Source organism: Variovorax sp. CAN15, from assembly GCF_030462475.1.
In the GTDB taxonomy this organism is placed as follows: Bacteria; Pseudomonadota; Gammaproteobacteria; order Burkholderiales; family Burkholderiaceae_C; genus Variovorax.
In genome coordinates this window covers 1-57,671 of record NZ_JASMRZ010000002.1, presented here as the reverse complement: position 1 = coordinate 57,671, position 57,671 = coordinate 1, and the positions used below count along the sequence as shown (strand labels likewise).

Genomic DNA, 57,671 nt, shown 5'->3' with positions numbered 1-57,671 from the left:
CCCGTGGGCGTGGGCTTCGGCTTCTCGCGGCAGCTCGAAGGCGACGAGGCACGCGCCCTGAGCGAGCGCTTCGCCGCGCAGTGCCTTGCGCTCGGCACGCAAATGAGCCAGTTGCCGGACGGGCGTTGCTCGGTGCGCCTGTCGCCGCCCGAGCGGCCCGCGTTCCATGCGGACCCGGACAGTGCCGGCACGCCGGCCTTCCAGCCTGCCCGTGCCATTGCGGCCCTGCCCGCGCCTCGGCCCGAGTGGCTGGTGGATGCGGTGCCCGAAGAAGCGCGCATCGCGCCGCTGCAGTTCGGCCCGTTGCGCCTGGTCGGGCTGCGCTGCGTGCCGCGGCAGATCGTCGGGCGGCGCATGCTGTGGGTCGAATCGTTCTGGAGCGCCGACGCACCCGTCGCCGCCGACCTGCGCCTGCACTTCCGCGCGCTGCCGATGCGCAGCACCCGCATGCCGGCGTGGGGCGAGGGCATGGACCACGACCCCTGCGACTGGATGTGGCCCACCAGCCGCTGGGAGCCGGGGCGCATCTACCGCGACCGCTATGGCCTGCGGCCGCCGCGCGCGGGGCTGCTCGAAAGCGACGTGCTGCAGATCGAAGTGGGCGTGCGCGGCGACTGGCCCGGGCTGCCGCCCGCGCGGCGCCTCGCGCTGTGGTGCGGGCTGCGCGTGCCGGAGATGCCCACGCCGTTGCCGCAGCGCCCCGCGCCCGTGCTCGCGGCTGACCGCCCCGGCGCCGGCCGCGAGCCGGTCTGGACGGCCGAACAGCTGCGACAGGCAACAGGCGGCCGGTGGCTCGTGGAGCCGCCGCCGGGCTGGTTCGCCAGCTCGGTGGTGCGCGGACCGGTGCACATGGGGCTTCTGCCGAAGCCTTCGCTCTTCATCGCGTCCGACTTCCGCACGCTGGCCGTGCACGAGAGCTACAGCAAGCCGCGCGCCGAAAACTGGGACCGGCATCTCGAACTGCCCCGGCTGCATTCCGCACTGGCCGGCGCCGTGGTCGCGCGGCCGGTCGAAGGGCTCGACGCGGCCTTCCCGTTGCTGCAGGTGGACGACCCCATCGCCGCGATGATCGCCATGGGCCGCGCCGCGCGCGAGCGCTACAGGGGCATGCTGGTGGGCGTTACCGGTACGGTCGGCAAGTCGTCCACCATCGCGATGCTGCGCGACCTGCTGCCCGAGCGCGCGCGGGTGCACACCACCATCGACAACTACAACTCGCGCGTCGGCGTGCCGGCCATGCTCGCGAACCTCGGGCCCGATGTGGACGTGTGCATCCTGGAGATGGCGCAGAGCGGCCTGTGGATGGACCGCGGCCCGATCTCGCTGATGGCCCGTCCGCATGTTGCCATCGTCACCGAGATCGGCCTGTCGCAGACCAGGCAGGCATCGACGCTGGAGCTTACGGCGGCCTACAAGTCGCGCATCTTCCTCGGGCTGGAGCCCGGCGGCGTGGCCGTCGTGCCCGACCATATTCCCTGCCTGCGCCAGGTGGTGGACGCCGCCGCGCTCACGGCCGGCGCGATCTGGGTGGTGGGCAGCGGCCCCGACGCCAACGTGCGCATGCTCGACGCACGGCCGGAGCCCGGCGGCGGCTGCCGTGTGCGCGTCGCGGTGCCGGGGCGCACCTTCGAATATGTCTTCCCGGTCGAGAGCGCGGGGCTGGTGCGCAATTCACTGCTCGCGTTCGCGGCGCTGCTGGCCATGGGTTTCGACGGCGAGGCCGCCTGCGCGCGCATGCCGCATGTTCGCCTGCCGGCCTCGGTGATGCAGGTGCGCGCGCTGCGCACGCAGGCCGGCGTGCAGGCCACGCTCGTCGACGACAGCTGGAACGCCGAAGTCATGTCGATGCGCAACGCCATGGAGTTCGTGCGCACCTGGCAGCGCGCCGACAGCGGCCCGGTGCTGCGCAAGATCGGCGTGCTGGGGCGCATCGTCAACCTCGGCAAGGATGCCGAGGCCATGCATCGCAGCCTGGCCGCGCCGCTGCTGGCATCGGGCATCCAGCACCTGGTGACGCACGGCGACGAGATGCGCTGGCTGCGCGAGGAGGTACCGGGTGAACTGCTCGGCCCGCATTTCGACGACGCCGCGCAGCTCGCGGGCTACCTGGGGGGCGTGCTGCGCAATGGCGACCTCGTGCTGGTGAAGGGCGATCGCGTCGGCTCCGACTTCGGCAGCATTCCGGAACTCCTGCAAAGGCTATGACCCTGCTGCATACGCTTCGAAGACTGCGCTTCGTGCTGCTGCTCGTGGCGCTGGCGCAGACCGCCTGCGCCCAGCGCACCGGACCCGACGTGCCGCGCGTCTTCGCCGCCGGCGCCGACGAGGTGCTGTACTGGAACCAGCCCGCCGACCGCGCGCGCTGCCCCGACCGCAAGGGCTTCCTGTGGGTGCAGGCCGCGGAGGGGCCGTCGTGCATCCGCTATTTCGCGAGCGACGACATCGACGGCGCGCGCATCGCCATCGTGCAGTTCTCGGGCGACCGCGACGGCGTGATGGACCAGGCGCCCACGCGCATTCCCGGCAACACCGAAGAGCTGCGCACGCTCGACGCGCAGCGCAGCCGCGACCGCGCGGGCGTGCCGTGGATCTTCGTGGCGCGGCCCGGCACGTACGGCTCCTCGGGCGATCACCGCAAGCGCCGCCAGCTCGTCGAGTTCCATGCGCTCGATGCCGCGCTCGACGCCCTCATGCAGCGCCACCGGCTGCAGCGCATCGTCATCGTGGGCCACAGCGGCGGCGCCACCGCGGGTGCGGCGCTGCTCACGCTGGGACGCACCCGCGTGGCCTGTGCCGTGCTCACCTCGGGTGCCTACGGGCTGCTGGAGCGCGCGCGCATGCTGGGCCGCTCGAAAGACGGCCGCACCGACACCACCGGCAGCACGGAGTTCTACGACCCGCTCGACCATGTGGGCGGCATCGTGCGCGACCCGGCGCGGCGCATCGTGCTGATCGGCAACCGCGAAGACAGGAACACGCCCTACGCGCTGCAGGAGCGCTTCGCCGATGCCGTCGCCAAGGCCGGCCACCGCATCGAGTTGCGCACCCACGCGGCCGAGCCCCCCGACTTCCACGACCTCAAGGACCGCATCGCGCTGCACACCGCCTCGCAGTGCGCGCGCGAGGCACTCTTTCCCTGATCACCGTACACATGAGCAATCGAGAACAGAAAAGCAGCGTCGCCTCGCGCGAATACGGCCGCATGCCCGACGGCCGCACGGTCACCGAATACACGCTCGACAACGGCCGGGGGCTGAGCCTGAGCGCCATCAACATCGGCGGCATCGTCACCGCGCTGCGCGTGCCCGACCGGCATGGGCGCAGCGGCAGCGTGGTGCTGGGCCTGCCGTCGCTGGCCGACTACCTGGGACCGCATCCGCACCTCGGAACCATCGTCGGCCGCTATGCGAACCGCATCGCGGGCGGGCGCTTCACGCTCGATGGCAAGACGCATCAGTTGGGCCTGAACAACGCCCCGAACTCCCTGCACGGCGGCGCGACGGGCTTCGGCAAGCGCTACTGGGAGATCGTGCCCCTTTCGGCGGCACAGGCAGGAGGCGACGCCATCGCCATCGAACTGAGCTACACCAGCGCCGACGGCGAGGAGGGCTACCCGGGCGAAGTGCGGCTCACGCTGCGCTACACGCTGAGCACCAGGGCGAACACATGGCGCATCGACTACAGCGCCGTCGCCGACAGTCCCACCGTGCTGAACCTGAGCCACCACGACTACTTCAACCTCGCGGGCAGCGGCTCGGTGATGGATCACCGCCTGATGCTCGCCGCGAGCCGCTACTGCCCGGTCGATGCGACGCTGATTCCGCTGGGGACAGCCGACGTCGGCGGAACCCCCTTCGACTTCCGCACCGCGACCCGCATCGGCGAGCGCATCCGCGAAGGCCACGAGCAGCTGATGCGGGCCCATGGCTACGACCACAACTGGGTGCTGGACCGTGCCCACGCCGAACAGGGCCTCGCGCTCGCGGCACGGCTGGAACATGAGGATTCCGGCCGCGTGATGGAAGTGCACACCAGCGAGCCCGGCGTGCAGTTCTATTCGGGCAACTTTCTCGACGGCAGCCTCTTCGGCAGCGCGGGCGCGAGCATCAGGCAGGGGGACGGGCTGTGCCTGGAGACGCAGCATTTCCCCGATTCGCCGAACCAGCCGGAGTTTCCGTCGACGGTGCTGCGGCCGGGGGAGCGCTTCCACAGCGCGACAGAGCACCGGTTCAGCCTGCTGGGCTGAGGTGACCGATCAGCGCCGCTCCCTGGCCTCGCTCCGGATGATCTGGTGCAGCGTGCGCAGCAGCACCTCGGGCTGCACCGGCTTGAACATCACGACCAGGCCGCTGGCATAGGCCGCGCGCACGCGCTCGGGGTCGGTGTCGCCGGTGACGAGGATGGTGGGCACGCGGCGGTCCGCGAGCTGGCGCAGCTCGGCCGTCGCCTGGATGCCGTCCTGTGGGTCGGCCAGGCGGAAGTCGATGATGAAGGCGTCGAAGCCATCGGGCGTGGCCCGCACCTGCGCGCAGGCGTCGGCCACGCGGCTGGTGATCTCGATGCGCTCGCAGTACGGGGCCAGCCACATGCGCACGGCTTCGCCCACGGGCTGCTCGTCGTCGAGCAGCAGCACGCGCGGAGGCACGAGCGGGAGTTCGGTGGCGTCCGCGCTGGAGGTGTCGGGGGCGGCGGCAGGTGCCGGGAGCGCCGCCGGGGCTGCGGGCGGCCGGCGCGGCAGGTCTACCCAGAACACGCTGCCGCGGTCCTGCCGCGAGCGCACGCCGATCTCGCCGCTGAGCAGGTCGACCAGCCGCTTGACGATGGCCAGCCCGATGCCCAGCCCGCGCGCCACGTCGCGCTGCGGGTTGTCGACCTGGTAGAACTCGTCGAACACATGGGGCAGGTGCTCGGGTGCGATGCCCAGGCCGGTGTCCCACACGGCCAGGCGCAGGCGGTCGCCGCGCGGCCGCGCGCTCACGAGGATGCCGCCGCTTCGCGTGTACTTGAGCGCGTTGTCGACGAAGTTGGTCAGCACGCGCAGCAGCAGGTCGGGGTCGGTCTGCAGCCACTCGGGCGCGGTGTGGAAGCGCAGCGACAGGCCCGCCTGCTGGGCCCGGGGCTCGAAGAGCTGCGCGAGCCGCAGGAAGAGCGGGTCCACCGCGATCTCCATCGGCCGGGGCACCACGGTGCCCGCGTCGATCTTGGAGATGTCGAGCATCGCGTTGAGCAGGCCGCTCACTGCGTCGGTCGCCTGCACCACGCGGCCGGCCACGGGGGCGAGCGGGTGGTCCGCGAGGTCGCGCTCCAGCGAGCGCGAGAACAGTGCCAGCGCATGCACCGGCTGGCGCAGGTCGTGGCTGGCCGATGCGAAGAAGCGGCTGCGCTCGCGGTTCAGGCGCTGCAGCTCGAAGGACTGGCGCATCAGCTGCTCGCTCAGCAGTTCCTTGTCGATCTGGTCCGACAGGCTGCGCCGGATGAGCTGGTGCTGCGACAGCGCATAACGAGCCATCGAGCCGCCGAACAGCAGGCCGACCACGCAGGCGAACCAGCCGTCGGTGCCCCCCATCCACGCGAAGCGCGTGACCACGCCCAGCGTGAGCGGAATCGTGACCACCGGGACCATCGCACGCCAGGTGGCGATCACCGGCACCGAACCCATCAGCACCGCGAACATGCCCAGCAGCAGGATCAGGATGCGCGTGGGCGATTCGGTGCCGGGCGGCATCAGCGCCCAGGGCGCCAGCGTCCACATGGCCATGTAAGTGCCCAGCGGCAGCATGAAGCGCCATGCGCCGTCGGGCTGGCGCAGGGTGAATTCGGGCTCGGGGTAGAGGCGCGCGTTCCAGCGCATGAACACCAGCCGGAGGCTGAGCAGCGCGCAGGTCGCGATGCCCCAGGTCAGCGCGCCCAGGCCGCGCGTCATCCAGAAGAACACCCCCGCCATCGCGATGGCCGCCGCGAGCGCCGTCAGCACCGTGGGCGGACCCATCACGAACATGCGCCGCAGCAGGCGTTCGCGGACCAGCTGGGCATGGGAGTCGGCAATGCCGGGCGGGGCATCGGTGCCCGCGAGCGTGCCCTCGGGCATGGAGGAGGTTGCGCCCTGCGTACTCATGGGCGGCAGTGTAAGGGGGCGATGTGTGCGCCTGGAGTCAACCGAAGGAAGAGTCGCCGGCATGTTTGCTGTCCAGCGCCGTCCCTGAATTCGATGCGCAGGTGGCGTGAAGCAGGACGCAGGGTATCGTTTCACGAAACTCCCGCATGCACTTCACCCCGGCTTCACCGGGTGCGAGCACACTGCGTCCCGACAGCGGTTCGGCGCTGGTAGAGGCCAAAGAAAGTTGGGGGGAACAACACCGCTCAGGGACCGCCTCGATGCCAGCCGCTGTCGCCATTCACCCGGCGTGTTCAAGGCCTTGCGGCCTTGAACACCGCCACCCCCAACGCTCCAAAGCTGCCGCCGTCAGGCCTTCGACGACAGGCGCCGCCGCGCCTTGACCGCGGACGCCAGCCCTTCGAGCACCGGCACCGTCTGCGCGAAGCCGATGCAGGCATCGGTGATCGACACGCCGCGCTTCAGCGGCACGCCCGGCTTCAGGTCCTGCCGTCCTTCTTCCAGGTGGCTCTCGATCATGAGGCCCGTGATGCGCCGCTCGCCGCCCGCGATCTGCGCGGCCACGTCTTCGGCCACCACGATCTGGCGCTGATGCTGCTTGCTGCTGTTGCCGTGCGAGACGTCGATCATCACCTGAGGCCGCAGGCCGTTGGCCAGCAGGGCCTCGCAGCTCGAGGCGACGTCCGCGGCCGAGTAGTTGGGCGCCTTGCCGCCGCGCAGGATCACGTGGCAGTCGTCGTTGCCGCGGGTTTCGAAGATCGCCGACATGCCCATCTTGGTCATGCCCATGAAGGCATGCGGCGCGCGGGCCGCGAGGATGGCGTCGGCCGCGACCTTCACGCTGCCGTCGGTGCCGTTCTTGAAGCCCACCGGGCAGCTCAGGCCCGAGGCCAGCTGCCGGTGGCTCTGGCTCTCGGTGGTGCGCGCACCGATCGCGCCCCAGGCGATCAGGTCGGCGATGAACTGCGGGCTCAGCAGGTCGAGAAACTCGGTGCCGGTCGGCAGGCCCAGCGTGGTGAGCTCCAGCAGCAGGCGGCGCGCGCGCTCCAGGCCTTCGTTGATCGCGAAGCTGCCGTCCAGGTGCGGGTCGTTGATGTAGCCCTTCCAGCCGACGGTGGTGCGCGGCTTCTCGAAATAGGCGCGCATCACGATGATCAGGTCGTCCTGCAGCGAATCGGCGACCTTCTTCAGGCGCTGCGCGTACTCGATGGCCTGGTCGTGGTCGTGGATGGAACAGGGTCCGACCACCACCACCAGCCGGTCGTCGCGGTCGTGCAGCACGTCGGCGATCTCCGCGCGGCTGCGCTCGACCAGCGCCAGCGTGTTGTCGCGCACCGGCACGCGCTCCTGCAGCAGCGCGGGCGTGATGAGCGGACGGACCGCGCCGATGCGCACGTCGTCGATGCGGGTGGTGTCGAGCGTGCTGTCGCGGGAGCCGATTTCGGCGTCGTGGAGGGGGTCGTCGAGGCGGGACATGGTCGTGGGTATGGTTTGCGATGGGCTGCCCGATTGTCCTCTCACCGCGCCGGGGCGATTTCCGCCGGAACGACGCCAACGCCCACGCCGACGCCGTTCCTTCCTGCCTTTTTCTCTCAGCCCGCGAACAGCGCGGCCGGCACGCCGGGGCTGTCGATACGCACCCTGAAGAGTCCGCCCGCCAGCGGCTCGGCCGCTTCCTGCTCGGGCGTGAGGCCGTTGCGCGCGGTCGTGATGTAGAGCGTGCGCATGTCGGCGTCGCCGAAGGCGCAGTCGGTGACATGGCTCGCGGGGATGGCGATGCGGCACAGCTCGGCCGCGCTCACCGGGTCGTGGCAGGTGACGCACGAGCCTCCCCAGTGCGCGATCCACAGGCGGCCAGCGGCGTCGGTGGTCATGCCGTCGGGCAGGCCATCGGGCTTGGGAAAGCGGTGCCACACGCGGCGGTTCGACACGGTGCCCGCTTCCATGTCGAAGTCGTAGGCGTAGAGGTTGTTGCGCACCGTGTTGTTGAAGTACATGGTGCGGCCGTCGGCCGACCAGGTCGGGCCGTTGGTCACCTCGAAGCCGTCGTCGTGCTTCGTGCAGCGGCCGTCGGCGTCGTAGCTGTAGAGCGCGCCGGTGGGTGCCTTGCAGTCGAAGTCCATGCTGCCGGCCCAGAAGCGGCCGCGCGCGTCGCACTTGCCGTCGTTGAAGCGGTTGCCGGCGCGTTCGGGCTCGGGCTGGTGCAGGTAGTGCGGCTTCGCCCCATCGCCGGGCACGGTGGTGTCGAAGAGCGCGAAGCCGCGGCGCAGCGTGATGAACAGGCCTGGTGCCGATGCGCGCTCGGCGATCGCGGTGATCTCTTCGCCGAAGTGCCAGGTGCGCTGCGCGCCGGTGGCCGGGTCGTAGCGGAAGAGGCGCGGCGTGAGGATGTCGATCCAGTACAGCGCCTGCTCGCGCTGCGACCACATGGTGCCTTCGCCGAGGTTGGCGCCTGCCGGCCAGATGCACTCGGCCTGGCCGATGGCGGAAGGAGAGGGAACGGGGCTGCGTGTCTCATTGCTCATTGGTCTTCTTTCCTGTTCGTGTCTGTCTTCTTGACGCGGCGGATCGTATCAAGGCATATTGATAACTGAAATTGAAAATCACGACATCAATTGATATGCATATTGCAATGTCATGAGATGCCCACCCCGGAGACTTTTCTTGAATTCCCCCCAGCTTTCCATCCATCCCAGCCTCAAGGGCCGCACCGTGTTCGTCACCGGCGGCGGCAGCGGCATCGGCGCGGCCATCGTCTCCGCGTTTGCCGAACAGGGCGCGCGCGTAGCCTTCGTCGACATCGCCGAAAGCGCCAGCGCGGCGCTCGCGCGGCAGATCGAAAAGGCCGGCCATGCAGCGCCGTGGTGGCGCGCCTGCGACGTGCGCGACATCGCCGCGCTGCAGAAAGCCATTGCCGATGCGGCCGCCGAGTTCGGCGACTTCGCGGTGCTGGTCAACAACGTGGCGAGCGACGACCGCCACACGCTCGAGTCGGTCACGCCCGAGTACTACGACAACCGCATGGCCATCAACGAGCGGCCCGCGCTCTTCGCGATCCAGTCGGTGGTGCCGGGCATGAAGCGCCTGGGCTTCGGCTCGGTGGTCAACCTCGGCTCCACCGGCTGGCAGACCAAGGGCTCCGGCTACCCCTGCTACGCCATCGCGAAGTCGTCGGTGAACGGCCTCACGCGCGGCCTCGCGGTGGACCTGGGCCGCGACCGCATCCGCATCAACACCGTCTCGCCAGGCTGGGTGATGACCGAGCGGCAGGTCAAGCTGTGGCTCGACGAGGAAGGCGAGCAGTCGCTCAAGCGCAACCAGTGCCTGCCCGACAAGCTGATGCCGGAAGACATCGCGCGCATGGTGCTGTTCCTCGCATCGGACGACGCCAGGATGTGCACGGCGCAGGAATTCACCGTGGATGCCGGCTGGACCTGAAGCCGCGGCGGGGCGCGTCGCTCCTCAGTCGATCTCCATCTCCAGCTTGCGCCCATAGACGCTGACGCTCGCCGTCTTCAGCGCCTTCATCATCACCTTCGCCGCCGGTGACAGCAGCCGGTCGGTGCGCGTGATGATGCCGAAGGCGTCCATGTGGCAGGGCATGTCCAGCGGCAGCAGCGACACGATGCCGTGCGAGGCGTAGTAGCGCGCCACGTCGGTCGCGAGCACGGCGACCATGTCGCTCTGCTGCAGCATGCGCGTGATGAAGAGCAGGGCCGGGCTCTCGATGGTGTTGGTGGGCGGCGCGAGGCCTTCCTCCTGAAACATCAGCTCGAAGCGGTGGCGCAGCACGCTGCCCGCGGGCGGAACGATCCAGCCGGCGCCGACCACGTCGCGCAGCGTGAGGCCGCTCACGCCCAGCAGCGGATGGCCGGGGCGCACCAGCGCGCACACAGGTTCCTCGCTCAGCGCCTCGTAGCGCAGCTGCGACTTGTCGTGCTCGGCGAAGAGGCGCGCCACCAGGATGTCGAGCTTGCCCTGCTCCAGCCGCTCGATCAGCACCGGGCTGGTCTCTATCTCGAGCGACACGCGCAGGTCGGGGTGCTCGCGCTTCACCATCGCCACGGCCGGCGGCATCAGCGTGAGGCCAGGCGCGGTGATGGCGCCCACGCTCACATGGCCGAAGCGCCCGGCCTTGAGCGCGGTGAGTTCGTCGTGCGCCTGGTTCAGGCTCGCGAGCGCGACACGGGCGTGGCGGATCATGGTCTCGCCGTACCAGGTCGGGCGCATGCCGCGCGGCAGGCGCTCGAACAGCGGCACCTCCAGCACGTCCTCCAGGTCCTTCAGCAGCTTGGAGGCGGCGGGCTGCGTCATGTTGAGCACCTGCGCCGCGCGGTGGATGTTGCCCTCCTCGGACAGCGCCACGAGCAGCAGCAGCTGGCGGGTCTTGAGGCGGGCTCGGATGAACCAGTGGTTGTAGTTGGTCATGGCTCCGGGCTTTAAACAAAGGACTGACCGGGTTTTCCAGAATCCGGCGATCGATATCCATTTTGCTTAAAAAACGATTGGATTGATATCAAATCTGTTTCTAGACTCCGGGCATTCCAAGAACAACAGAGACAAGGTCCAGGCCCCGGTGATCCACGGCGAGCTTCATCAGAACGTGCGGCAGTACATCAACGGCCGCTGGGAAACCAGCGCGACCACAGGTGTGAGCGCCAATCCCTCGGACACCAGCGAAGTGGTGGCCGAGTACGCACGTGCCGACCGCCGCCAGGCCGAGGCCGCCATCCGCGCCGCCACGGAAGCCTTTCCCCACTGGAGCCACAGCACGCCGCAACGGCGCGCAGACGTGCTCGACCGCATCGGCACCGAGCTGCTCTCCCGCAAGGACGACCTGGGCATGCTGCTGGCGCGCGAGGAGGGCAAGACGCTGGTCGAGGCGGTGGCCGAGGTGGCCCGCGCCGGCCAGATCTTCAAGTTCTTCGCGGGAGAAGCCATCCGTAGCGGTGCAGGCGGCGGTGGCGGCGAGAACGTCGCATCGGTGCGCGCGGGCGTGCAGGTCGACGTCACGCGCGAGCCGGTGGGCGTGGTGGGGCTCATCACGCCATGGAATTCGCCCTTCGTGGTGCCCGCATGGAAGATCGCGCCCGCGCTGGCCCATGGCAACAGCGTGGTGTTCAAGCCGGCCGAACTGGTGTCGGGCTGCGGCTGGGCGCTGGCCGAGATCATCAGCCGCGCCGCATTGCCGGCCGGCGCCTTCAACCTCGTGATGGGCAGCGGCCGCGAAGTGGGGCAGGCGCTGGTCGACAGCCCGCTGGTCGACGCGCTGAGCTTCACCGGCTCCATGGCCAACGGCGAGCGCATCCTGCAGGCGGCCGCCGCGCGGCGCGCCAAGGTGCAGCTCGAGACGGGCGGCAAGAATGCGCTCGTGGTGCTGGCCGATGCCGACCTCGACCGCGCCGTCGATTGCGCGGTGCAGGGCGCGTATTTCTCCGCTGGCCAGCGCTGCACGGCGTCGAGCCGGCTCATCGTCGAGTCGGCGGTGCACGACGCCTTCGTGGCGAAGCTGCGCCAGCGCCTGAAGACGCTGAAGATCGGTCACGCGCTGGAGCGCGGCGTCGACATCGGCCCGGTGGCCGACGAAGACCGGCTCGCGCAAGATCTCACCTGGGTCGACGTGGCGCGGGAAGAGGGCGCCGAGCACGTCTGGGGCGGCGAGGCGCTGGAGCGCGCCACCGCCGGCCACTACATGAGCCCCGCGCTTTTTCTCGCCAAGCCCTCGCACCGCATCGCGCGCGAGGAGATATTCGGTCCGCTGGCCTGCGTGCTGCGCGCCGACGACTACGACGACGCGCTGGCGCTGTGCAACGACACGCCCTTCGGCCTGTGCGCGGGCATCTGCACCAATTCACTCAAGCATGCGATGCATTTCAGGCGCCATGCCGTGGTCGGCATGACGATGGTCAATCTGCCGACCGCGGGTGTGGACTTCCACGTGCCCTTCGGCGGCCGCAAGGGGTCGGGCTACGGGCCGCGCGAACAAGGGCGCCACGCCGCGGAGTTCTACACGACGGTGAAGACCGGCTACATGCTGGCCTGAACCGGACGGGGTTCTTTTCAGTTTCGTTTTCCATCACCCACGCCAACCGGCATTCCTCGAATCATCAAGAAGGAGACATCCCATGACCATGAATCGCCGCACCCTCAACACCGCACTCGCCGCCGCAGCCTTGGGCAGCATGCTGCCCGTGTCCGCCTTCGCGCAGAAGAAGCTCGTGCTGGGCTTCGCACAGGTGGGCGCCGAAAGCGAATGGCGCACCGCCAACACCGAGTCGATCAAGTCGTCCGCCAAGGACGCCGGCATCGAGCTGAAGTTCTCCGACGCGCAGCAGAAGCAGGAGAACCAGATCAAGGCCATCCGCTCCTACATTGCGCAGAAGGTGGACGTGATCGCCTTCTCGCCGGTGGTCGAGTCGGGCTGGGAGACCGTGCTGCGCGAGGCCAAGGCCGCGAAGATCCCGGTGGTGCTGACCGACCGCTCCGTCAACACCAAGGACGACTCGCTCTACGTGACCTTCATGGGCTCGGACTTCACCGAGGAAGGCCGCAAGGCCGGCCGCTGGCTGGTGGAGAAGATGAAGGACCAGAAGGGCGACGTGAACATCGTCGAGCTGCAGGGCACCGTGGGCTCGGCCCCTGCCATCGACCGCAAGAAGGGCTTCGAGGAAATCATCAAGGCCGACCCGAAGTTCAAGATCATCCGCTCGCAGACCGGCGACTTCACCCGCGCCAAGGGCAAGGAAGTGATGGAAGCCTTCCTGAAGGCCGAGGGCAAGAAGATCAATGTGCTGTACGCGCACAACGACGACATGGCCATCGGCGCGATCCAGGCCATCGAGGAAGCCGGCCTGAAGCCCGCGAAGGACATCGTGATCATCTCCATCGACGGCGTGAAGGGCGCCTTCGAGGCCATGATCGCCGGCAAGCTCAACGTGTCGGTCGAGTGCAGCCCGCTGCTCGGCCCGCAGCTGATGCAGGCCGTGAAGGACATCAAGGACGGCAAGACGCTGCCCAAGCGCATCGTGACGGTCGAGAGCATCTTCCCGATGGAAGTCGCCGCCAAGGAATTCCCCAATCGAAAGTATTGAGTACTCCCCCAGGCTGCGCGGCACTTCGTGTCCGCTACGCCAACCCCCTCGCCGGGGGCAACACCTGCGGCCCGGCGAAGCCGGTTCCGCGGTGTTCCTGGAAAAGACACAGCACCCATCGAAAAATGAATCAAACCATGAAACGCAACTTCCTCAAGGCATCCCTGGCCGGCATCGCACTGGCCATCGTCGGCTTCGCTCCGCTGGCCAACGCGCAGGACAAGGGCCTGATCGCCATCTCCATGCCCACCAAGTCGTCGGCGCGCTGGATCGCCGACGGCGCCAACATGGTCAAGTACTTCAAGGACAAGGGCTACAAGACCGACCTGCAGTACGCCGAAGACGACATCCCCAACCAGCTCGCGCAGATCGAGAACATGGTGACGAAGGGCTCGAAGGTGCTGGTCATCGCGGCCATCGACGGCACCACGTTGTCGGACGTGCTGCAGAAGGCCGCCGACAAGGGCGTGAAGATCATCGCCTATGACCGGCTCATCAAGGGTTCGAAGAACGTCGACTACTACGCCACCTTCGACAACTTCCAGGTCGGCGTGCTGCAGGCGCAGTCGATCGAGGCGGCGCTGGGCCTGAAGAGCGGCAAGGGTCCGTTCAACATCGAGCTCTTCGGCGGCTCGCCCGACGACAACAACGCCTTCTTCTTCTACAACGGCGCGATGTCGGTGCTCGACCCGTACATCAAGAGCGGCAAGCTGGTGGTGCGCAGCAAGCAGATGGGCATGGACAAGGTCGGCACGCTGCGCTGGGACGGCGCTGTGGCGCAGGCGCGCATGGACAACCTGCTGTCGGCCTTCTACACCAAGGACCGCGTCGACGCGGTGCTGTCGCCGTACGACGGCCTTTCGATCGGCATTCTCTCGTCGCTCAAGGGCGTGGGCTACGGCTCGGGCTCGCAGCCGATGCCGGTGGTCACAGGGCAGGACGCGGAGATTCCCTCGGTCAAGTCGATCCTTCGCAAGGAGCAGACTTCCACCGTGTTCAAGGACACGCGCGAGCTGGCCAAGGTGACGGTGGCCATGGTGGACGCGATGCTCTCGGGCAAGACACCCGAGGTGAACGACACCAAGACCTACAACAACGGCATGAAGGTCGTGCCGTCGTACCTGCTGAAGCCGGTGAGCGTGGATGCGTCGAACTGGAAGCAGGTGCTGGTCGACAGCGGCTACTACAAGGAAAGCCAGATCAAGTGAGCATGGACGGCAGCAGCGGCAGCAACAGCCATGGTGCCGGGAATGGCGCCATCCTGGAGATGCGTGGCATCACGAAGACGTTTCCCGGCGTGAAGGCGCTGAGCAACGTCAACCTCAGCGTGCGCGCGGGGGAGATCCACGCGGTGGTCGGCGAGAACGGCGCGGGCAAGTCGACGCTCATGAAGGTGCTCAGCGGCGTCTACCCGTGCGACTCGTACACCGGCGAGATCCGCTTCGAGGGCGAGGAGCGCCGCTTCAGGGGCATCGCCGACAGCGAGAAGCTCGGCATCATCATCATCCACCAGGAGCTGGCGCTGGTGCCGCTGCTGTCCATCGCCGAGAACATCTTCCTCGGCAACGAGATCGCCAGCGGCGCCGGCGTGATCGACTGGTTCGCCGCCTATGCGAGAACGCGCGAGCTGCTCGCCAAGGTTGGCCTGAAGGAGCCGCCCACCACGCTGGTGACCGACCTGGGCGTGGGCAAGCAGCAGCTGGTGGAAATCGCCAAGGCGCTGGCCAAGGAGGTGAAGCTGCTGATCCTCGACGAGCCCACCGCCAGCTTGAACGAGAACGACAGCGATGCGCTGCTGATGCTGCTGCTGGAGCTCAAGCGCCAGGGTATCGCGTCGATCCTGATCTCGCACAAGCTCAACGAAATCGCCAAGGTGGCCGACTCGATCACCGTGCTGCGCGACGGCGCAACGGTGGAGACCATGGACTGCCGCGGCCAGCCCATCAGCGAGGACCGCATCATCCGCGGCATGGTGGGGCGCGACATGGCGCACCGCTATCCGCAGCGCGATCCGAAGATCGGGGAGACCGTGTTCGAAGTGCGTGACTGGCGCGTGCACCACGCGCTGCATGTCGACCGCGAGCAGATCAAGGGTGTGAGCCTCAACGTGCGCCAGGGCGAGATCGTCGGCATCGCGGGCCTCATGGGCGCGGGCCGCACCGAGCTGGCCATGAGCGTGTTCGGCAAGTCCTACGGGCAGCGCATCAGCGGTTCGGTGTTCATGCACGGCAAGCCGGTGGATGTGAGCACGGTGCGCAAGGCCATCGACCACGGCATCGCCTACGTCACCGAAGACCGCAAGGGACTCGGGCTGGTGCTGGAGGAGGACATCCGCAAGAACATCAGCCTCGCGAACCTCGATGCGATCGCCGACAGGTCGGTGATCGACAACGGGCGGGAGTTCAAGGTGGCCAACGAGTACCGCAAGGCACTCAACATCCGCTGCTCGGGCATCGAGCAGCTGGTGGTCAACCTTTCAGGCGGCAACCAGCAGAAGGTGGTGTTGAGCAAGTGGCTCTTCACCAAGCCAGAGCTGCTGATCCTCGACGAGCCCACGCGCGGCATCGACGTGGGCGCCAAGTACGAGATCTACACCATCATCGACAGGCTTGCCAGCGAGGGCAAGGGCATTCTCATGATTTCTTCCGAACTGCCGGAGTTGCTCGGCATGTGCGACCGCATCTACGTGATGAACGAGGGGCGCTTCGTCGCCGAGTTTCCGGCCGCAGAGGCCTCGCAGGAGCGCATCATGCATGCCATCGTGAGTTCAGGGAGTTCCGTCCATGTCCCAGCCTGAAGTCAATACGGTGAAGACCGCCGTGCCCGTGGCCGAGGCGGCGTCGGCGAAGCTGCACACCGGCTTCCTGAAGAACAACCTGCGCGAATACGGCATGCTGATTTCGCTGGTCGCGATCATGGTGCTGTTCCAGGTGCTGACCGACGGCACGCTGCTGCGGCCGCTGAACCTCACCAACCTGCTGCTGCAGAACAGCTACGTGGTCATCATGGCCCTGGGCATGCTGCTGGTGATCGTGGCGGGGCACATCGACCTGTCGGTGGGCTCGGTGTGCGGCTTCATCGGCGCGCTGGCGGCGGTGCTGATGGTGGAGTACGGCTGGCACTTCGTGCCGACGGCGCTGGTGAGCATCTTCGCGGGCGCCGTCATCGGCGCGGCGCAGGGCTGGTTCGTGGCCTTCCGCAAGATCCCGTCGTTCATCGTCACGCTCGCGGGCATGCTGGTGTTCAAGGGGCTCACGCTGGCGCTCCTGGCGGGACAGTCGGTGGGTCCGTTTCCGGTGGAGTTCCAGCGGCTGAGTTCGGGCTTCATCCCTGATCCGCTGGGCGGCGACACCTTCCGCACCACCTCGCTGGTCGTGGGTGCGCTGGCCGCGGCGGCGCTGGTGTTCTTCAAGATGCGCGGGCGCGCCAAGCTGGCGGCGCACGGCATGGACCAGGAGCCCTACGCCTTCTTCCTGGTGAAGAACCTGTTCTTCGCGGCCATCATCCTGTTCTTCAGCTACCTGCTGTCGACCTACAAGGGCCTGCCCAACGTGCTGATCGTGATGGCGGTGCTGATCGTGGTGTACGACTTCGTCACCAACCGCACCACCGTCGGCCGGCGCATCTACGCGCTGGGCGGCAACGAGAAGGCGGCGCGCCTCTCGGGCGTGAAGACGCAGCGGCTCGCTTTCCTCACCTTCGTGAACATGGGCGCGCTCGCGGCGCTGGCCGGCCTCGTGTTCGCGGCGCGGCTGAACACGGCCACGCCCAAGGCCGGCCTGGGCTTCGAGCTCGACGTGATCGCGGCCTGCTTCATCGGCGGCGCTTCCGCTTCGGGTGGCGTGGGCAAGGTGATGGGCGCGGTGATCGGCGCCTTCATCATGGGCGTGATGAACAACGGCATGTCGATCCTCGGCATCGGCATCGACTACCAGCAGGTCATCAAGGGACTGGTGCTGCTGGCGGCGGTGTTCATCGACGTCTACAACAAGAACAAGTGACGCACGGCACATGGCAGACGCACGCCCCAGCCCCAGTCCCAGCCCCGTACTCCAGCTCAGGGGCATCCACAAGCAGTTCGGAGGCATCCCGGTGCTGCGTGACGTGCGGCTCGACCTGTATCCGGGCGAGATCCACGCGCTCATGGGGCAGAACGGCGCGGGCAAGTCGACGCTGATCAAGGTGCTGACGGGCGTGCTGCCTTCGAGTGGCGGCGAGATGCTGCTCGATGGCAAACCGATCCGCCCGCATTCGCCGCTGGAGGCGCAGAAGCTGGGCATCAGCACCGTCTACCAGGAAGTGAATCTGTGCCCGAACCTCTCAGTGGCGGAGAACGTGTTCGCCGGGCGCTACCCGCGCAAGGGCGCGGCGCAGGGCTGCCGCATCGACTGGGCCGCGGTGAACCGCCGCGCCGGGGAGTTGTTGGCGCGCATCGGGCTCGACATCGATGTGACGCGGCTGCTGTCGGGCTACTCGGTGGCGGTGCAGCAGATGGTGGCCATCGCGCGGGCGCTGGGCGTGTCGTCGAAGGTGCTGATCCTCGACGAGCCCACCTCCAGCCTCGACGACGACGAGGTCGAGAAGCTGTTCGAGGTACTGCGGCGGCTGCGCGCCGAAGGGTTGGCGATCGTCTTCGTGACGCACTTCCTCAACCAGATGTACGCGGTGTCGGACCGCATCACCGTGCTGCGCAATGGTGCGTGGATCGGCGAGTGGAAGGCGGCCGACCTCGGGCCGCAGGCGCTGATCGCCGCGATGCTCGGGCGAGAGCTCGCGGCGCAATCGGCCCGGCCGGCCGCGCTGCCCGCGTTCGACGAGGCCGCGCCTGCGCTGCTGCAGATCGAGGGGCTGGGGCAGGCGGGCCAGCTGCAGGCGACCGACCTGCGCGTGCGCGCGGGCGAGGTCGTCGGCATCGCGGGCCTGCTGGGTGCGGGCCGAACGGAACTCGCGCGACTGCTGTTCGGGTTGGAGACGCCGGATCGCGGCGTGCTCAAGGTCGATGGCCGCAGCGTCAGCTTCTCGAATCCGGCCGACGCGATCCGCGAAGGCCTTGCGCTGTGCCCCGAGGAGCGCAAGACCGATGGCATCGTCGCCGAGCTGTCGGTGCGCGAGAACATCGCGCTGGCCCTGCAGGCGCGGCTGGGCACGAAGCGCTTTCTCTCGCACGCGGAGCAGACGGCGATGGCCGAGCGCTTCGTCGCCTCGCTGGGCATCAAGACCGCGAGCGTGGAGACGCCCATCGGGCTGCTGTCGGGTGGCAACCAGCAGAAGGCCATGATCGCGCGCTGGCTCGCGACCGAGCCGCGCCTGCTGATCCTCGACGAGCCCACGCGCGGCATCGACGTGGCGGCCAAGCAGGAGATCATGGAAGAGATCCTGCGGCTTGCGAAGGCGGGCATGGCGGTGATCTTCATTTCCTCGGAGATGAGCGAGGTGGTGCGCGTGGCGCATCGCATCGTGGTGCTGCGCGACAGGAAGAAGGTGGGTGAGCTGCCGGGCGGCTCGACCGAGGACGAGGTGTACGAAATGATTGCGGCGGCATGAACGCGCGGGATGCATCGTCTTTCTCCCTCCCCCTCTGGGGGTGGGCAGGGGTGGGGGCTGCCGGCCTCCGCCATCGCGCGGCGTTCGAGGCCGCATGCCCCCATCCCGGCCTTCCCCCAGCGGGGGAAGGAGCAAGGCAGAACACATGAAACGCCTTTCATCCCTCATGAGCCACCGCCTCGCCTGGCCCATCGTCACGCTGCTGCTCCTGCTCGCAGTGAACACAGCCTTCAACGCCAGCTTCCTCCACCTCGAATGGCGCGACGGCCATCTCTACGGCAGCCTGATCGACATCCTGAACCGCGCGGCGCCGCTGGTGCTGGTGTCGCTCGGCATGACGCTGGTCATCGCCACCCGCGGCATCGACATCTCGGTGGGCGCGGTCGTGGCCATCGCGGCGGCGCTGGCGGCCTGGATGATCGGCGGCTCGGTGTCCAGCGACACGAGCCGGTTCCCGATGCCGCTCGCGATCCTCGCGGCCATCGGCATCGCGCTGGTGTGCGGGCTGTGGAACGGCCTGCTGGTGGCCAAGGTGGGCATGCAGCCCATCATCGCGACGCTGATCCTGATGGTGGCGGGGCGCGGCATCGCGCAGCTGATCGCCGACGGGCAGATCATCACCATCTACTACAAGCCCTTCTTCTTCCTCGGCAGCGGCTACCTGCTGGGGCTGCCTTTCTCGCTGTTCATCGTGGCGGCGGTGTTCATGCTGCTGTACCTGGCGATCACGCGCACGGCACTGGGGCTCTTCATTCAGGCGGTAGGCATCAACCCGACGGCGGCGCGCGTGGCGGGCGTGCAGGCGCGGCGGCTGGTCGTTGGGGCGTATGCGTTCTGCGGGGCCTGCGCGGGCGTGGCGGGGCTGCTGATCAGCTCCAACGTGAAGAGCGCGGATGGCAACAACGCGGGGCAGCTCATCGAGCTCGATGCCATCCTTGCCGTGACGCTGGGCGGCACCGCGCTGACAGGAGGACGCTTCAGCCTCGTGGGCAGCGTGATCGGCGCGCTGATCATCCAGACGTTGACCTACGCGATCTATTCGCTGGGCGTGCCGCCGGAGATCAACCTGGTCGTGAAGGCCGGCGTGGTGTTCGTGGTGATGCTGCTGCAGTCGCCGGAATTCAGGTCGCAGGTGCGCACGCTGGTGCAGCGGCCGGTGCATGAAGGAGGGCGGGCATGAGCGCGGTGATCGAGACTGCACCCTCATCCCAGCCCTCTCCCGCGCGAGGGGGAGGGAGCAAGAGGCTCAATCCGAAATACCTGCCGCTGGCGGCGACGATTTCGCTGTTCGTGCTGGTGGCGACGCTGGGCTCGGTGTTCTACGACGGCTTCTTCTCGGCGCAGGTGTTCCTCAACCTGCTGATCGACAACGCCTTCCTCATCGTCGTGGCGGTGGGCATGACCTTCGTGATCCTCTCGGGCGGCATCGACCTGTCGGTGGGCTCGGTGATCGCGCTCACCACCATGGTGTCGGCCTCGCTTGTCGAGAAGCACGGCTGGAGCCCCGGCATCGTGATTCCTCTGGTGCTCGCGATGGGCACGGCCTTCGGCGCTTTCATGGGCGTGCTCATCGAGCGCTTCAGGCTGCAGCCCTTCATCGTCACGCTGGCGGGCATGTTCCTGGCGCGGGGGCTGTGCTATCTCATCAGCATCGACTCGATCAGCATCACCAACGAGTTCTACTCGCAGGTCTCGCAGATCCGCATTCCGGTGTGGGGCGAGGCTTCGGTGTCGGTCAGCGCGGTGATCGCGATGGTGGTGCTGCTGGCGGCGATCTTCATCGCGCACTGCACCTCGTTCGGACGCGCGGTGTATGCCATCGGCGGCAGCGAGCAGTCGGCGGTGCTCATGGGGCTGCCGGTGCGCCGCACGCTGATCGGCGTGTACACGCTCTCGGGCTTCTGCTCGGCGCTGGCGGGCGTGATCTTCACCTTCTACATGCTCTCGGGCTACGGCCTGCACGCCGTGGGGCTGGAGCTCGACGCGATCGCCGCGGTGGTGATTGGCGGCACGCTGCTCACCGGTGGCGTGGGCTACGTGGCGGGCACGCTCTTCGGCGTGCTGATGCTCGGGATCATCCAGACGCTCATTTCATTCGACGGCACGCTGAGCTCGTGGTGGACGCGCATCGTCGTCGGTGCGCTGCTGTTCGTGTTCTGCCTGCTGCAGCGCTTCTTCACCTCGCGCACGCCACGGCGCTGACTTTCTTTTTCTCTCTTTCTCCCCTCAGGACAACTCGCATGCCGGACACCCCTCCGAAGAAACTGCGCTCGACCGAATGGTTCGGCTCGGCCGACAAGAACGGCTTCATGTACCGAAGCTGGATGAAGAACCAGGGCATTCCTGACCACGAGTTCGACGGCCGGCCGATCATCGGCATCTGCAACACCTGGTCGGAGCTCACGCCGTGCAACGCGCACTTCCGCAAGATCGCCGAGCACGTGAAGCGAGGCATCTCGGAGGCGGGCGGCTTTCCGGTGGAGTTCCCGGTGTTCTCCAACGGCGAATCGAACCTGCGGCCGACCGCGATGCTCACGCGCAACCTCGCGAGCATGGACGTGGAAGAGGCCATCCGCGGCAATCCGGTCGACGCGGTGGTGCTGCTCACTGGCTGCGACAAGACCACGCCCGCGCTGTTGATGGGCGCGGCGAGCTGCGACATACCGGCCATCGTGGTCACGGGCGGGCCGATGCTCAACGGCAAGCTCGATGGCAAGAACATCGGCTCCGGCACGGCCGTTTGGCAGCTGCACGAGTCGCTGAAGGCGGGCGAGATCAACCTGCACCAGTTCCTCTCGGCCGAGGGCGGCATGTCGCGCTCGGCCGGCACCTGCAACACCATGGGCACGGCCTCGACCATGGCCTGCATGGCCGAGGCGCTGGGTGCCTCGCTGCCGCACAACGCGGCCATTCCGGCGGTGGATGCGCGGCGCTATGTGCTGGCGCAGATGTCGGGCATGCGTGCGGTGGAGATGGCGAAGGAGGGGCTCACGCTGTCGAAGATCCTCACGCGCGAGGCTTTCGAGAACGCGATCCGCGTGAACGCGGCCATCGGCGGCTCGACCAACGCGGTGATCCACCTGAAAGCGATCGCCGGGCGCATCGGCGTCGAGCTGGAGCTGGAAGACTGGACGCGCATCGGCAGCCACACGCCGACCATTGTCGACCTGATGCCTTCGGGGCGCTTCCTGATGGAGGAGTTCTATTACGCGGGCGGACTGCCGGCCGTGCTGCGCCGGCTGGGCGAGAACGGGCTGCTGCCGCATCCCGATGCGCTGACGGTGAATGGCCAGTCGATCTGGGACAACGTGCGCGATGCGCCCAGCCTCGACGACGAGGTGATCCGCCCGATCGACAAGCCGCTGATCGCCGATGGCGGCATCCGCATCCTGCGAGGCAACCTGTCGCCGCGTGGCGCGGTGCTCAAACCCTCGGCGGCTTCACCGGAGCTGCTGAAGCATCGGGGCAGGGCGGTGGTGTTCGAGAACCTGGAGCACTACAAGGAGCGCATCGTCGACGAGAACCTGGACGTCGATGCGAGCTGCGTGCTGGTGCTGAAGAACTGCGGGCCCAAGGGCTACCCGGGCATGGCCGAGGTCGGCAACATGGGCCTGCCGCCTAAGCTGCTGCGCCAGGGCATCAAGGACATGGTGCGCATCTCGGACGCCCGCATGAGCGGCACGGCCTACGGCACGGTGGTGCTGCACGTCGCGCCCGAGGCGGCCGACGGCGGGCCGCTGGCGGCCGTGCGCGACGGCGACTGGATCGAGCTCGACTGCGACGCGGGGCGCCTGCACCTGGACATCAGCGACGAGGAGCTGGCCGCGCGGCTGGCTTCGCTCTCGGCTTCGGACGCGCAGCCGATGAGCACGCGCGGCGGCGGCTACCAGAAGCTCTACGTCAATCACGTGCTGCAGGCCGACGAGGGCTGCGACTTCGACTTCCTGGTCGGCTGCCGCGGCGCGGCCGTTCCCCGCCATTCACACTGACTTGCTCCGAAACACCATGACTCCCAGATACCGCGGCATCTTCCCGGTGGTGCCCACCACCTTCACCGAGCAGGGCTCGCTCGACATCGAAAGCCAGAAGCGCTGCGTCGACTTCATGATCGACGCGGGCTCCGACGGGCTTTGCATCCTCGCGAACTTCTCCGAGCAGTTCGTCCTGTCCGACGAGGAGCGCGAGGTGCTCACCCGCACCATCCTCGAACACGTGAAGGGCCGCGTGCCGGTGATCGTGACCACCACGCACTACAGCACCAAGGTGTGCGCCGAACGCAGCCGCCGTGCGCAGGACATGGGTGCGGCGATGCTGATGGTGATGCCGCCGTACCACGGCGCGACCTTTCGCGTACCGGAGCCGCAGATCTATGAGTTCTATGCGCGGCTGTCGGACGCGGTGGGCATTCCGATCATGATCCAGGACGCGCCGGCCAGCGGCACGGTGCTGTCGGCGCCGTTCCTTGCGCGCATGGCGAAGGAGATCGAGCAGGTGGCGTACTTCAAGATCGAGACGGCGGGCGCCGCATCGAAGCTGCGGGAGCTGATCCGCCTGGGCGGCGACGCCATCGAGGGGCCATGGGACGGCGAGGAAGCCATCACGCTGATGCCCGACCTCGACGCGGGCGCTACAGGCTCGATGACGGGAGGCGGCTATCCGGACGGCATCCGCCCGATCATCGAGGCGCACCGCTCGGGCGACCGCGACAAGGCCTTCGCGCTGTACCAGCAGTGGCTGCCGCTCATCAACTACGAAAACCGCCAGGCGGGCTTGCTGGCCTGCAAGTCGCTGATGAAGGAAGGTGGAGTGATCGCCTGCGAGGCACCGCGGCACCCGTTGCCGGCGATGCACCCCGACACGCGTGCAGGCCTGATCGAGACCGCGAAGCGGCTCGATCCGATGGTGCTGCGCTGGGGGAGGTAGGGGAGGGAAGAGAGAGAGGAGGAAGCGAAGGCCGCTCAGGCCTTGGCTTCGGGGGCGTCGTTCTTTTCGAGTTCGCTGACCTGCAGCGACAGATCGAACAGCTTGGACTTGCTGGCGTAGTAGCGGTCGAGGCGCCACTCTTTCAGGATGTCCATGGCGAGCTGGAAGCTCTTGTAGTCGAGTTCGTAGAGGGTAATGAGTTCGAAGCTGCGTTCGGACTCGAGGGCCAACACGAGCTGGGCCAGGATCTTGGCCGATTCGTTGGCCGGGTCCGTTTCGATGAATCGGCGAGCGACCTTGATGGCATTCATGAGAAAGGATTCCTCGGTGGGCAGGGACCGGGAACTATAGCTAGCACACCGCAGCGTTTTATGACAGAAATATGACAGTGAGGGCATTGCCGTCTCCGTGAAAACGGCAATGCCCGCAGGAGGAAAAGCTGTCAGGTCAGCGCATGGGAGCCGGCATCGGCATGGGCCGCGGCATGGGCATCGGGTGGTGTTCCATGGGCGCAGGCGCAACCGGCACCATGGTGGTGGTGACAGATTCGCGGATCAGCCCGCCACCCATCACGCTACCGTCCACACTGGCCTTGGTGTTGCCCATGCTGCCCAGGACACGGGCCTCGCACGCGGGGCGGTCGGCCGGCTGCTGCAGTCCGCAGCGTGCGAGTGCGTTGGCGCGGTAGTCGGGGGCGCTGGTGAGGCCGCCGCGTGCAGCCGCCTGGCGTGCCGCTCCGGCTTCTCGGATGCAGGCTGCGCGGTCCTGCTGGTTGTGTCCGCAGACGGCCAGTTCCTGCTGATAGGTTCCGGGGGCTTCTCCGCGAGCCGGCGGTGCCGCGAAGGCAGCCGTGGTGACTGTCAGTGCGCCGGTGGCGAGCATTGTGAAGAGCATCGAACGAGTGTTGCTTTTCATGGATAACTCCTTGAGGTGAGCTGAAAAACCAGGGAAGGGTTGGACAACCCGGCGTGCGCCGGGTTCAGATTCGTTCAGCGTGCGGGCACGGTTTGCGGGGGCAGGGGGGTCACCGTTTCACGGATCACGCCGCCGCCCATCACGCTGCCTTCGGTGGTGGTTCGCGGGCCGCCCTTGATGCGGGCCTCGCAGGCCGGCTGCTCTGCGGCGGGCAACTCGCTGCAGCGGGCCAGCGAGTTGACCTGCTCCCGTGCGGGGCTGGGGCTGGTGAGGCCGCCGCGTCCTGCCTCCTGGCGAGCGGCACCGGCTTCGCGCAGGCAGGCGGCCCGGTCCTGCTGGACGCCGTCGCAGGCGGCGCGCTCCTTCTGCAGCCGGGTGTCGCCGCCGGGCGCCTGCGCGCCGGCCGTTTGCGCACCGAAGACGATGAAGCCGCCGGCAGCAAGAACGGCTGTGGCGGAAAGAATGGATCGAAGGGTTTTTCTCATGCGGGTTCCTGTGAAGGCACGCCCCTGCGGGAGGTGCGTAACCAGAGCCCCAGTGTGCTGGCTGTGGGGGCTGGCGGTCTGTGGGACAGCCGCACGCCGCCAACCGGGCCGGACTCGCCCTTGCTTGTGGGACATGTCCGGCAGCGGGCGGGCTTTCAAATGGGGTGCCGCGGAGCCAGCGTTGCCGGGCCGCAGAAACCGCCCCCCGGCAGAGGGGCGAAGCGACACAAAGTGCGCGCAGCCTGGGCGCGGGTTTTATCCCGCCGCGATCCGCTGGGCCAGGTGGGCGAGCGCTTCCTCGACCTGGTCGACCAGGATCAGCGAGAGATCGCCCGGCTGCAGGCGCGCCAGCGCGGCGTCGATGGCCACGAACTCGCCGCGGATCTCGTCGACGTAGCGCGTGCGCGCCGCGCCCTGCAGGCCCTGGCGCAGCAGCGCCATGACCTCGCCGTCGGCGCGGCCGCGCTGGGCCGCGTCCTGGTAGAGGATCACGTCGTCGAAGGCCTCGCCGAGGATGGCCGTCTGGTCGCGGATGTCGGAGTCGCGCCGGTCGCCCGCGCCGCTGATCACCACCGAGCGCTTGTTCGCCGGCATGGTGTCCACCGCCGACACCAGGGCGCGCATGGCGTCGGTGTTGTGGCCGTAGTCGGCGATCACGGTCGCGCCGCGATAGTCCATGACGTTGAAGCGCCCGGGCACGCCGGCCGCGTCGTTCATGAAGCTCGCGAGGCCGCTGCGGATGGTGTCCCAGTCGAGGCCCACGGCCCAGGCCGCGGCCACTGCGGCCATCACGTTGTCGACCTGGAAGCCGATGCTGCCGCCGCGCGTGATGGGCACGTCGCGCAGCGCGATGCGTTCGCGCCAGGAGCCTTCGGCCGCCACCAGCGTGTCCTGGTCGACGTACACGGTGCGCTTGCCCTGGGCGCGGTGCGTGGCCATCACCGGGTGCATGCGGTCGGCGGTGAAGAAGATCACGTTGCCGGGGCAGCCTGCAGCCATGGCGGCGACGTTCGGGTCGGCAGCGTTGAGCACCGCGTGGCCATCGGGCGCCACGTTGCGCACGATCACGCGCTTGAGCACCGCCAGGTCTTCCACGGTGGTGATGTAGTTCAGGCCCAGGTGGTCGCCGCTGCCGATGTTGGTGACCACCGCCACCTGGCAGCGGTCGAAGCCGAGGCCCTCGCGCAGGATGCCGCCGCGCGCCACCTCGAACACGGCCGCATCCACGTCGGGGTGCATCAGCACGTTGCGCGCGCTCTTGGGGCCGCTGCAGTCGCCGCTGTCGGTCTGGCGGCCATCGACGTACACGCCGTCGGTGTTGGTCATTCCGGTGCGCAGGCCGCTCGATGCGAGCAGGTGGTTGATCAGGCGCGCGGTGGTGGTCTTGCCGTTGGTGCCGGTGACGGCCACCACGGGAATGCGGCCGTCGTCGCCGTGGGCGAACAGGGTGTCCATCACCGCCTCTCCGACCGCGCGGCCACGGCCGAACGAAGGCGAGATGTGCATCCGCAGGCCGGGCGCGGCGTTCACTTCGACCACGCCGCCGTGCTGCTCCTCGAGCGGGCGCAGCACGTTTTCGCAGACCATGTCGACGCCGCAGATGTGCAGGCCGACCATCTGCGCCGCGTCGACGGCGCGCGCCGCCACTTCGGGGTGGACGGTGTCGGTCACGTCGGTGGCGGTGCCGCCGGTGGACAGATTGGCGTTGTTGCGCAGCACCACGCGCTGGCCTCGCGCGGGCACGCTGTCGGGCGTGAGGCCCTGCGATTCGAGCCGGCCGATGGCGATGTCGTCCAGGCGGATCTTGGTGAGCGAGGTGGCGTGGCCCTCGCCGCGGCGCGGGTCTAGGTTCACGGTGTCGACCAGCTGGCGCACGGTGGAGCTGCCGTCGCCGATGACTTGCGGCGGATCGCGGCGCGCGGCGGCCACCAGGCGGTCGCCCACCACCAGCAGGCGGAAGTCGAAGCCGGGCAGGAATTTCTCGACCATCACCTCGCCGTAGACGGCAGCCGAGTCGTAGGCCGCGAACAGCTCTTCGCGCGAGTTGATGTTGACCGTGACGCCCTTGCCCTGGTTGCCGTCCTGCGGCTTCACCACGACCGGCAGGCCGATTTCGTTGGCGGCGGCCCAGCCGTCTTCCGCGCTGGTCACGGGGCGGCCCAGCGGCACCGGCACGCCGGCGGCGTTGAGCAGCTGCTTGGTCAGTTCCTTGTCCTGTGCGATCGATTCGGCCACGCCGCTGGTGCTGTCGACCTCGGCGGCCTGGATGCGGCGCTGCTTGGAACCCCAGCCGAACTGCACCAGGCTGCCGCGCGTGAGGCGGCGAAACGGAATGCCGCGTGCCACGGCGGCATCGACGATGGAGCCGGTGCTCGGGCCCAGGCGCTCGGATTCGTCGAGGTCGCGCAGCTCGGCAATGGCGGCGTCGGCGTCGAAGGGCGTGTCGTTCTGGGCAGCGACGATCAGTTCCTCGGCCAGTTCGGCGGCGCGGCGGCCCACGGCCTCCTCGCTGTACTGGAACACGACCTGGTAGACGCCTTCTTCCACGGTGGGCGAGGTGTGGCCGAAGTTGACGGCGCAGCCGGCCTGGGCCTGCAGCGCCACGGCGGCGTTCTCCAGCACGTGGGCCAGCGCCAGCGGCTGGCCCAGCACCATCGGGTGCAGCTCGCCGATGGTGGGGAAGCGTGCGCGCAGGCGGTCTTCGAAACCGCTCAGTTTGCCGATGGCGTTCTCGTCGCCCTGGCAGGCCACGACCGCCTCGATGGCGGTATGGCGGCTCCAGAGATTGGGCCCGCGAAGGGCTCGGATGCGGGTGACTTTCATGGGGCTGCGAGAGCTGCTGTCTATCTGGCGAGGCGAAGCCTCAGGCGAATTGGGGTTGTAGAGGCTGGGTCTGCGAGAGCTGCAGCGAGGCAAGCGCGGCTTGCAGGTCGGCCTCGAAGGCTTCGACGCCCGCACCGATCAGGTTCAGCGGAATGCCCATGGCCCAGGCCGCGGCCACGGCGGCCAGCAGGCTTTCGAGGCTCACGCCGGCATGGGTGGCGCGCCACACGGTCAGGCGGCCGAGGCCCGGCAGGAAGGATTCACTGCTGCCGTTGGCCAGCACCACGCGGTCCTGGCGGACCAGCACCGCCTTGCCGCCAGCGGCCTGGTGCGCGGTGAGATCGGCCGCCTGCGCGTCGGCCGAATAGAGGATGACTGCGCCGTCGCACAGCGGCGCGAGGCCGGTCACACGCGGGTCGGCGGCGTTCAGCACCGCCGTGCCCTCGGGCAGCACCACGTCGACCTGGGTGCGCAGCACCTTGACCATCTGGTCGCTCTCGGTGATGTCGTAGTCGGCCAGCGCTTCGCAGCCTTCGAGGTCGGTGACGATGCCGACTTCGCAGCGGTCGTACGGTAGGCCGTCGCGCAGGATGGTCTCGGCGCCGTTCTCGATCACCACGGCCTGCACGGCGCGGTTCACCAGCAGGCGGTGGCCGGCTTCCCAGTTGGCGCTGTCGCGCGCGTCGACGCGGCGGCGTTCGAGGAACAGCCCGTCGCGGCAGGCCAGGCCGGTGTGGCGCCCACCCAGGTTGATGAGCCAGGCCACCAGGCGCGCCAGCACGGCGGTGTCGCGCGAGCCGGCCACGCCGACCACGGGAATGCGCCCGGGCGCGTCGTTGGGGAACAGGTGGTCGCAGATCGCGCGGCCCACCGGGCGCGGCGAGCCGACGGCCGGCTTCAGGTGCATCAGCAGGCCGGGACCGGCGTTGACTTCGACGATCGCGCCGCCCTGCGGGCCGAGCGGCCGGGAAATATCCTGCGCCACGAGGTCGATGCCGGCGATGTCCAGGCCCACCACGCGGGCGGCCAGCACGGCGGCATGCGCCACCTCTGGATGCACCAGGTCGGTGCAGTCGTTGGCCATGTTGCCGTTGCGCTGGATCGTGACCACGCGGCCGGCGGCCGGTACGGCATCGGCGTCGAGGTCCTGGCGCTTGAGTTCGAGCTGGAGCTTGGCGTCGGTGTCGATCACGATCACGTCGAGCGGGAATTCTTCTTCCGCACCACGGCGCGGGTCGCTGTTGAGCTGCTTGTCGATGAGCTCGCGCACGCTGGCCTGGCCGTCGCCGGTCACGGTGATGATCTCGCCGCGCGCGGCCGCCACCACCTCGCCGCCCACCACCAGCAGGCGGTGCTCGTGGCCGCGGATGAAGCGCTCGACCATCACGTCGCTGCCCTCGGGCTCGGCGACCGCGAAGGCGGCCAGGACTTCCTCGCGGGTCGTCAGTTCGAGCGAGACGCCGCGGCCGTGGTTGGCGTCCGACGGCTTCACGACCACGGGCAGGCCGATGTCCTCGGCGGCTTCCCAGGCCTCTTCGGCATTGGCGACCACCTGGCCTTCGGGCACGGGCACGCCGCAGCTCGCGAGCAGGGACTTGGTCAGCTCCTTGTCGCTGGCGATCGATTCGCCGATGGCGCTGGTGTAGTCGGTCTCGGCAGTCCAGATGCGCTGCTGGTTGGCGCCGTAGCCCAGCTGCACGAGGTTGCCGCTGTTCAGCCGCATGTGGGGAATGCCGCGGTCGGTGGCGGCGGCCACGATGGCGGCGGTGCTGGGGCCGAGGTAGCAGTCTTCCACCTTGGCCTTGACCGCGTCGACGGCCTTCTGCACGTCGGCGGCGGTGAACGGGTCGTTGTTGATCGCCGCCATCAGCAGGCGGTGGCCCTCGGCCAGCGCCACCCGGGCGACCTGCTCGTCACGCGCGCGGAACACCATGCGGTAGACGCCGTGCTCCGAGGTGCTGCGGGTCTGCCCGAAGCCGGTCGGCATGCCCGCCAGGTTCAGCAGTTCGATGACGACGTGCTCCAGCACGTGGCCCGACCAGGTGCCTTCGGTCAGGCGCTGGATGAAGCCGCCGCGCTCGCCGACGCCGCAGTGGTGCTCGATGAGCGCCGGCAGCAGGGTGGTCAGGCGGTCGGTGAAGCCGTCGATCTTGTTGGAGGGGAAGTCCTCGAGCTGGCCCAGGTCGAGCCAGACCTCGAGCACGGGACGGTAGGTCCAGAGGTTGGGGCCGCGCAAATAATTGATGCGCAGCAGTCGGATGTCGTCGAAACGGGTCATGCAAACGTTCGATGTGCTTTGGCCGAGCACCACGGCGCCTTCAAGCGCGCCCATGGCTATCGGTCAGAATCGGCGCCCGACCTGGGGCGCCATGACGCGGTCCAAGAGGCCCGCGACGGGCAAGAGTCAAAGAAACACAATGCAACATCACGATCCAGTCGGCACCCGGGAGGGCGAAACAGAAGCGGCATCAGCACAAGCACTGAAAAACCGCCTCGCAGTCGCGGAAAACGTTCTGGTAACACTGACGGTTGACCTCGACGACCAACTTCGCTTCGCCTCCGCATTAGTCGCCTTGACTGACCGGAGGCTGATTGCCGTCGACCCGAACGCCCGGTCCGAAGGGCAGTGGCGTGAGTGGCCGCTAACCGACGAGGCCTTGGAGCTGCGCGTTTCCGACCACGCCGGCATCGGCACCCTCGACCTCGTGGGCGCCTCGGGCCGGCTGGGCCGCTGGCGCTATACCCTGGCCGGACAGGTCGCGGCGCTGCGGCTGATGAAGCTGTTCGGCCAGCGCATGGCGGGCGGTGTCGCCAGGGAGACACCCGAAGCCGTCGAGACCGCCGACGGCGAGGATTCGGCCGACACCGAACTCCAGACCCCGCCCTCCACCTGGGTGCTGCTGCGCCTCGGCCGCTTCGCCAAGCCCTACCGCAAGCAGCTGATCGCAGGGTTTCTGCTGACCCTGATTTCCACCGCCGCCACGCTGGTTCCGCCGTACCTGACCATCCCGCTGATGGACGACATCCTGATCCCGTTCCAGAACGGGCAGAAGATCGACACCATGCGCGTGGGCCTGTACCTGGGCGGCCTGCTGATCGCGGCGCTGGTCGGCTGGGGGCTGGGCTGGGCGCGCACCTACCTGCTGGCGCTGGTGTCCGAGCGCATCGGCGCCGACCTGCGCACCACCACCTACGAGCACCTGCTGACCCTGCCGCTGGACTACTTCGGCGGCAAGCGCACCGGCGACCTGATGGCGCGCATCGGCTCCGAAACCGACCGCATCAACGTCTTCCTGTCGCTGCACGCGCTCGATTTCGCCAACGACGTGCTGATGATCGTGATGACCGCGGTCATCCTTATCTCCATCAACCCGCTGCTGGCCGTGGTCACGCTGGTGCCGCTGCCCTTCATCGCCTGGATGATCCACGTCGTGCGCGACCGCCTGCGCACCGGCTTCGAGAAGATCGACCGCGTCTGGTCCGAAGTGACCAATGTGCTGGCCGACACCATCCCCGGCATCCGCGTGGTGAAGGCCTTCGCGCAGGAGCGCCGCGAGGCCGAGCGCTTCCGCGTGGCAAACGCCTACAACCTGCAGGTCAACGACAAGCTCAATCGCACCTGGTCGCTGTTCACGCCGACCGTGTCGCTGCTCACCGAAATCGGCCTGCTCGTGGTCTGGGCCTTCGGCATCTGGCAGGTCTCGCGCGGCAGCATCACGGTGGGTGTGCTCACGGCGTTCATCGCCTACATCGGCCGCTTCTACACCCGGCTCGACTCCATGAGCCGCATCGTCTCGGTCACGCAGAAGGCCGCGGCGGGCGCCAAGCGCATCTTCGACATCCTCGACCACGTGAGCAACGTGCCCGAACCGGCCAACCCGGTGAAGGTGGAGCGGGTGCAGGGGCGCATCGACATGAACGGGCTGGGCTTCCGCTACGGCTCGCGCGCCGTCATCCACGACCTCGACCTGACCATCGAGCCCGGCGAGATGATCGGCCTCGTGGGCCACAGCGGCTCGGGCAAGAGCACGCTGGTCAACCTGATCTGCCGTTTCTACGACGTGACCGACGGCGCCATCAAGGTCGACGGCACCGACATCCGCCGCTTCGCCGTGGCCGACTACCGCCGCCACGTGGGGCTGGTGCTGCAGGAGCCGTTCCTGTTCTTCGGCACCATCGCGCAGAACATCGCCTACGGCAAGCCCGACGCCACGCGCGAGGAAATCGTGGCCGCCGCGCGCGCCGCGCATGCGCACGACTTCATCCTGCGCCTGCCGCATGGCTACGACTCGCTGGTGGGCGAGCGCGGGCAGGGCCTGTCGGGCGGCGAGCGCCAGCGCATCAGCATCGCGCGCGCGCTGCTCATCGACCCGCGCATCCTGATCCTCGACGAGGCGACCTCGGCCGTGGACACCGAGACCGAGAAGGAAATCCAGAAAGCGCTCGACAACCTCGTGCAGGGCCGCACCACCATCGCCATCGCGCACCGCCTGTCGACGCTGCGCAAGGCCGACCGGCTCGTGGTCATGGACCGCGGCGAGGTCGTCGAAGTCGGCCCGCACGACGCCCTGATGGCGAAGCAGGGCGCCTACTGGCGGCTCTACCAGGCGCAGCTGCGCCAGGCCGACGACGATGTGAGCGAAGGGGCCGCCGACGAGCGCGCCAGCGCGCAGGCGCCGGTCGCCATCACCCACGCGGCCCATCCGGCAGGTGACGCATGACAAGCAGCAACCCCTTCCAACTGGAACGCGACCCCTTCGGCCGCCTCGTATTGATCGACGCCCAGGGCGAGCGCCACGTGGGCATCGTGCCGGTGCGGGCCTTTCCGCTGAGCGCGCCCGGCCACGGCATCTCGCTGGTCGGCAGCGAGGGGCGGGAGCTGGTCTGGATCGACAGCGTGGAGCAGCTTCCGGCGCAGACCCGCACGCTGCTCGAAGAAGATTTGGCGGTGCGCGACTTCGCGCCCACGCTGCTGAAGCTGCACGGCGTATCCAGCTTCGGCGTGCCCAGCACCTGGACCATCAGCTCCGACCGGGGTGAAACCAGCTTCGTGCTCAAGGCCGAGGAGGACATCCGCCGGCTCGAAGGTGGCGCGCTGCTGATCGCAAGCGCGCACGGCGTGCAGTTCCGCATTCCTGACGTGAAAACGCTGGACCGGGCGTCGCGCAAGCTGCTGGAGCGCTTCCTCTAGATTCGAGCGCCAAGAGTGGGCGTCCGCAGGAGCCTGCGAAAATCGCCCCTTTGGATTGCTGCGGCATGCACCGCCGCCCACGGATATGCCCCTGCACACCACCGCCCTCGTTCTGTTCTCCGGCGGCCAGGACTCGACTACCTGCCTCGCCGATGCGCTCTCGAAGTACCAGCGCGTCGAAACCCTGGGCTTCGACTATGGGCAGCGCCACCGCGTCGAGCTCGACGTGCGCGGCACCATCCTCGCGAAGATGCGCGAGCGCTTTCCCGACTGGGCGCCTCGCCTGGGTGAAGACCACGTGCTCACGCTCGCCGCGCTGGCGCAGCTGGGCGGCTCCTCTCTCACGGAAGAGGTCGCCTTCGCCATGCAGGCCGACGGCCTGCCCAACACCTTCGTGCCGGGACGCAACCTGCTGTTTCTCACGCTCGCGGGCGCGCTGGCCTACAGGCGCGGGCTGCAGGTGATCGTCACCGGCGTCTGCGAAACCGACTTCTCGGGCTACCCCGACTGCCGCGACGACACCATGAAGGCGATGCAGCTCGCGCTGTCGCTCGGGCTGGAGCGCCGCCTCGTCATCGAGACGCCGCTCATGTGGATCGACAAGGCCGAGACCTGGCAGCTGGCGCACCGCCTGGGCGGCAGGCCGCTGGTCGACCTGATCGTCGAGGAGACGCACACCTGCTACCTCGGAGACCGCGAGCACCGCCAGGACTGGGGCTACGGCTGCGGCGAATGCCCCGCCTGCGATCTGCGCAGGAAGGGCTGGGAGCGCTACGCCGCGGCGGGCTGAACTGCCGAGGTGTTCAGGCGGTAGCGCGCGCCGCCTTCCTTTCCTTCTTCCTGCGGCACCAGCGTCCAGCGCTGGTTGTGGAAATCGCCCACCGCCGCGCGGTGCGCGATCGACACCATCGCGCCGCCCGCCGCCTTCACCGTGTCCGCGAGGCGCTTGTAGAGCACGCTCTCGGCATGCGCGTCGAGCGCGCTCGTGACCTCGTCGGCGAAGAGCCACGCGGGTTTCTTCAGCAGCACCCGGGCGATGGCCAGCCGCTGCTGTTCGCCGCCCGAGAGCTTCTGGCTCCAGGCGTCGCTGTCGTCGAGGCGGTTCACCAGGTCAGGCAGCAGGGCGTCGTCCAGCGCCTGGCGCAGCTGGTCGTCGCTGAAGTTCGCGGCCGGGTTGGGATAGGTCAGCGCGTCGCGCAGCTTGCCGTCGGGCACGTAGGGGCGCTGCGGCATGAACGCGACGTTCTCCGGCACCTGCAGCATGCCCTTGGAGAAGGGCCAGATGCCGGCGAAGGAGCGGAAGAGGGTCGACTTGCCGCTGCCCGAGGGGCCCTGGATCAGGACGCTGTCGCCGGGCTTCACTGAGAGCGCGGCGCCTGCGAGCAGCGGGGTGCCGTTGGGGAGGGCGACGGCGAGGTCGTCGGTGTGCAGGTTCTCCGACGGCGCGCGCTCCAGGGCGTCGCTGCGGGCGGCGTGGGCAACCATGCCGTCGTCGAAGCTGGTCAGGCGCTCGGTGGTGGCGCGCCACTCGGCCACGCCGTTGTAGTTGTCGACGAACCAGCTGAGCGACTCCTGTACCTTGCCGAATGCGGAGCCGATCTGCATCAGGTGCCCGAGCTGGAATGCACCGCCGAAGTACTGCTGCGCCGCGACGATGAACGGAAAGATCACCGCCGCCTGCCCGAAGAACGAGGTGAAGGTGACGAGGTTCTTCTGCTGCTTGATCAGCAGCAGGTAGTTGCGCAGCACGTCGCCGAAGCGCAGGTCGAGCTGGCCGCGCTCGACCTTCTCGCCATGGTCCAGCGCGATGGCCTCGCTGTACTCGCGCACCCGCACGAGGTGGTGCCGGAAATCGGCTTCGAAACGCTGCTGCCTGAAGTTCAGCCCGATCAGCGGACGGCCGATGAAATGCGTGACGACGGTGCCCACGATGGAATACCCGAGCGCCAGCCAGACCATCGCGCCGACGATCTGGTAGGTCGTGCCGCCCGCGGTGAACGAGAAGTTGCCCGACAGCGTCCAGAGCAGCCCGATGAAGCTCATCAGCGTGACGACCGCGTTCAGCAGGCCCATCGACAGCGTCATCGTGGCGCTGGTGAAGAGCTGCATGTCTTCCTGGATGCGCTGGTCGGGGTTGTCGGGCGCGGCGCCGTTCTTGTTCGTGTAGCGCGCGAGTTCCAGGTGGTAGAAGGTGCGGTCCGCCATCCAGCGCGACATGTAGCTGCGCGTCATCCACGTACGCCAGCGCAACTGCAGCAGCTGAGTGATGTAGAACTTGAGCACCTGCACCGCGATGTTGAAGAAGGCGATCCAGCCGAACACCCGCACCTCGCGCCAGAAGGCCACCACGTCCTTGTTCTGCAGCGCGTCGTAGAAGCGCCCGTACCACTGGTTGCCGAGCACCGCCACATACACATAGAAGAGATTGAGGGCGACGATCGCAATCAGCATCGCGCGGGCTCGCCACTTCTCCTCCGACTTGAAATAAGGCGCCGCGAGCCTGAAGACGCGGCGCAGAACCTGGATGAACGAGCCAGCGCGAGCTGTGACTGTTAGAGACATTCGGGTTTCCTCGCAGGCGCTCGCGCGCCGGTCATAGTGAGGAGACCATCGTAGACAAATGTTTCTTAAACCGGCCTGAAACCGGCTCCGGCCCTCGAAAAGGGCCCGTCAGCGCAACAGCACTCGCGCGGCTGTCGCCAGGAAGTGGGCGAGCGGCGGTGTCTGCAGGCCCTTGACCTTCGCTTCCTCGTCCCATTGCCGCAGCCGCACCGCGTCGCCGGCCCACTGGTGGGTGGCGAAGCGCTCGGCGGCTTCGGCGTCCATCACGCCGCCCTGCAGGGCGAGGCTGCGCACGGAATCGGGAGAAAGCCTGGAGAAATAGTCGGGCTGCGTGGCACACAGGTAGCGCTTGGCGTCCACATGCAGCCGGATCGGCTCGCGCACTTCGGCGTCGAAGGCGCCGCGCAGCAAGGGCAGGGCGATGTACTGGTGCCGGTCGTCGATGCCCAGCTGGGTAGGAGAGTGCGAAAGCGTCTGGTGCTCGGCGATCAGCAGGTGGCCCAGGTCATGCAGCAGCGCGGCCGTGACCAGCGAATCGCTCGCGCCGGCCTGCTCGGCGAGCCAGGCGCATTGCAGCGCATGTTCCAGCTGCGACACGGGCTCGCCCGCGTACGCGATTGCGCCGCGTTCGGCGAACAGGCGGGCGATCTCGGCGAGGTCGAGTGTCATGGAAGTGGGGCGCGGCGCGCGACGAGAAAGCAAAGGGCAATAAGTCCGCGAGTCTGTCGCGATGCGGTGACAGGTCGATGACGAAAGCGTCGAACGGCGGTTCCGGGCTGCCGATTTTCAGCGCGATTTTGGGTGTTTGGGTTTTTTTGAGGCATCTGACAAATCTCTGTCACATGCCGCTGCCAGCATCGCCCCCATTCGTCGCCCAGTGGAATCTGCGTACTTTCGCTTGCCCCCTTCGCGGTTCCGCGCGGCGTCCCTTCTTCCATCCACTTCCTCGATCCTTTCTCTCTCCCAAGGAACCCCCCATGCTGCATCGTTCCATCCGCTGGGCCGCCGTGCCCGCCGCCCTGCTCTCGCTGGCCTTCGCCGCATCGGCCCAGGGCCGCACCGAGCTGCTGGTCTACACCGCGCTCGAAGCCGACCAGGTGCAGGCCTACAAGGCCGCCTTCGAGAAGGAGAACCCGAGCATCGAGCTGAAGTTCGTGCGCGACTCCACCGGCATCGTCACCGCCAAGCTGCTGGCCGAAAAGGCCAACCCGCAGGCCGACGTGGTGTGGGGCCTGGCCGCCACCTCGCTGATGCTGCTCGACAAGGAAGGCATGCTCCAGCCCTACGCGCCGAAGGGCCTGGACGCCATCAAGGCCAACATGCGTGACCCGGCCAACCCGCCCAAGTGGGTCGGCATGGACGTGTGGTCCTCGGCCATCTGCTTCAACACCGCCGAAGCCCAGAAGAAGAACCTGCCCAAGCCCACCAGCTGGGCCGACCTGACCAACCCCGTCTACAAGGGCCAGATCACCATGCCCAACCCGGCCGCCTCGGGCACGGGCTACCTGATGGTGTCGGGCTGGATCCAGATGATGGGTGAGGAGAAGGCGTGGAAGTACATGGACGCGCTGCACCAGAACATCGGCATCTACAGCCAGTCGGGCAGCAAGCCCTGCCGCCAGGCCGGCGCCGGCGAGTTCGCGCTGGGCATGTCCTTCGAATACCGCGCCAACAAGACCAAGCGCGACGGCGCTCCCATCGACATCGTGCTGCCCAAGGAAGGCCTGGGCTGGGACATGGAAGCCACCGGCATCATGAAGACCAGCAAGAAGCAGGAAGCCGCCAAGGCGCTGGCCGACTGGGCCGTGACGAAGCAGGCCAACGAGCTGTACGCCAAGAACTTCGCCGTGCTCGCGCTGCCGGGCATCCAGGAGAAGCTCGAATTCGTGCCGGGCGACGTCGAGAAGCTGCTGGCCAAGAACGACTTCAGCTGGGCTGCCGCCAACCGCGAGCGCATCCTGACGGAATGGTCGAAGCGCTACGAATCGAAGTCGGAAAAGAAGCCGCTTTGATCCTGTCGTTGAAGCCAAGCAGTACCCGGTCATGACGAGCAGCAGCTTTCTTTCCCTTCGCGGCATCGGCAAGTCCTTTGGCGCCACACGCGTGCTCGACGGCATCGATCTCGACATCGAGCCCGGCGAGTTCGTGTGCCTGCTCGGCCCTTCGGGCTGCGGCAAGACCACGCTGCTGCGCATCGTCTGCGGCATCGAGCGTGCCGACAGCGGCCAGATACTGCTCGGCGGCCAGGACATCGCGGGCCTGCCGCCCGCGGCGCGCGGTTTCGGCGTGGTGTTCCAGTCGTACGCGCTGTTTCCCAACCTGACGGCCGCGCAGAACATCGCCTACGGCCTGCATCCCACGGGCGCGCTGGCCCGCGAGATGGCCAAGCGCTCGCGCGAGATGCTCGACCTGGTCGGGCTGGCCGCACATGCCGACAAGTACCCGGTGCAGCTCTCGGGCGGCCAGCAGCAGCGCATCGCCCTGGCGCGCGCGCTGGCGCCCAACCCGCGCCTGCTGCTGCTGGACGAGCCGCTCTCCGCGCTCGACGCGCAGGTGCGCGCCACGCTGCGCAGCGAAATCCGCGCGCTGCAGAAGCGCCTGGGCATCGTCACCATCATGGTCACGCACGACCAGGAAGAAGCCCTCTCGATGGCCGACCGCGTGGTGCTCATGCACGACGGCCGCATCGAGCAGGCCGGCACGCCCGACGAGCTCTATCGCCAGCCGCGCACCCGCTTCGTGGCCGGCTTCGTGGGCCGCATGAACATGCTGCCCGCCACCGTGCTGGCCGACGGCAAGGTGCGCGTGCGCGACAGCGAGCTGCTGTGCGCGCCCGGCAACCTCAGCATCGGCTCGCAGGCCACGGTGGGCATCCGCCCCGAGCACGTGGTGGTGAAGCGCTTCGGCACCGAGCTCGGCGCCAACAGCTTCGTTGCGCGCCTGCTCGACACCGAGTTCTTCGGCAACCGCACCTCCGCCCGGCTGGCCTGCGAGCCGCTGGGCATCGAGATCGAAGCCGAGCTGCCCGCCGACGCCCGCAGCGGCGGCGACGAGCCGCTGGTGCCCAGCAGCATGGTGCACATCCAGCTGCCATTGAACGCGCTTTCAGTCCTGGCGCATTGAGCATGAGCAGTTCTCCCGACGCCATCGCCGCAGCGCCGGTGATGGCGACGCGCCGTACCGGGTTCGACCGCGAGCGCTGGCTGACCGGCACGGCCGTGCTGCTGGTCGTGCTGCTGCTGCTGGTGATCGTCGCGCTGCCGGTCGGCGCGCTGGTTGGCCAGAGCTTCTTCGACCGCGAGGGCGCCTTCGTGGGCCTCGCCAACTTCGCTCGCTACTTCGAGAACCCCGCGCTGGTGCAGTCCGCATTCAACAGCGTGGGGCTCGCGGCGATCAGCGCCGTGATCTGCACCGGCATCGCCTATGTATATGCCTACGGGCTTACGTTGTCGTGCATGCCGGCCAAGGGCGTGCTGCGCGCGGTAGCACTGATGCCGCTGCTCGCGCCCTCGCTGCTGCCTGCGATCAGCCTCGTCTACCTGTTCGGCAACCAGGGCCTGTTCAAGGGGCTGCTGGGCGACCTCTCCATCTACGGCCCGCTGGGCATCGTGCTCGGCTCGGTGTTCTGGACGCTGCCGCATGCGCTGCTGATCCTTACCACCGCCATGGCCACCTCCGACGGCCGGCTCTACGAGGCGGCGCAGACGCTGGGCGCCTCGCGCTGGCGCATCTTCCGAACGGTGACGGTGCCTTCGTCGCGCTACGGCCTCATCGTGGCGGCGATGGTGGTGTTCGTGCTGGTGGTCACCGACTTCGGCGTGCCGAAGGTGGTGGGCGGCCAGACGGGCGTGCTCGCCACCGACATCTATAAGCAGGTGGTCGGACAGCAGAACTTCCAGATGGGCGCGGTGGTCGGCCTCGTGCTGCTGATACCCGCCGTGCTGTCCTTCATCGTGGAGCGCCACGTGCGCGGCAAGCAGGCGGCGGCGCTGTCGGCGCGCGCCACGCCCTACCAGCCCGAGCGCGTGAAGTCGCGCGACCGCGCGCTGCTGGCGTTCTGTGTGCTGACGGCCCTTGCCATCCTCGTGATGATCGGCATGGCGGTGTTCGCGTCGCTGGCCACCTACTGGCCGTACAACCTCGCGCCGTCGTTCAAGAACTACGACTTCAGCAACATGGACGGCGGCGGCTGGGGCAGCTACTTCAACTCGCTGCGCATGGCCGTGTGCGCGGCGGTGGCGGGCGCGCTCGTCACCTTCGTCTCGGCCTACTTCGTCGAGAAGCCACGCCATTTCGGCCTGCTGCGCGAGCTGCTCAACCTGCTGGCCAACCTGCCGCTCGCGGTGCCGGGACTGGTGTTGGGGGTGGGCTACATCTTCTTCTTCATCTCGCCATCGAACCCGCTGCGCGCCATCTACGGCAGCATGACCATCCTCGTGGTCTGCACCGTGGCGCACTTCTTCTCGGTGGCGCACCTCACCTCGCTCACTGCGCTGCGCCAGCTCGACCGCGAGTACGAGCTGGTGTCGGAGTCGATGGGTGTGCCGTTCTGGCGCACGCTGTGGCGCGTTCATCTGCCGGTGGCGCTGCCCACCGTGCTCAACGTGGGCGGCTACTTCTTCGTGAACGCGATGACGACCGTTTCTGCCGTCGTGTTCCTCTATTCACCGCAGACCACGCTCGCCGCCATCGCCGTGCTCAACATGGACGACGCCGGCGACGTCGCACCCGCCGCCGCCATGGCCTCGCTGATCATGCTCACCGCCGCCATCGGCCGGGGCCTGTTCGCGCTGGCGGGGCATTGGGCAATAAAGCGCACCCAGGCCTGGAGGCATCGTTGACAAGCGCAACCCCGCGAGCAAAGAACTCCGACAGCTTCGACCTCATCGTGGTCGGCGCCGGCATCGTCGGCCTGGCCCATGCCTACACCGCCGCGCAGCGCGGCCTCAAGGTCTGCGTGATCGAACGCGACACCGCTGCCATCGGCGCGTCGATCCGCAACTTCGGCTTCATCACCATCACCGGCCAGGCACCGGGCGACATGTGGCGCCGCGCCATGCATGCGCGCGGCGTGTGGAACGAAGTCGCGCCGCAGGCCGGCATCGAGATCGTGCACCGCAACCTGTGGCTCGCGGCCTATCGTCCCGAGGCGCACGACGTGCTCGAAGCCTTCATGCGCACGCCGATGGGCAAGGGCTGCGCGCTGCTCGATGCCGCCGACGCACAGGCCAAGGCGCCTGCATTGAGCCTCGCCGATGCGCGCTCCGTGCTTTTCAGCCCGCACGAGTTGCGCGTCGAGTCGCGCACCGCCATCGGCCTGCTCACGAAGTGGCTGGCCGAGGCGCACGGCGTGACCTTCCGCTTCGGCGAAGCCGTGCACGAAGTCGAAACTCCACGCGTGCGCACCTCGCGCGGCACGCTGCACGCCGAGCGCGTGGTGGTCTGCACCAACACCGACCTGCACGGCCTCTTCGCCGAACGCATCGCCGAGCAAGAGCTCACGCTGTGCCGCCTGCAGATGCTGCGCGTGAAGCCCGAGGTGGGGTTCCGCCTGCCGGGCTCGGTGATGATGGACCTGAGCCTCGTGCGCTACGAGGGCTACAGCACGCTGCCCGAAGCCGCCGCGCTGCGCGCGCGCCTGCAGCAGGAGGAAGCCGCCTCGCTCGCGCACGGCATCCACCTGATCGTGGTACAGAGCGCAGACGGCTCGCTGGTGGTCGGCGACTCCCACCACTACGCCGACGCGCCCGAGCCTTTCGCGATGGAGGAGGTCGACCAGCTCATCCTGCGCCACCTGCGCAGCACGCTGAACCTCGAAACCGCGCAGGTCACCGAGCGCTGGACCGGCGTGTACCCGTCGTCGAAGACCACGCCCTGCGTGATCGACGCGCCCGACGACGCCACGCGGCTGGTGCTGGTCACCAGCGGCAGCGGCGCGAGCACTGGCTTCGGCATCGCGCACGACGTCTTCAGCGCATGGTGACGGTTGCGCAGCCGTTGTCTTTCTTTCCATTCTTTCGATCCTTGCCGCCATGAACGCCCACAACCACTCCCAACTCAAGGCTGTCGTCTTCGACTGGGCCGGCACCATCCTCGACTTCGGCTCCTGCGCGCCCATGGGCGCCTTCGTGAAACTGTTCGAGCAGTTCGGCGTCGACATCACCATCGCCGAGGCGCGCGGTCCGATGGGCATGGCGAAGTGGGACCACATCAAGGCACTGGGCTCATTGCCGCGCATCGCCGCGCAGTGGGAAGCGAAGCACGGTCATGCCTTCAGCGATGCCGACGTCGACCGGCTCTACGAGGTATTCACGCCGATGAACGCGGCCAGCGCGCGCGACCACGCCGACTTCATCCCCGGTGCGCTCGAGGCCGTGAAGGCAGCGCGCGACCGCGGCCTGAAGATCGGCTCCACCACCGGCTACAACCGCCCGATCATGGAAGTGGTCGTGCCCATCGCGGCAGCCGGCGGCTACGCGCCCGACAACCTCGTGTGCGCCGGCGATCTCGCCGAAGGCCGCCCGTCGCCGCTCATGATGTACCGCTGCTTCGCCGACCTGGGCGTGTGGCCGCCGCACACCGTGGTGAAGGTCGACGACACCGGCGTCGGCCTGCAGGAAGGCCTCAACGCCGGCACCTGGGCTGTGGGCGTCGCGGTCAGCGGCAACGCCAACGGCCTCACGCTGGCCGAATGGCAGGCGCTCGACGAAGCACAGCAGCAGGAGCGCCGCGTACGCGCCACCGCCGACCTCGAAGCCGCTGGCGCGCACTACGTGATCGACAGCGTGGCCGACTTGCCGCGAGTGCTGGAAGACATCGAGCATCGCCTGCAGCGCGGCGAGCGGCCCAGCACTCTCACTGCCTGAACACCGGAAAGAAAGCGGCAGCGTCCGACTCGACTTGACGCGCCGCAACGCGGGCCTGGCATGGCCCGCATGCGAAGCGCTGCCTTTGTCCTTCTCTTCTGCCTCGGCCTGCTGACGGCCGCGTGCGACGACAGGCCGACGAAGCCTGGCGTGCCCACGCCGAAGGCTTTGGCGAGCCTCGTCGCATCTGCGACGTACACGCGCTGGCACTGAGCCGAAGCAGTGTCCGAGGCGGCCCACCGCGCCGCCAGGTTCTGCGCGTGTCTCGTGTTTTCGCGCTGCGGGGGTATCCTCGCCGCGGAGAGAAAAATGAAGACAAGCGAGACAACCATCCACGAACCCGACTCCCGCTATGCCATGGTCCGCCTGGGCCTCACGCTGCTGATCATGACCGTCGGCAGCAGCGGCATGTACGTGGTGTCGGTGATGCTGCCGGCGGTGCAGGCCGAGTTCGGCATCGCGCGCGCTGACGCCTCGCTGCCCTACACGCTGCTGATGCTGGGCTTCGGCTTCGGCGGGGTGTTGATGGGCAAGCTCGCCGACCGCGTCGGCGTGATGAAGCCGCTGCTGATCGGCGCGGTCTTCCTGGGTGCGGGCTACGTCGCCACCGGTTTCTCCGGTGGCATCGTCAGCTTCACGATTGCGCAGGCGCTGCTGGTCGGCCTGCTCGGCAGCTCGGTGGCCTTCGCGCCGCTGGTGGCCGACACCTCGCTGTGGTTCGTCAAGCGGCGCGGCATCGCGGTGGCGGTGTGCGCCAGCGGCAACTACCTGGCGGGCGCGGTGTGGCCGCCGATCGCGCAGCACTTCGTGGAAACCGTGGGCTGGCGCCAGACCTACATCGGCATGGGCATCTTCTGCGGCGTGACGATGGCGCTGCTGGCCTTGTTCTTCCGCGCGCGGCCGCCGGCGCTGGCCGAGGTGGTTCCGGCAGGCAACGCCTCGGGTGCTGCAACGCCTGTGCGCGACATGACCCGCCCCTTCGGCCTGAGCATGGGCGCGGCGCAGAGCCTGCTGTGTATTGCCGGCGTGGCCTGCTGCGTGGCCATGGCGATGCCGCAGGTGCACATCGTCGCCTACTGCGGCGACCTGGGCTACGGGCCGGCGCAGGGCGCGATGATGCTGTCGCTGATGCTGGGCTTCGGCATCGTCAGCCGGCTGGTGTCGGGCGCCATCTGCGACCGCATCGGCGGGCTGCGCACGCTGCTGCTGGGCGGTGTGCTGCAGTGCGTGGCGCTGCTTTTGTTCCTGCCCTTCGACGGGCTGGTGCCGCTCTATGTGATCTCGGCGCTGTTCGGGCTGTTCCAGGGCGGCATCGTGCCTTCCTACGCGATCATCGTTCGCGAGCACTTTCCGCCGAAGGAGGCGGGCGCGCGCGTGGGCACGGTGCTGATGTTCACGCTCTTCGGCATGGCGCTGGGCGGCTGGATGTCGGGCAAGGTGTTCGACTTCACGGGCAGCTACCACGCGGCCTTCATCAACGGCATCGGCTGGAACCTGGTGAACGTGAGCATCGCGTCCTTCCTGCTGTTCAGGACGCTTCGGCGATCAGGCGGCCGAGTGTTCGCATTGCCCGCTCGCTGACCGCATCCCAAGGGTGGCCGTAGTTCAGCCGAAGGCAGTTGGCGAAGGCGCGCGTGGCCGAGAAGATCGGCCCCGGCGCGACGCTGATGCCGAGCTCCAGCGCTTTGCGGTGTATCTCCAGGGCGTCCGCGCCCGCCGGTAGTTCGACCCAGAGGAAGTAGCCGCCCAGCGGCCGCGTGGCGCGCGTGCCGGCCGGAAAGTAATGCCCCACGGCCTGTGCAAAGGTGGCCTGCTGCATCGCCAGCGTCTGGCGCAGCTTGCGCAGGTGCCTGTCGAGGCCGCCTTTCTCCAGATAGCTCGCAAGCGCCAGCTGCGCCGGCGCCGAGGTGCTCAGCGTGCTCGTGAGCTTCTGTCGCGCGACCTTGCGCGCGAAGCGGCCGGCCGAAGTCCAGCCGATGCGATAGCCCGGCGCGAGGCACTTCGAGAACGACGAGCAGTGCAGCACCAGCCCCTGCGTGTCGAAGGCCTTGGCCGGCGGCGGGCGCCGTTCGCCGAAGTACAGCTCGGCGTACACGTCGTCCTCGATCAGCGGCAGCCCGTGCCGCGCGAGCAGTTCCACCAGCGCCTTCTTCTTCGCATCGGCCATCAGGCTGCCCAGCGGGTTCTGGAAGGTGGTCATGAGCCAGCAGGCGGCCGGCTTGTGCGCCGCGATGGCCAGCTCCAGCGCCTCCAGGTCGATGCCGTCGCCGGGATGCGTCGGCACCTCGACGGCGCGCAGGCCCATGCGTTCCAGCGCCTGCAGCGCGGCGTAGAAGGTGGGCGACTCGACGATCACCGCGTCGCCCGGCCGCGTCACCGCCGAGAGGCAGAGGTTCAGCGCCTCCAGCGCGCCGTTGGTGACGACGATCTCGTCGGCCGGCACCTGCATGCCGTCGGCCAGGTAGCGCAGCGCGATCTGCCGGCGCAGCGCCGCGCTGCCCGGCGTGAGGTCGTCCACCGTGCTCCACGGGTCGAGCGACCTCGCGCTGGCGGCCATGAACTGCCCCAGCCGCGCCAGCGGAAACAGCAGCGGGCTCGGAAAGGCCGAGCCGAAGGGCACGACCTTGCGCGACATGCTGGCTTCGAGGATGTCGAACACCTGGTCGCTCACGTCGAGCGACTTGGGCTCGCCCGCGGGGCGCGAGGTGAGGGTGGATTCGGGCGGTGCGTCGCGCAACCCGCCGCCTGCCACGTAGTAGCCCGAGCGGTCGCGCGCCCGCACCAGGCCTCGTGCTTCGAGCAGGTAGTAGGCCTGGAACACGGTGGAGGCGCTCACGCCGCGGCTGCTGCCGGTGTGGCGTACCGAGGGCAGGCGGTCGCCGGTCTTCAGGGTGCCGTTGCGGATCGAGGCCTCGATGTCGGCGGCCAGGGCTTCATACCTTTTCATCGGCTCATTGCAGGATTCGTTGTTCGGGGCACTTTATCTGCACCGGTCAATTGGAGCGAATCTGCATCTGTTTTTTCTGGCCGGGCTGGGCCACACTCGGCCTCATGTCGAATCTCTTGCGCGCGCTGCGCGCCGTTCTCTGGAGTTTCATCGGGCTGGGCGGCCGCCGCGCCGACGCCGAAAGCCGCACCTCGCAGGTCGGCATCCTGCCGCTCATCGGCGTGGCGCTGGTGATGGTGCTGCTGCTGATCGCCGGGCTCGTCACGCTGGCGCATTTCGCCGCCGGCACATGAGGCGCGCGCTCAGGCTCCTCGCGCTCGGGCTGCTGCTCGCCGTGCAGGCCGTGGCGAACGCCGCCACGCCGGCCACCGTGCCCGACACCATCGAGCAGCGCGTGGCCGCCTGCATCGCCTGCCACGGCCGCGAGGGCGCGACCACCAACGCCGGCTACTTTCCGCGCCTGGCGGGCAAGCCGGCCGGCTACCTGTTCAACCAGCTCGTGAGCTTCCGCGACGGCCGACGCTTCAACAGCGACATGGCCTACATGGTGCAGCACCTGTCGGACGCCTATCTGCGCGAGATGGCCGAGTATTTCGCCGGGCTGCAGCTGCCTTACCCGCCCGTTTCCCCGGTGAGCGACGCGACGCCAGAGCAGCAGCGGCGCGGCCGCCAGCTCGTGCGCGAAGGCGATGCGGCACGTGGCATTCCGGCCTGCGTGCAATGCCACGGCGCGGCGCTCACGGGCGTGCAGCCGGCCATTCCGGGGCTGCTGGGGCTGCCGCGGCTCTATGTGTCGTCGCAGCTCGGCGCCTGGCTCACCAACGAGCGCCATGCGATGGCGCCCGACTGCATGGCCGACATCGGCCGGCGCATGAGCACCGCCGACATCAACGCCGTCGCGAGCTGGCTCGCCGTGCAGCCGATGCCCGCCGACACCAGGCCCGCAGCCTCGCTGCCCGCACCGCTGCCCGTGAAATGCGGCGGCATGCCCGCGAAGTGAGGGAGCGGAACCCATCATGAAACTGCGACACCTCGGCTGGCTGCTGCTTGCGCTCATCGTGCTCGGCGCCGCAGCCGCCGGCACCATCGTGGCGATGAACCTGCGCGGCGAAGACCCGCTGCCCGCGCAGGCCGAAGCCTTCCAGTCCACGCCGCAGCTGGTCGAGCGCGGGCGCTACCTCGCGCTGGCCGGCAACTGCGCAGGCTGTCACACCACGCGCGGCGGCGAGCCCTACGCGGGCGGGATGCCCATCGAGACTCCCTTCGGCACCGTCTATTCGAGCAACCTCACGCCCGACGACAAGGCCGGCATCGGCGGCTGGAGCAGCGCGCACTTCTGGCGCGCGATGCACAACGGCCGCAGCAAGGACGGCCGGCTGCTGTACCCCGCGTTCCCGTACCCCAGCTTCACGCAGGTGACGCGCGAGGATTCGGACGCGATCTACGCCTACCTGCGCAGCGTGCCGCCCTCGGCGGTGGCCAACAGGGAACACAGGCTGAGCTTCCCCTACGACACGCAGGCCGCGCTGGCCGTGTGGCGTGCGTTGTCATTCAAGCCCGAGCCCTTCGTGGCCAATGCCGGCAAGCCCGCCGAATGGAACCGGGGCGCCTACCTGGTCAACGGCCTGGGCCACTGCATCGCCTGCCACGGCAGCCGCAATTCGCTGGGCGCGACCGAGACGAAGCTGGGGCTCTCGGGCGGCCTGATCGCCGTCGAGAACTGGTACGCACCCTCGCTCACCGATCCGCACGAGGCCGGCGTGGCCGACTGGCCCCCGGCCGATGTGGTAGCGCTGCTCAAGAACGGCGTGGCGCCGCGCGGCTCGGTGATGGGGCCGATGGCCGACGTGGTGTTCAGCAGCACGCAATATCTGAGCGAGGCCGACCTGACGGCCATGGCGAGCTACCTCAAGGATCTGCCCGATGCGGCGAAGGCCGAAGCCCCGGCTACCGCCGCGACGAAAGCTCCGATCCGCCGCGACGCCGGCACCATGGCACGCGGCGCGAAGATCTACGACCAGCGCTGCGCCTACTGCCACGGCGACCAGGGGCAGGGCGCGGCGGGCGCCTATCCGCCGCTGGCGGGCAATCGCGCGGTGAACATGGCGCGGCCGACCAACCTGATCCAGGTGATCGCGCACGGCGGGTTCCTTCCCTCGACCTCGGGCAATCCGCGCCCTTACGGCATGCCGCCCTTCGGCCAGACGCTGGACGCGGCCGAGGTCGCGGCCGTGCTCACCTACGTGCGCGGCTCGTGGGGCAACGACAGCCCGCCGGTCACGCAGCTCGACACCATGCGGCGCTGATCGAGCGGTCGTTCGGTCAGATGTTCGTGCTGGATGGAATCCGGCTCGGCAGCAGGTGCTCGTAAGGCCGCGCGCGCGTGGCGTTGCGCTGGCCGATGGTTGCTTCGATGCCGGCGAGCGCATTACGGAAGCGCTCCAGCGGCCCGCCTTGCCCGACGATGGCTGGGTCCAGCAGCACCGGCAGGTGTGGAAAGACGTTGTCCTTGTACTCGCCCAGCGGTCGGTAGTACACGCCACCGAGGATGTGGAACAGCAGGATCTGCTCCTGCGCCGCCAGCCGCGAGGGCAGCATCTGCGACCAGCTCGCCTCGTTCTGGCCTGCGCTGCCCGCAGGCGCCGGCGTGCCTTCGGTGCCCGCGCTGAAGGGCGCATAGGTCATCACCGAGTACTGCGGGAAGTTCACCGCCGCGTGCTGCGCGCTGGCGTTGAAGATGATGGCGGTGAGCACGTCGATGAGCTGAGCGCGCGTGGTGATCGCGCGGAAGCCGTGCACCTTTCCGCTGGTCGCCAGCTCGGTGGCCCAGGCCTTGAGTTCGTAGTCGCCCGTCACGTCGGCGTCGCTCAGATAGTAGGTGGCCACGTAGTCGCCGACCCATTGCGCGATCGCATTCCACACCAGCAGCGCGTCGTCGCGGTACGGGTAGTCGGGCAGCGCCGTCGCGTCGTCCACGCCGCGCGTGCGCAGGTCGTTGGGCAGCATCATGCGGTCGTAGAAGTCGTAGGCCAGCCGGTCGCGTCCGCACTGCTGCTGCAGCGTCTCGATGGGCGCGGCGAGGATCACGTCGCCCGTGGTCAGCGGCGCCATGATGATCAGCGTCGCGGCCTCGTTGATGAACATCGCGCCTTCCAGGTGCGGCGACAGCAGCCGGCTCAGCGGATGCGCGGTCGCGAGCTGGCGCTGCGTGGCCATCGCGAAGGCTTCCGACATCAGGTGCGTGCGGCCCAGGTGCACGAACATCTCGTGGTAGTTGAAGTCGGCCACCTGCACCACGGTCTTGGCCGACTGCCAGGCCCAGTAGGCTTCGGTGTTGGCGGTGTCGTCCACACGCAGGAAGATCGCGCTCGCCGCCGGGTCCTGCCCGCACTGGATGGCGACCGGCACCAGCGAACGGCCGGTCTTCGGCCGCGCGAACAGCGCGATGGGCGCATGAATGTAGCCCGTGCCCGTGAGCGGCTTGACCTGCGCTCCGGCCGGCGCCATGTCGCCCAGGCCCTCGTAGTCGAGGATGTAGAGCCGGCCCGACGAGGCCGCGTCGGCAAGGCTGTCGCTCGCGCCCATCACCTGCCGGTACTGCGCGTCGCTCAGCGGAAACTTGGCCGGCAGCGCGGTCGCGCGCTGGATCAGCATCGGGTTGGGGCCGGACACGCGCATCGAGGCGAACAGGTCGTTGTCGTGCAGCAGTTGCGCGATGGCCGGCTTCTCGATGGTGACGAACAGCGCGTCGTACTGCGCCACCGTCTTCGGTCCGTTGAGCGCGCCCAGCGGGCCCTGCGAGAGCAGGTCGTGGTGAATCTGCCTGAGCTGTGTCGCGATGTCGCCCGCGGTGCCCGTGAGCGTGCCGAGCAGCGTCAGCACGGCGGCAGGCAGCGTCGTCAGTCCGCCGTTGGCGGCCAGCAGCTGGTCGAAGCTGGCCTGCAGGCTGGCAAGCCGCGCGCGCAGGTTGTCCAGCGACTGCAGGCTGCCCGAGGCCAGCGCGCTGGTGGCGAAGGAGGCGGCGAAGTTGGTGACGGCTTCCAGCGCCTTCGAGATCGTCTTGAGCTGATGCTCCAGCGCCGGCAGTTCGGTGGCAGGAACCACCGCGCCCATCGGCACGCCGGCCAGGTTGATGTGCGATTCGGTCCAGAGGTAGGTTGCCTGCCGCCCCACGAGTTCTAGCCGCCGCAGCGTGGCGCTGATCGGGTCGATCTTCTGCGGCAGTGTGGGCTTTGGCACCGGCAGGGCTGCCGATGCGGTGGATGTCTTGCCGGCCAGCAGGCCCAGGCCGCCCGCCGAGGCGGACCATTTGAGGATGTCTCTGCGCTTCATCGGGAGTTCCCTGTTGTTGTGAGTCTGGGGAAGGCCGACGGAAGGCTCGGCCGCCGAATCGAACGGTCGTTCTATTCGGTGGGCGGATTCTGAGGAGAGGCTCAGGCGTTGGCAATCAGGGTTGCTGCCTACCCCGAGGCGCGTGCCCCGCAACGCCTGGTCAGGGCACCGTCAGGCCGTATGTGGGTGACGCGCGGCTTCGTACAGCGTGTGCGCCAGGTCGCGATGCCTTGCCAGCAGCGGTGCCAGCTCGAGTCCAGTGAATGCACCGCCGCGGATGCGCACCACGCCGCCGATCATGCTCAGCGACACCGGGCCCGGCGTGCAGAACACCAGTGCCGCCACCGGGTCGTGCCCCGCGCCCGCGTGCGCGACGCCGCGCATGTCGAAGGCCACGATGTCCGCCGACATGCCGGGCGCGATGGCGCCGATGTCGTCACGGCCCAGCACCCGCGCGCCGCCCAGCGTGGCGATCTCCAATGCTTCGCGTGCCGTCATCGCCGCCGGCCCGTAGCCCACGCGCTGCAGCAGCATGGCCTGGCGTGCCTCGCCCAGCATGTGCGCGCCGTCGTTCGACGCGCTGCCGTCCACGCCCAGCCCCACGGGCACGCCCGCGCGGCGCATCGCCCCGATGGGCGCGATGCCCGAGGCCAGCCGCATGTTGGAGCACGGGCAGTGCGCCACGCCCGTGCCGGTACGGCCGAAGAGCGCGATGCCGGCCTCGTCGAGCTTCACGCAGTGCGCGTGCCACACGTCGCGGCCGACCCAGCCCAGGTCTTCGGCGTACTCGGCCGGCGTCATGCCGAACTTCTCGCGCGAGTAGGCCACGTCGTTGTCGTTCTCGGCCAGGTGCGTGTGCAGCGACACGCCGCGCTCACGCGCGAGTTCGGCCGACAGGCGCATAAGGTCGCGCGACACGGAGAAAGGCGAGCAGGGCGCGAGCACGATGCGGCGCATCGAGTGGCGCGACGCGTCGTGCCAGCGGCCGATGAGCCGCTCGCTGTCGCGCAGGATCGCTTCCTCGGTCTCGACCACCTCGTCGGGCGGCAAACCGCCGGCGCTGCGGCCCACGCTCATGCTCCCGCGTGCCGCGTGGAAGCGCATGCCCATCGCGTCGGCCGCCTCGATCGAGTCGTCGAGCCGCGAGCCGTTGGGAAACAGGTAGAGATGGTCGCTGGTGGTGGTGCAGCCCGAGAGCATCAGCTCGGCCATCGCCGTCTGCGTGGACACGCGGATCATCTCCGGCGTGATGCGAGCCCACAGCAGGTACAGGCTGGTGAGCCAGCCGAAGAGCTCGGCATCCTGCGCCTCGGGCACCGCGCGCGTGAGGCTCTGGTACATGTGGTGATGCGTGTTGACCAAGCCCGGCATCACCACGTGGCCACGCATGTCGATGGCCTCGGCCTTGCCGTCGCGCAGGGCTTCGAGGTGCGCGATGGGCAGTTCGGCCGTCGGGCCGGCCCAGGCGATCGCGGGGCCATCGCACACCACTGCGCCATCGGCGATCTCGCGCCGGGTGGCGTCCATGGTGACGAGGGTGTCGGCGTGTCTGAGGATCAGCATGGCGGCATTCTGCGCGCAAGGGCTACAAGTCGGCCGCTTGATCTTGCACTGAGCGCCTGCCAGCTTCCGCGCGGCCTAAGAGCGGCTAACAAAACGGTATGAGACGACGAACGCAGATGACGCAGCAAGCCAGGGAAAGCAGCGCGACATGAATGTCGATGCTGCGCTCGAAGCGAGTACGCAACTTGCCGAAGGCAGCCAACCATGCGTGCGTGCGCTCGACCACCCAGCGATGACGCCCGAGCCGTTCGTTGCGCTCGATACCACGCCGGGCAATACGCGCCGTGATGCCCAGCTTGCGCAGGTGGGCGCGGCAACGCGCAAAGTCATAGCCCTTGTCGGCATGCAACTTGTGCGGCCAGCGCCTGGGCCGACCGCGACAGCCGCGCACCGTCGGTAAGGCATCGACCAGTTGCTCGAACACCACCGAATCATGCCGGTTGGCGCCGGTGACACAGAAGACCAGCGGGACGCCTTGTCGGTCCGTGATGATGTGGCGCTTGCTGCCGAGCTTGCCCCTGTCCGTCGGGTTGGGGCCTGTGTATTGGCCCCCCGGGGGCTGGCCACGCTGGCCGCATCCATGCTGGCACGGCTGAAGTCCAGCTTGCCGGCGCCGCGCAACTCATCGAGCAACAGCAGATGCAGGCGATGCCACACGCCCGCGGCTTGCCAGTCACGCAGACGCCGCCAGCAGGTCATGCCGCTGCCGAAGCCCAGCTCCTGGGGCAACTCCTCCCAGGGAATGCCGGTGCGCAGCACGAACAGGATGCCGTTGAGAACCATCTCGTCGCTCACTCGCGGGCGACCGCCCTTGGCCGAGGCGACGACTACCGGCAACAGCGGCGCTATCTTCTTGAACAGCGCTGCGCTGATCTCTTTGTTCTTGTTGCGAGCCATGCAGCGTCAAACGCCGATCAGGTGTTCGACGCCGACATCGTTTTGTTAACCGCTCTAAACTCAACGCGCTGGCGCGAGGGCCAGACACCACGTGCGAACACCAGGCCGGCATCTTCGATTCCCGGGTGCCACAGGATGCTCCAGAGGCACGCTCGGCACCTTGCTCCTCTCCTTCCTTTCGCAAACAAACAATATGTGCAATCGCGTCCTTCAGGTCGCCGCGACAGCAGCGGCCGTTCTTTTTTCAGCGCCTTTCGCGACCGCGCACGAGCTGTGCACGATGATCGCCGATGCCGACTCCGGCAAGGTGCTTCTGCAGCGCGGCCCCGCCTGTTCCGAGCGCGTGACGCCCGCCTCGACTTTCAAGCTCGCCATCAGCCTCATGGGCTACGACGCAGGCGTGCTGAAGGATGCAGCAGAGCCTGCCTTGCCGTATCAGGCGGGGTATCCCGATTGGGGTGGCGATGCCTGGCGGCGGAATATCGCGCCGACAGCGTGGATGAGGGACTCCGTCTTCTGGTACTCCCAGCAGGTTGTGAAGCGAATGGGCCAGGAGCGCTTCGCGCAATATGTGAAGTCTTTTCAGTATGGCAATGCAGATGTCTCTGCCGTGGCGGTCGATGACCCCGGGCAAAACGGCGTCTGGGTGATGAGTTCGCTGCGCATCTCCCCGGAGGAACAGCTTGCGTTCATGCGCAAGATCGTGCGCCGCCAGTTGCCGGTGAGTGCGCATGCCTTCGACATGACCGCACTCATTTCGAACTACGGCGCCTCGATCGATGGCTGGGCTGTGCACGGCAAGACGGGCACCGGGTCGCCCGGCAGCGACAACCGCTATGACGCGAGCCGCGCTTATGGCTGGTACGTCGGCTGGGCTACCAAGGGCTCGCGAAGGCTGGCGTTTGCACGCCTGATCCAGGATGAGCAAGCCCTCAAGCCCAACGCGGGCCTGCGTGCGCGCGACGAGCTGCTTCGGCTTCTGCCCACCGTCGACCATTGAGGCGGGTATCGCCATGACCGCATTGCGCCGCGCGCTTGCCGCGCTTCTCCTCCTTCTCGGTTCGTCCTGCGTCCTGGCCCAGACCTTGGCGCTGACGTTCGACGACGGCCTCGACCCTTCGAAAGAGCCCGCGGCCGTGTCGTGGAACCGGCAGATCCTGGAAACGCTCCGCGATGCGGGCATCACGTCCATGGTGTTTCCAGCACTCGTGCGCACCGGCCCGGCCCAAGGACTGGACCTCATCCGGGACTGGGCGCGCGCGGGCCACGCGGTAGGCAACCATACCTCCCGGCACCGCAGCCTGGGATCGCCTCAAGTGCCGCTCGCGGACTTCATCGGCGATGTCAAGGAGGCCGAAGCCGTGCTGAGCCGGCTTCCTGGCTGGACGAAGATGCTGCGCTTTCCGTATCTCAAGGAAGGCGACACGCCCGCCAAGCGGGACGGCATGCGCCTCTGGATGCAGGCCGCAGGCTACAGGGCTGCACCGGTTTCGATCGACGCGAGCGACTGGTACTACAACCAGGTCTATGCGGCCTGGCTGGACGAGGGAAATGCCGACAAGGCCAATCGCATAAAGGCAGCGTACATCGAGCATCTGCTGGACCGTGCCGCTTATTACGATGGTCTGGCCCGGCAGGTCCTCGGCCGCAGCCCTGCCCATGTGATGCTGCTGCACACGAGCAGGATCAACGCCGCCGCGCTTGGGGAGCTGATCGCGGCGTTCCGGGCGCGAGGGTGGACTTTCATCGCCGCCAAGGCAGCCTTCGATGATCCGATCTACACCGTGCAGATCGATACCTTGCCGGCGGGCGAGAGCGTCGTCTGGGCCAGCGCGAAAGCTGCGCAGGTCCCAGGTCTGCGCTATCCGGCCGAGGACTTGGTCTACGAGGAGCCCAAACTGCGCGCGCTGGGACTGGTGCCAGCGCGCATGCTGCAGTAGTGCGTCAGCCAAGTGTTTGACGATGACATGGTTTTGTTAGCCGCTCTAAGTGCGGACCAGTTATCCAGGATATATAGCCGCCAACCGTGCAAGCGATAGCGTCGGAGGGCCCTTTAGGGGGCGAGGGCCTATCTGTTCAGTAGTCCCTCCCAGATCGAACTCTGTCTGATAGCTCGACTGGGGTCAGCTTTGGTTTGCGACTGCAATTGGAATCTGACCCCGGATCTCTCATCCCCATCGTTTTGCTTTGAAGATTCCGACCCTGAAGGTCAAGATCATTCGCAGGACGGCGTCCAGATCGCGAAGTGTGGCGAGCAAGTTGCGGGACTTCTGCGTCTGGGACTGCCGCCCAACTGAGCGTATGACATCTCGCCCGTGCGAATGATCGCGACACCAGACTTGGCCATGCGCTCCAAGGCGACGCTGTCGCCCAACGCAGGCATCAGCAGCTTGCGCGTGCTGCCTAGGAGGCTGACATCGGTATCGCTCGCACAAGCAAGGCAAGTGCCGACCGTGAGCGTTCTTGCGTCAGGCCGGCCCACTTCAACCCCCAGGTAGCCGCCCATGAAAAGCTGCGCCACATCGGCCAGCCCTTCGACCTTGGCTCCACAGGGCGTGTCGTAGCTCGCTGTGACCAGCAACGACGAACGCACTGACGAAGCCCTCACATACCTCGGCAGCAGTGGCTGAGGCGGTGAGGGTATTTTTGGTTCTTAGTGACTAGACGGAATAGAAGTGGCGTAACGATCAAGCCAGTTCGACAACGGGAATAGGTTTTCATCAACAAACCAGTACCCCTTGCGGATGCCAGTAGGTACACGGCCAACGACCAATTCCAATAGCGGATCGAACATGTTTTCACGATCACGTGTCGCAGGATGTGACGCATCGCATAGTGCAGCCCACTCTAGCGCCTGCTTGACGTAAATGACGTCGTAGGCGTTCGGTGACTGTTCTGCAAGCGACTCCGCCTCTGTAGCGATAGCCGGAGGTAAAGGCTCAATCACGCCAAGTATCTTTCTTGGATTTTCGAAAGGCATTGCGACCAATGCATCTGTTTGCCACTCGCGTAGAAAGGCTGCAAATCCTCGAAGGTAAGCACCAGCGCCGTTGAGTGCAGCCGGGCTCGCTTCTTGCGGCCCCACCGCCCATTCAACGGAGCGAACTCTCGTCATGATTTTTTCAAGATGACTCATGGATTAATCTCTCCAACTCCAAAAAGAGGAAGGCTCCCGGTAGCCGGGGAAGGTCATGTTAGGCGCCCTTGGCGCCAAGTCGTGTGCGCCAGGAGGGACGCTGCCAAAGCTACTTCCATTCCAAGCCTCTTGCCTCTTATACGGAATTCCCTGCGCCATAAATGATCTTTCGCCAAGCTCATGATCGGCCAACTGACGAATCCATGCTTGCTGACCAGGATTGAGTTCCCCTTCAGTCGCAGTCTTCCATGCATAGGCAATTTCATGAGTTGCGGTAAAGCGCTGGCGAACTACGGTCGAACCATCGACAGGGTACTCGTGGCGACCAAAGAACAAATGTTTCTTTAGAGTTGTTGCATCTGCTGCGGTCAGCCCGGTGTTTTGGGCGAACGATTCGATGTCAGTCATGTGCAACGCGCGGATGTCCGCATAAGCCGCTTCTGAAGCGAGTTCGTACTTCGTGAGCCCTGCGCCACTAAAACTCATTGGCCTACCAGGCGCCACTAGTCGACCGGCAACGACGCCGCCTCCCACGCCCAACATCACGCCCGAACCAACTGCCGAAGCTTCACGCACCGCCTGCGGATCATTGCTGTTGAGGTCGCTCCACCAACCTGACGCGGAGCCTTTCGGGTCGCTGAAGAACTTGCGCATGCCGGCAATGCCTGCATCGACCGTCTGAATCGCCCATGCAGCGCGGGTTTCCGGCGTTCCCACCACGCCATAGCTGTAGCCTGCAGCTTCAACGGCACCCATGGCGGCGTCCTTGCCACCAAGAGCAATCAACCCAGCTCGTTCAGCCGTGCTGAGTCCAGCGGATGCCGGGTTTGTAAAGCCGCGCCCACCGCCGGCACCGTACGCGAAGTCAGCTGCTGTACCTCCCACCAGGGAAGGCGGTGGATTCGCGAAGCGTCGTATCTCCGCTTCGGCGTAGCTGTCGGTCGCAGCCTGTGCCGCAGCCGTTGCCCGATCCGCCCGCATCGAGCTTTCCTGCGCAATGGCACGCCCGGCCAAACCGGCCTGGCTCATGTCGTCCAGGTCGATGTGAAGCTCCTGGCCCGGCTGCACCATCGGCACGCCGTTGCGACCGACCTGCACTTGCCCAGATTTCAGCAAATAGCCATAGCCGGCTTGCTGCTGCGCCGAGTTCAGGCCGAGATCTGCCAACGCCGCCAGCAGCCCTTGCCCGCTGCGCACGGTGGCCGTGCGACGGCTGCCGTTGTAGTTGTCGCTGGCAATGTCGCTGCCGTTGCGATAGTCATATGCAAAGGCTGGGTCGTCGCTGCCCACATAGGTTGGCAACCCTGCCGGGTCAATGCCTGCGCGTCGAGCTGCTGCATCCTGCGAAAAGTCCAGTCCGTTGACCCTCGGAATCCCGTCGCCCATCGCGTAGACCTCTCGCGCCGCTGACCGCTCTTCGGCCTCTCCGCGCGTCATGCCGCCGCCTTGCTCGGTGGCCGCTGCGATGCTATCCCCCAACGCATTGCCGACAGTTGCCCCCACCGCATCGCCAATGATTCCTGGCAACGACCGACTGACACTTCCCCCACGGACGGCTGTACCCACGATACCGCTCGCCATGCGCGTCGCAATCTCACCTCCGACAGGCCCAAAGGTTGTGGCCAGCATCGGCCGCGCCCAGGCCGACACATAGCCCGACGCCGCACTGGCAGCCACCCCGCGCCAGTCAAAACCCTTCTGCAACCCTGTGGCGATGCTCAGTCCCTGAGTAGCAATGTTGCTCGCAACGTGCCGGGCGGCAGAGCCCCAGTTCCCCGAAGCCGCCAGCGTGCTGCCAAGACCGCCGGATTGGAACCAGCCCCCCAAGCCTGCGCTCAGGCCACCTTGCAGCGCCCCCTGCACAACCCCCTTCCAGGAGAACTGATCCTGCACGCCCGTCGCGAYGCCCACGGCTTGTCCCGCAACGGAACCCGCTACGCCGCCGACTGCGCCCGACACCGCCAGCGTGCCCCAGGCGCCGCTGCTTACGGCGGCGGCAATGCCGGAGTACCCACCGACGTTGACGAGATACCACTGCTGTGTGAAGGCAGCCACCACAACTGCCACAACCACCGTGAGGATCTTGCCAATCCCACCGCACCCGCCGTCCTTCCCCCTGGGAGCTGGCAGCGGATCCGGCAGTGTCGGACTCGTGTCGCCCACGGCCTTGCCCGGGTCGTAGGGCCGGAAGGTGCTGCTGGTGTTGTGCAGGTTGGTGACCTTGTTGGGTACCTGCAGCACCGTGTTCGGTGTCAGTGGCGCCGAAGGCTGGCCGTCCATG

Annotated in this window: 45 protein-coding genes and 1 pseudogene (1 of these 46 running past the window's edge); 28 read left to right on the top strand and 18 right to left on the bottom strand. The window is 67.8% G+C overall.

The window, feature by feature from the left end:
* The 3 genes in view from QMO14_RS02035 to QMO14_RS02025 are tightly spaced (at most 11 nt apart) and all read left to right on the top strand, a layout consistent with a single transcriptional unit that may run on beyond the window.
* Positions 1–2,205, top strand: the final stretch of a protein-coding gene (locus QMO14_RS02035; RefSeq protein ID WP_301503944.1) for a CapA family protein. The gene continues 2,529 nt to the left of window position 1, outside the view; 2,205 of the gene's 4,734 nt are visible here — the last part of the coding sequence; its start codon lies off the left edge, out of view; it ends in the stop codon at positions 2,203–2,205.
* Entirely contained in the window at positions 2,202–3,140 is a 939-nt protein-coding gene (locus QMO14_RS02030; RefSeq protein ID WP_301503943.1) for a S9 family peptidase, read from the top strand. The genes QMO14_RS02035 and QMO14_RS02030 overlap by 4 nt, the downstream gene beginning before the upstream one ends.
* An 11-nt stretch (positions 3,141–3,151) precedes the next feature.
* Positions 3,152–4,246, top strand: coding sequence for an aldose epimerase family protein (locus QMO14_RS02025; RefSeq protein WP_301503942.1), 1,095 nt, complete (start codon positions 3,152–3,154; stop codon positions 4,244–4,246).
* A gap of 9 nt (positions 4,247–4,255) precedes the next feature.
* Here QMO14_RS02025 and QMO14_RS02020 read toward each other — a convergent pair whose 3' ends face one another.
* The 3 genes from QMO14_RS02020 to QMO14_RS02010 all read right to left on the bottom strand — a co-directional run bounded on the left by QMO14_RS02020 (position 4,256) and on the right by QMO14_RS02010 (position 8,640).
* Positions 4,256–6,115 (bottom strand): hybrid sensor histidine kinase/response regulator, encoded by a 1,860-nt coding sequence (locus QMO14_RS02020; protein WP_301503941.1) that lies wholly within the window; start codon positions 6,113–6,115, stop codon positions 4,256–4,258.
* Positions 6,116–6,463: 348 nt separating this feature from the next.
* Complete coding sequence (locus tag QMO14_RS02015) at positions 6,464–7,591, bottom strand: 3-deoxy-7-phosphoheptulonate synthase (protein ID WP_301503940.1); 1,128 nt, start codon at positions 7,589–7,591, stop codon at positions 6,464–6,466.
* A 116-nt stretch (positions 7,592–7,707) separates the two neighbouring features.
* Positions 7,708–8,640: an SMP-30/gluconolactonase/LRE family protein gene (locus QMO14_RS02010; RefSeq protein WP_301503939.1), complete on the bottom strand. Its 933-nt coding sequence runs from the start codon at positions 8,638–8,640 to the stop codon at positions 7,708–7,710.
* A 139-nt stretch (positions 8,641–8,779) separates the two neighbouring features.
* On the opposite strand from QMO14_RS02010, the gene QMO14_RS02005 reads away from it, so the two are divergent.
* The gene (locus tag QMO14_RS02005) at positions 8,780–9,553 is read left to right on the top strand and encodes an SDR family NAD(P)-dependent oxidoreductase (RefSeq protein ID WP_301503938.1); all 774 of its coding nucleotides are present in this window, start codon (positions 8,780–8,782) and stop codon (positions 9,551–9,553) included.
* A gap of 24 nt (positions 9,554–9,577) precedes the next feature.
* Here the strand turns inward: QMO14_RS02005 and QMO14_RS02000 are convergent, their stop codons facing one another.
* Entirely contained in the window at positions 9,578–10,543 is a 966-nt protein-coding gene (locus tag QMO14_RS02000; protein WP_301503937.1) for a LysR family transcriptional regulator, read from the bottom strand.
* Between the two features lie 148 nt (positions 10,544–10,691).
* Between QMO14_RS02000 and QMO14_RS01995 the strand changes: the two genes are divergently transcribed.
* The 10 genes from QMO14_RS01995 (at position 10,692) to QMO14_RS01950 (ending at position 23,673) form a co-directional block, all read left to right on the top strand.
* Positions 10,692–12,158 (top strand): aldehyde dehydrogenase family protein, encoded by a 1,467-nt coding sequence (locus QMO14_RS01995; protein ID WP_301503936.1) that lies wholly within the window; start codon positions 10,692–10,694, stop codon positions 12,156–12,158.
* A gap of 82 nt (positions 12,159–12,240) precedes the next feature.
* On the top strand, positions 12,241–13,206 hold the full coding sequence (locus tag QMO14_RS01990) for an ABC transporter substrate-binding protein (RefSeq protein WP_301503935.1): 966 nt from the start codon (positions 12,241–12,243) through the stop codon (positions 13,204–13,206).
* A 137-nt stretch (positions 13,207–13,343) separates the two neighbouring features.
* A complete protein-coding gene (gene chvE / locus QMO14_RS01985; RefSeq protein WP_301503934.1) occupies positions 13,344–14,414 on the top strand; it encodes a multiple monosaccharide ABC transporter substrate-binding protein in 1,071 nt (356 codons plus the stop codon).
* Between the two features lie 2 nt (positions 14,415–14,416).
* Positions 14,417–16,003 (top strand): multiple monosaccharide ABC transporter ATP-binding protein, encoded by a 1,587-nt coding sequence (gene mmsA, locus QMO14_RS01980; RefSeq protein ID WP_301504381.1) that lies wholly within the window; start codon positions 14,417–14,419, stop codon positions 16,001–16,003.
* Positions 15,990–17,207, top strand: a complete 1,218-nt coding sequence (gene mmsB, locus QMO14_RS01975) for a multiple monosaccharide ABC transporter permease (protein ID WP_301503933.1) — start codon at positions 15,990–15,992, stop codon at positions 17,205–17,207. Before mmsA ends, mmsB begins: the two co-directional genes overlap by 14 nt.
* 10 nt (positions 17,208–17,217) lie before the next feature.
* Positions 17,218–18,750: a sugar ABC transporter ATP-binding protein gene (locus QMO14_RS01970; protein WP_301503932.1), complete on the top strand. Its 1,533-nt coding sequence runs from the start codon at positions 17,218–17,220 to the stop codon at positions 18,748–18,750.
* Positions 18,751–18,895: 145 nt separating this feature from the next.
* Positions 18,896–19,930, top strand: coding sequence for an ABC transporter permease (locus QMO14_RS01965; RefSeq protein WP_301503931.1), 1,035 nt, complete (start codon positions 18,896–18,898; stop codon positions 19,928–19,930).
* Positions 19,927–20,952, top strand: a complete 1,026-nt coding sequence (gene yjfF / locus QMO14_RS01960; protein ID WP_301503930.1) for a galactofuranose ABC transporter, permease protein YjfF — start codon at positions 19,927–19,929, stop codon at positions 20,950–20,952. Before QMO14_RS01965 ends, yjfF begins: the two co-directional genes overlap by 4 nt.
* 38 nt (positions 20,953–20,990) lie before the next feature.
* Positions 20,991–22,739, top strand: coding sequence for an IlvD/Edd family dehydratase (locus QMO14_RS01955; protein ID WP_301503929.1), 1,749 nt, complete (start codon positions 20,991–20,993; stop codon positions 22,737–22,739).
* A gap of 16 nt (positions 22,740–22,755) precedes the next feature.
* Positions 22,756–23,673, top strand: coding sequence for a dihydrodipicolinate synthase family protein (locus tag QMO14_RS01950; RefSeq protein ID WP_301503928.1), 918 nt, complete (start codon positions 22,756–22,758; stop codon positions 23,671–23,673).
* A gap of 35 nt (positions 23,674–23,708) precedes the next feature.
* Here QMO14_RS01950 and QMO14_RS01945 read toward each other — a convergent pair whose 3' ends face one another.
* The 5 genes from QMO14_RS01945 to cphA (QMO14_RS01925) form a co-directional block, all read right to left on the bottom strand.
* The gene (locus QMO14_RS01945) at positions 23,709–23,984 is read right to left on the bottom strand and encodes a hypothetical protein (RefSeq protein WP_301503927.1); all 276 of its coding nucleotides are present in this window, start codon (positions 23,982–23,984) and stop codon (positions 23,709–23,711) included.
* Between the two features lie 136 nt (positions 23,985–24,120).
* Positions 24,121–24,588, bottom strand: coding sequence for a hypothetical protein (locus QMO14_RS01940; protein ID WP_301503926.1), 468 nt, complete (start codon positions 24,586–24,588; stop codon positions 24,121–24,123).
* 74 nt (positions 24,589–24,662) lie between these two features.
* Positions 24,663–25,073: a hypothetical protein gene (locus QMO14_RS01935; RefSeq protein ID WP_301503925.1), complete on the bottom strand. Its 411-nt coding sequence runs from the start codon at positions 25,071–25,073 to the stop codon at positions 24,663–24,665.
* A 255-nt stretch (positions 25,074–25,328) separates the two neighbouring features.
* Positions 25,329–27,896 carry a cyanophycin synthetase gene (cphA, locus tag QMO14_RS01930; protein ID WP_301503924.1) on the bottom strand — a complete coding sequence of 856 codons (2,568 nt, stop codon included), beginning with the start codon at positions 27,894–27,896 and terminating at the stop codon, positions 25,329–25,331.
* 40 nt (positions 27,897–27,936) lie between these two features.
* Positions 27,937–30,174, bottom strand: a complete 2,238-nt coding sequence (cphA, locus tag QMO14_RS01925) for a cyanophycin synthetase (protein WP_301503923.1) — start codon at positions 30,172–30,174, stop codon at positions 27,937–27,939.
* 139 nt (positions 30,175–30,313) lie between these two features.
* Here cphA (QMO14_RS01925) and QMO14_RS01920 point away from each other — a divergent pair, with 139 nt between their 5' ends.
* The 3 genes from QMO14_RS01920 (at position 30,314) to queC (ending at position 33,877) form a co-directional block, all read left to right on the top strand.
* Positions 30,314–32,617 (top strand): ABC transporter ATP-binding protein, encoded by a 2,304-nt coding sequence (locus tag QMO14_RS01920; RefSeq protein ID WP_301503922.1) that lies wholly within the window; start codon positions 30,314–30,316, stop codon positions 32,615–32,617.
* Positions 32,614–33,087, top strand: a complete 474-nt coding sequence (locus QMO14_RS01915; protein WP_301503921.1) for a DUF1854 domain-containing protein — start codon at positions 32,614–32,616, stop codon at positions 33,085–33,087. Before QMO14_RS01920 ends, QMO14_RS01915 begins: the two co-directional genes overlap by 4 nt.
* An 85-nt stretch (positions 33,088–33,172) precedes the next feature.
* Positions 33,173–33,877, top strand: coding sequence for a 7-cyano-7-deazaguanine synthase QueC (gene queC / locus QMO14_RS01910; protein ID WP_301503920.1), 705 nt, complete (start codon positions 33,173–33,175; stop codon positions 33,875–33,877).
* On the opposite strand, the gene QMO14_RS01905 is transcribed toward queC, so the two are convergent.
* Together QMO14_RS01905 and QMO14_RS01900 are read right to left on the bottom strand one after the other, a co-directional pair.
* Complete coding sequence (locus QMO14_RS01905; RefSeq protein ID WP_301503919.1) at positions 33,859–35,649, bottom strand: ABC transporter ATP-binding protein/permease; 1,791 nt, start codon at positions 35,647–35,649, stop codon at positions 33,859–33,861. The two genes, queC and QMO14_RS01905, sit on opposite strands and share 19 nt — an antisense overlap.
* A gap of 108 nt (positions 35,650–35,757) precedes the next feature.
* Positions 35,758–36,318: a phosphonate degradation HD-domain oxygenase gene (locus tag QMO14_RS01900; RefSeq protein ID WP_301503918.1), complete on the bottom strand. Its 561-nt coding sequence runs from the start codon at positions 36,316–36,318 to the stop codon at positions 35,758–35,760.
* A gap of 308 nt (positions 36,319–36,626) precedes the next feature.
* Here QMO14_RS01900 and QMO14_RS01895 point away from each other — a divergent pair, with 308 nt between their 5' ends.
* From QMO14_RS01895 to QMO14_RS01870, 6 genes are all read left to right on the top strand, one after another.
* On the top strand, positions 36,627–37,661 hold the full coding sequence (locus QMO14_RS01895; RefSeq protein WP_301503917.1) for a putative 2-aminoethylphosphonate ABC transporter substrate-binding protein: 1,035 nt from the start codon (positions 36,627–36,629) through the stop codon (positions 37,659–37,661).
* Between the two features lie 31 nt (positions 37,662–37,692).
* Positions 37,693–38,772, top strand: coding sequence for an ABC transporter ATP-binding protein (locus tag QMO14_RS01890; RefSeq protein ID WP_301503916.1), 1,080 nt, complete (start codon positions 37,693–37,695; stop codon positions 38,770–38,772).
* Positions 38,773–38,774: 2 nt separating this feature from the next.
* Positions 38,775–40,490: a putative 2-aminoethylphosphonate ABC transporter permease subunit gene (locus tag QMO14_RS01885; protein WP_301503915.1), complete on the top strand. Its 1,716-nt coding sequence runs from the start codon at positions 38,775–38,777 to the stop codon at positions 40,488–40,490.
* Positions 40,487–41,632 (top strand): TIGR03364 family FAD-dependent oxidoreductase, encoded by a 1,146-nt coding sequence (locus tag QMO14_RS01880; protein ID WP_301503914.1) that lies wholly within the window; start codon positions 40,487–40,489, stop codon positions 41,630–41,632. Before QMO14_RS01885 ends, QMO14_RS01880 begins: the two co-directional genes overlap by 4 nt.
* A 49-nt stretch (positions 41,633–41,681) precedes the next feature.
* A complete protein-coding gene (gene phnX, locus QMO14_RS01875) occupies positions 41,682–42,515 on the top strand; it encodes a phosphonoacetaldehyde hydrolase (protein WP_301503913.1) in 834 nt (277 codons plus the stop codon).
* Between the two features lie 309 nt (positions 42,516–42,824).
* Positions 42,825–44,096 (top strand): MFS transporter, encoded by a 1,272-nt coding sequence (locus tag QMO14_RS01870; protein WP_301503912.1) that lies wholly within the window; start codon positions 42,825–42,827, stop codon positions 44,094–44,096.
* On the opposite strand, the gene QMO14_RS01865 is transcribed toward QMO14_RS01870, so the two are convergent.
* Positions 44,044–45,462 (bottom strand): PLP-dependent aminotransferase family protein, encoded by a 1,419-nt coding sequence (locus QMO14_RS01865; protein WP_301503911.1) that lies wholly within the window; start codon positions 45,460–45,462, stop codon positions 44,044–44,046. The two genes, QMO14_RS01870 and QMO14_RS01865, sit on opposite strands and share 53 nt — an antisense overlap.
* Positions 45,463–45,566: 104 nt before the next feature.
* Between QMO14_RS01865 and QMO14_RS01860 the strand changes: the two genes are divergently transcribed.
* The 3 genes from QMO14_RS01860 to QMO14_RS01850 are packed head-to-tail and all read left to right on the top strand — an operon-like array spanning position 45,567 to position 47,768.
* Complete coding sequence (locus QMO14_RS01860; protein WP_301503910.1) at positions 45,567–45,755, top strand: DUF2970 domain-containing protein; 189 nt, start codon at positions 45,567–45,569, stop codon at positions 45,753–45,755.
* Positions 45,752–46,462 carry a c-type cytochrome gene (locus tag QMO14_RS01855; protein ID WP_301503909.1) on the top strand — a complete coding sequence of 237 codons (711 nt, stop codon included), beginning with the start codon at positions 45,752–45,754 and terminating at the stop codon, positions 46,460–46,462. The genes QMO14_RS01860 and QMO14_RS01855 overlap by 4 nt, the downstream gene beginning before the upstream one ends.
* A gap of 16 nt (positions 46,463–46,478) precedes the next feature.
* Entirely contained in the window at positions 46,479–47,768 is a 1,290-nt protein-coding gene (locus QMO14_RS01850; protein ID WP_301503908.1) for a cytochrome c, read from the top strand.
* 16 nt (positions 47,769–47,784) lie between these two features.
* Here QMO14_RS01850 and QMO14_RS01845 read toward each other — a convergent pair whose 3' ends face one another.
* From QMO14_RS01845 to QMO14_RS01835, 3 genes are all read right to left on the bottom strand, one after another.
* Complete coding sequence (locus QMO14_RS01845) at positions 47,785–49,794, bottom strand: lipoxygenase family protein (protein WP_301503907.1); 2,010 nt, start codon at positions 49,792–49,794, stop codon at positions 47,785–47,787.
* A gap of 171 nt (positions 49,795–49,965) precedes the next feature.
* Positions 49,966–51,357, bottom strand: a complete 1,392-nt coding sequence (locus tag QMO14_RS01840; RefSeq protein WP_301503906.1) for an 8-oxoguanine deaminase — start codon at positions 51,355–51,357, stop codon at positions 49,966–49,968.
* An 85-nt stretch (positions 51,358–51,442) separates the two neighbouring features.
* Positions 51,443–52,254, bottom strand: a protein-coding gene (locus QMO14_RS01835) for an IS5 family transposase (protein WP_301503905.1) whose coding sequence is annotated in 2 segments (ribosomal slippage) — positions 51,443–51,918 and positions 51,918–52,254 — 813 coding nt in all. Because the reading frame shifts where the segments join, the coding sequence is not laid out codon by codon here.
* A gap of 193 nt (positions 52,255–52,447) precedes the next feature.
* Between QMO14_RS01835 and blaOXA the strand changes: the two genes are divergently transcribed.
* On the top strand, positions 52,448–53,254 hold the full coding sequence (blaOXA, locus tag QMO14_RS01830; protein WP_301504380.1) for a class D beta-lactamase: 807 nt from the start codon (positions 52,448–52,450) through the stop codon (positions 53,252–53,254).
* 13 nt (positions 53,255–53,267) lie between these two features.
* Positions 53,268–54,194 carry a polysaccharide deacetylase family protein gene (locus QMO14_RS01825; RefSeq protein ID WP_301503904.1) on the top strand — a complete coding sequence of 309 codons (927 nt, stop codon included), beginning with the start codon at positions 53,268–53,270 and terminating at the stop codon, positions 54,192–54,194.
* A 275-nt stretch (positions 54,195–54,469) separates the two neighbouring features.
* On the opposite strand, the gene QMO14_RS01820 is transcribed toward QMO14_RS01825, so the two are convergent.
* The 3 genes and pseudogenes from QMO14_RS01820 to QMO14_RS01810 all read right to left on the bottom strand — a co-directional run.
* On the bottom strand, positions 54,470–54,847 hold the full coding sequence (locus QMO14_RS01820) for a hypothetical protein (RefSeq protein ID WP_301503903.1): 378 nt from the start codon (positions 54,845–54,847) through the stop codon (positions 54,470–54,472).
* Between the two features lie 60 nt (positions 54,848–54,907).
* Positions 54,908–55,390 (bottom strand): hypothetical protein, encoded by a 483-nt coding sequence (locus tag QMO14_RS01815; RefSeq protein ID WP_301503902.1) that lies wholly within the window; start codon positions 55,388–55,390, stop codon positions 54,908–54,910.
* 3 nt (positions 55,391–55,393) lie between these two features.
* Positions 55,394–57,671 (bottom strand): annotated as a pseudogene (locus QMO14_RS01810) (hypothetical protein); the annotation flags it as partial.

Bases quoted from the DNA above. Each gene is read 5' to 3' on its own strand.
- QMO14_RS02030 (WP_301503943.1), top strand. From the start codon at position 2,202: ATGACCCTGCTGCATACGCTTCGAAGACTGCGCTTCGTGCTGCTGCTC.
- QMO14_RS02025 (WP_301503942.1), top strand. From the start codon at position 3,152: ATGAGCAATCGAGAACAGAAAAGCAGCGTCGCCTCGCGCGAATACGGC.
- QMO14_RS02020 (WP_301503941.1), bottom strand. From the start codon at position 6,115: ATGAGTACGCAGGGCGCAACCTCCTCCATGCCCGAGGGCACGCTCGCG.
- QMO14_RS02015 (WP_301503940.1), bottom strand. From the start codon at position 7,591: ATGTCCCGCCTCGACGACCCCCTCCACGACGCCGAAATCGGCTCCCGC.
- QMO14_RS02010 (WP_301503939.1), bottom strand. From the start codon at position 8,640: ATGAGCAATGAGACACGCAGCCCCGTTCCCTCTCCTTCCGCCATCGGC.
- QMO14_RS02000 (WP_301503937.1), bottom strand. From the start codon at position 10,543: ATGACCAACTACAACCACTGGTTCATCCGAGCCCGCCTCAAGACCCGC.
- QMO14_RS01990 (WP_301503935.1), top strand. From the start codon at position 12,241: ATGACCATGAATCGCCGCACCCTCAACACCGCACTCGCCGCCGCAGCC.
- chvE (WP_301503934.1), top strand. From the start codon at position 13,344: ATGAAACGCAACTTCCTCAAGGCATCCCTGGCCGGCATCGCACTGGCC.
- mmsA (WP_301504381.1), top strand. From the start codon at position 14,417: ATGGACGGCAGCAGCGGCAGCAACAGCCATGGTGCCGGGAATGGCGCC.
- mmsB (WP_301503933.1), top strand. From the start codon at position 15,990: ATGTCCCAGCCTGAAGTCAATACGGTGAAGACCGCCGTGCCCGTGGCC.
- QMO14_RS01970 (WP_301503932.1), top strand. From the start codon at position 17,218: ATGGCAGACGCACGCCCCAGCCCCAGTCCCAGCCCCGTACTCCAGCTC.
- QMO14_RS01965 (WP_301503931.1), top strand. From the start codon at position 18,896: ATGAAACGCCTTTCATCCCTCATGAGCCACCGCCTCGCCTGGCCCATC.
- yjfF (WP_301503930.1), top strand. From the start codon at position 19,927: ATGAGCGCGGTGATCGAGACTGCACCCTCATCCCAGCCCTCTCCCGCG.
- QMO14_RS01955 (WP_301503929.1), top strand. From the start codon at position 20,991: ATGCCGGACACCCCTCCGAAGAAACTGCGCTCGACCGAATGGTTCGGC.
- QMO14_RS01950 (WP_301503928.1), top strand. From the start codon at position 22,756: ATGACTCCCAGATACCGCGGCATCTTCCCGGTGGTGCCCACCACCTTC.
- QMO14_RS01945 (WP_301503927.1), bottom strand. From the start codon at position 23,984: ATGAATGCCATCAAGGTCGCTCGCCGATTCATCGAAACGGACCCGGCC.
- QMO14_RS01940 (WP_301503926.1), bottom strand. From the start codon at position 24,588: ATGAAAAGCAACACTCGTTCGATGCTCTTCACAATGCTCGCCACCGGC.
- QMO14_RS01935 (WP_301503925.1), bottom strand. From the start codon at position 25,073: ATGAGAAAAACCCTTCGATCCATTCTTTCCGCCACAGCCGTTCTTGCT.
- cphA (WP_301503924.1), bottom strand. From the start codon at position 27,896: ATGAAAGTCACCCGCATCCGAGCCCTTCGCGGGCCCAATCTCTGGAGC.
- cphA (WP_301503923.1), bottom strand. From the start codon at position 30,174: ATGACCCGTTTCGACGACATCCGACTGCTGCGCATCAATTATTTGCGC.
- QMO14_RS01920 (WP_301503922.1), top strand. From the start codon at position 30,314: ATGCAACATCACGATCCAGTCGGCACCCGGGAGGGCGAAACAGAAGCG.
- QMO14_RS01915 (WP_301503921.1), top strand. From the start codon at position 32,614: ATGACAAGCAGCAACCCCTTCCAACTGGAACGCGACCCCTTCGGCCGC.
- queC (WP_301503920.1), top strand. From the start codon at position 33,173: ATGCCCCTGCACACCACCGCCCTCGTTCTGTTCTCCGGCGGCCAGGAC.
- QMO14_RS01905 (WP_301503919.1), bottom strand. From the start codon at position 35,649: ATGTCTCTAACAGTCACAGCTCGCGCTGGCTCGTTCATCCAGGTTCTG.
- QMO14_RS01900 (WP_301503918.1), bottom strand. From the start codon at position 36,318: ATGACACTCGACCTCGCCGAGATCGCCCGCCTGTTCGCCGAACGCGGC.
- QMO14_RS01895 (WP_301503917.1), top strand. From the start codon at position 36,627: ATGCTGCATCGTTCCATCCGCTGGGCCGCCGTGCCCGCCGCCCTGCTC.
- QMO14_RS01890 (WP_301503916.1), top strand. From the start codon at position 37,693: ATGACGAGCAGCAGCTTTCTTTCCCTTCGCGGCATCGGCAAGTCCTTT.
- QMO14_RS01885 (WP_301503915.1), top strand. From the start codon at position 38,775: ATGAGCAGTTCTCCCGACGCCATCGCCGCAGCGCCGGTGATGGCGACG.
- phnX (WP_301503913.1), top strand. From the start codon at position 41,682: ATGAACGCCCACAACCACTCCCAACTCAAGGCTGTCGTCTTCGACTGG.
- QMO14_RS01870 (WP_301503912.1), top strand. From the start codon at position 42,825: ATGAAGACAAGCGAGACAACCATCCACGAACCCGACTCCCGCTATGCC.
- QMO14_RS01865 (WP_301503911.1), bottom strand. From the start codon at position 45,462: ATGAAAAGGTATGAAGCCCTGGCCGCCGACATCGAGGCCTCGATCCGC.
- QMO14_RS01860 (WP_301503910.1), top strand. From the start codon at position 45,567: ATGTCGAATCTCTTGCGCGCGCTGCGCGCCGTTCTCTGGAGTTTCATC.
- QMO14_RS01855 (WP_301503909.1), top strand. From the start codon at position 45,752: ATGAGGCGCGCGCTCAGGCTCCTCGCGCTCGGGCTGCTGCTCGCCGTG.
- QMO14_RS01850 (WP_301503908.1), top strand. From the start codon at position 46,479: ATGAAACTGCGACACCTCGGCTGGCTGCTGCTTGCGCTCATCGTGCTC.
- QMO14_RS01845 (WP_301503907.1), bottom strand. From the start codon at position 49,794: ATGAAGCGCAGAGACATCCTCAAATGGTCCGCCTCGGCGGGCGGCCTG.
- QMO14_RS01840 (WP_301503906.1), bottom strand. From the start codon at position 51,357: ATGCTGATCCTCAGACACGCCGACACCCTCGTCACCATGGACGCCACC.
- blaOXA (WP_301504380.1), top strand. From the start codon at position 52,448: ATGTGCAATCGCGTCCTTCAGGTCGCCGCGACAGCAGCGGCCGTTCTT.
- QMO14_RS01825 (WP_301503904.1), top strand. From the start codon at position 53,268: ATGACCGCATTGCGCCGCGCGCTTGCCGCGCTTCTCCTCCTTCTCGGT.
- QMO14_RS01815 (WP_301503902.1), bottom strand. From the start codon at position 55,390: ATGAGTCATCTTGAAAAAATCATGACGAGAGTTCGCTCCGTTGAATGG.